General features: G+C 39.0%; 57 protein-coding genes and 13 pseudogenes (1 of these 70 running past the window's edge). 40 read left to right on the top strand and 30 right to left on the bottom strand.

Annotated features, from left to right (window positions below):
- Nucleotides 1-254, top strand: partial view of a ferritin gene (locus tag M44_RS03845; protein WP_010171050.1) — the 3' portion only. 253 nt of this gene lie to the left of the window's left edge; the window shows 254 of its 507 coding nt (coding positions 254-507); its start codon lies beyond the left edge, outside the window; its stop codon occupies nt 252-254.
- Between the two features lie 100 nt (nt 255-354).
- Here M44_RS03845 and M44_RS03840 read toward each other — a convergent pair whose 3' ends face one another.
- From M44_RS03840 to M44_RS20100, 3 genes are all read right to left on the bottom strand, one after another.
- Nucleotides 355-945 (bottom strand): DUF6944 family repetitive protein, encoded by a 591-nt coding sequence (locus M44_RS03840; RefSeq protein WP_010171048.1) that lies wholly within the window; start codon nt 943-945, stop codon nt 355-357.
- Between the two features lie 423 nt (nt 946-1,368).
- Complete coding sequence (pepT, locus tag M44_RS03835; protein ID WP_010171046.1) at nt 1,369-2,601, bottom strand: peptidase T; 1,233 nt, start codon at nt 2,599-2,601, stop codon at nt 1,369-1,371.
- Between the two features lie 430 nt (nt 2,602-3,031).
- On the bottom strand, nt 3,032-3,697 hold the full coding sequence (locus tag M44_RS20100) for a hypothetical protein (RefSeq protein ID WP_010171044.1): 666 nt from the start codon (nt 3,695-3,697) through the stop codon (nt 3,032-3,034).
- A 318-nt stretch (nt 3,698-4,015) separates the two neighbouring features.
- Between M44_RS20100 and M44_RS03825 the strand changes: the two genes are divergently transcribed.
- The 7 genes and pseudogenes from M44_RS03825 (at nt 4,016) to M44_RS27785 (ending at nt 11,131) form a co-directional block, all read left to right on the top strand.
- Nucleotides 4,016-4,732, top strand: coding sequence for a DUF6904 family protein (locus M44_RS03825; protein WP_010171042.1), 717 nt, complete (start codon nt 4,016-4,018; stop codon nt 4,730-4,732).
- Nucleotides 4,733-4,826: 94 nt separating this feature from the next.
- A pseudogene (gene hutP / locus M44_RS20095) lies at nt 4,827-5,253 on the top strand (hut operon transcriptional regulator HutP).
- A 101-nt stretch (nt 5,254-5,354) separates the two neighbouring features.
- Nucleotides 5,355-6,851, top strand: a complete 1,497-nt coding sequence (gene hutH / locus M44_RS03815) for a histidine ammonia-lyase (protein WP_010171038.1) — start codon at nt 5,355-5,357, stop codon at nt 6,849-6,851.
- A complete protein-coding gene (gene hutU / locus M44_RS03810; protein WP_010171036.1) occupies nt 6,844-8,493 on the top strand; it encodes a urocanate hydratase in 1,650 nt (549 codons plus the stop codon). The genes hutH and hutU overlap by 8 nt, the downstream gene beginning before the upstream one ends.
- Nucleotides 8,494-8,503: 10 nt before the next feature.
- Nucleotides 8,504-9,757: an imidazolonepropionase gene (gene hutI, locus M44_RS03805; protein WP_010171034.1), complete on the top strand. Its 1,254-nt coding sequence runs from the start codon at nt 8,504-8,506 to the stop codon at nt 9,755-9,757.
- A pseudogene (hutG, locus tag M44_RS20090) lies at nt 9,750-10,690 on the top strand (formimidoylglutamase). The gene hutI and the pseudogene hutG overlap by 8 nt, the downstream one beginning before the upstream one ends.
- A 216-nt stretch (nt 10,691-10,906) precedes the next feature.
- Nucleotides 10,907-11,131, top strand: a complete 225-nt coding sequence (locus tag M44_RS27785) for a hypothetical protein (RefSeq protein WP_155814897.1) — start codon at nt 10,907-10,909, stop codon at nt 11,129-11,131.
- On the opposite strand, the gene M44_RS03795 is transcribed toward M44_RS27785, so the two are convergent.
- The 13 genes and pseudogenes from M44_RS03795 to M44_RS03740 all read right to left on the bottom strand — a co-directional run bounded on the left by M44_RS03795 (nt 11,126) and on the right by M44_RS03740 (nt 18,237).
- A complete protein-coding gene (locus M44_RS03795) occupies nt 11,126-11,314 on the bottom strand; it encodes a hypothetical protein (RefSeq protein WP_010171028.1) in 189 nt (62 codons plus the stop codon). The genes M44_RS27785 and M44_RS03795 overlap by 6 nt on opposite strands.
- Nucleotides 11,315-11,393: 79 nt before the next feature.
- Nucleotides 11,394-12,848 (bottom strand): RQC domain-containing protein, encoded by a 1,455-nt coding sequence (locus M44_RS20085; protein ID WP_010171026.1) that lies wholly within the window; start codon nt 12,846-12,848, stop codon nt 11,394-11,396.
- Nucleotides 12,805-13,527: a RecQ family ATP-dependent DNA helicase gene (locus M44_RS29260; RefSeq protein WP_010171024.1), complete on the bottom strand. Its 723-nt coding sequence runs from the start codon at nt 13,525-13,527 to the stop codon at nt 12,805-12,807. Before M44_RS29260 ends, M44_RS20085 begins: the two co-directional genes overlap by 44 nt.
- 41 nt (nt 13,528-13,568) lie before the next feature.
- Nucleotides 13,569-13,733 carry an ATP-binding protein gene (locus tag M44_RS25860; RefSeq protein WP_237705201.1) on the bottom strand — a complete coding sequence of 55 codons (165 nt, stop codon included), beginning with the start codon at nt 13,731-13,733 and terminating at the stop codon, nt 13,569-13,571.
- Nucleotides 13,734-13,771: 38 nt separating this feature from the next.
- On the bottom strand, nt 13,772-14,056 hold the full coding sequence (locus M44_RS03780; protein ID WP_010171021.1) for a hypothetical protein: 285 nt from the start codon (nt 14,054-14,056) through the stop codon (nt 13,772-13,774).
- Between the two features lie 3 nt (nt 14,057-14,059).
- Entirely contained in the window at nt 14,060-14,329 is a 270-nt protein-coding gene (locus M44_RS27295; protein WP_010171018.1) for a PAS domain-containing protein, read from the bottom strand.
- Between the two features lie 70 nt (nt 14,330-14,399).
- Complete coding sequence (locus M44_RS03770) at nt 14,400-14,690, bottom strand: hypothetical protein (RefSeq protein WP_010171017.1); 291 nt, start codon at nt 14,688-14,690, stop codon at nt 14,400-14,402.
- Between the two features lie 78 nt (nt 14,691-14,768).
- Nucleotides 14,769-14,966, bottom strand: a complete 198-nt coding sequence (locus tag M44_RS03765) for a hypothetical protein (protein ID WP_010171015.1) — start codon at nt 14,964-14,966, stop codon at nt 14,769-14,771.
- Nucleotides 14,967-15,059: 93 nt separating this feature from the next.
- Nucleotides 15,060-15,602 (bottom strand): annotated as a pseudogene (locus M44_RS29765) (methyl-accepting chemotaxis protein); the annotation flags it as partial.
- A gap of 472 nt (nt 15,603-16,074) precedes the next feature.
- The gene (locus tag M44_RS03755; RefSeq protein ID WP_010171011.1) at nt 16,075-16,722 is read right to left on the bottom strand and encodes a cache domain-containing protein; all 648 of its coding nucleotides are present in this window, start codon (nt 16,720-16,722) and stop codon (nt 16,075-16,077) included.
- Between the two features lie 169 nt (nt 16,723-16,891).
- The gene (locus tag M44_RS25850) at nt 16,892-17,065 is read right to left on the bottom strand and encodes a YfhD family protein (RefSeq protein WP_010171009.1); all 174 of its coding nucleotides are present in this window, start codon (nt 17,063-17,065) and stop codon (nt 16,892-16,894) included.
- Between the two features lie 85 nt (nt 17,066-17,150).
- Nucleotides 17,151-17,279 (bottom strand): YfhE family protein, encoded by a 129-nt coding sequence (locus M44_RS25845; RefSeq protein ID WP_010171007.1) that lies wholly within the window; start codon nt 17,277-17,279, stop codon nt 17,151-17,153.
- A gap of 61 nt (nt 17,280-17,340) precedes the next feature.
- Nucleotides 17,341-18,237, bottom strand: coding sequence for a TIGR01777 family oxidoreductase (locus M44_RS03740; protein WP_010171005.1), 897 nt, complete (start codon nt 18,235-18,237; stop codon nt 17,341-17,343).
- 169 nt (nt 18,238-18,406) lie between these two features.
- Between M44_RS03740 and M44_RS27780 the strand changes: the two genes are divergently transcribed.
- The 3 genes from M44_RS27780 to M44_RS27770 are packed head-to-tail and all read left to right on the top strand — an operon-like array spanning nt 18,407 to nt 19,216.
- Nucleotides 18,407-18,850: a RecX family transcriptional regulator gene (locus tag M44_RS27780; RefSeq protein WP_010171003.1), complete on the top strand. Its 444-nt coding sequence runs from the start codon at nt 18,407-18,409 to the stop codon at nt 18,848-18,850.
- A complete protein-coding gene (locus tag M44_RS27775; RefSeq protein WP_010171001.1) occupies nt 18,847-19,113 on the top strand; it encodes a regulatory protein RecX in 267 nt (88 codons plus the stop codon). Before M44_RS27780 ends, M44_RS27775 begins: the two co-directional genes overlap by 4 nt.
- Nucleotides 19,025-19,216, top strand: a complete 192-nt coding sequence (locus M44_RS27770) for a RecX family transcriptional regulator (protein ID WP_237705200.1) — start codon at nt 19,025-19,027, stop codon at nt 19,214-19,216. The genes M44_RS27775 and M44_RS27770 overlap by 89 nt, the downstream gene beginning before the upstream one ends.
- Here the strand turns inward: M44_RS27770 and M44_RS03730 are convergent.
- Nucleotides 19,206-19,871: an SDR family NAD(P)-dependent oxidoreductase gene (locus tag M44_RS03730; protein ID WP_010170999.1), complete on the bottom strand. Its 666-nt coding sequence runs from the start codon at nt 19,869-19,871 to the stop codon at nt 19,206-19,208. The genes M44_RS27770 and M44_RS03730 overlap by 11 nt on opposite strands.
- 71 nt (nt 19,872-19,942) lie before the next feature.
- On the opposite strand from M44_RS03730, the gene M44_RS03725 reads away from it, so the two are divergent.
- The gene (locus M44_RS03725) at nt 19,943-20,269 is read left to right on the top strand and encodes a YfhH family protein (protein ID WP_010170998.1); all 327 of its coding nucleotides are present in this window, start codon (nt 19,943-19,945) and stop codon (nt 20,267-20,269) included.
- Nucleotides 20,270-20,318: 49 nt separating this feature from the next.
- On the opposite strand, the gene M44_RS25835 is transcribed toward M44_RS03725, so the two are convergent.
- Together M44_RS25835 and M44_RS03720 are read right to left on the bottom strand one after the other, a co-directional pair.
- Nucleotides 20,319-20,468: a YpzG family protein gene (locus M44_RS25835; RefSeq protein ID WP_010170996.1), complete on the bottom strand. Its 150-nt coding sequence runs from the start codon at nt 20,466-20,468 to the stop codon at nt 20,319-20,321.
- Nucleotides 20,469-20,491: 23 nt separating this feature from the next.
- Nucleotides 20,492-20,662: a small, acid-soluble spore protein K gene (locus tag M44_RS03720; protein ID WP_010170994.1), complete on the bottom strand. Its 171-nt coding sequence runs from the start codon at nt 20,660-20,662 to the stop codon at nt 20,492-20,494.
- Nucleotides 20,663-20,791: 129 nt separating this feature from the next.
- Between M44_RS03720 and M44_RS03715 the strand changes: the two genes are divergently transcribed.
- Entirely contained in the window at nt 20,792-21,061 is a 270-nt protein-coding gene (locus tag M44_RS03715) for a YfhJ family protein (protein ID WP_010170992.1), read from the top strand.
- 662 nt (nt 21,062-21,723) lie between these two features.
- On the opposite strand, the pseudogene M44_RS20075 reads toward M44_RS03715, so the two are convergent.
- Nucleotides 21,724-22,717 (bottom strand): annotated as a pseudogene (locus tag M44_RS20075) (metal-dependent hydrolase).
- 179 nt (nt 22,718-22,896) lie between these two features.
- On the opposite strand from M44_RS20075, the gene mutY reads away from it, so the two are divergent.
- Entirely contained in the window at nt 22,897-23,997 is a 1,101-nt protein-coding gene (mutY, locus tag M44_RS03705; protein WP_010170990.1) for an A/G-specific adenine glycosylase, read from the top strand.
- A gap of 32 nt (nt 23,998-24,029) precedes the next feature.
- Here mutY and M44_RS03700 read toward each other — a convergent pair whose 3' ends face one another.
- A complete protein-coding gene (locus M44_RS03700; RefSeq protein ID WP_010170988.1) occupies nt 24,030-24,254 on the bottom strand; it encodes a hypothetical protein in 225 nt (74 codons plus the stop codon).
- Between the two features lie 78 nt (nt 24,255-24,332).
- On the opposite strand from M44_RS03700, the gene fabL reads away from it, so the two are divergent.
- From fabL to M44_RS03665, 5 genes are all read left to right on the top strand, one after another.
- A complete protein-coding gene (gene fabL, locus M44_RS03695; protein WP_010170986.1) occupies nt 24,333-25,079 on the top strand; it encodes an enoyl-[acyl-carrier-protein] reductase FabL in 747 nt (248 codons plus the stop codon).
- An 80-nt stretch (nt 25,080-25,159) separates the two neighbouring features.
- Complete coding sequence (locus M44_RS03690; protein WP_010170984.1) at nt 25,160-25,366, top strand: gamma-type small acid-soluble spore protein; 207 nt, start codon at nt 25,160-25,162, stop codon at nt 25,364-25,366.
- A 169-nt stretch (nt 25,367-25,535) separates the two neighbouring features.
- Complete coding sequence (locus M44_RS03685; RefSeq protein WP_010170982.1) at nt 25,536-25,799, top strand: YgaB family protein; 264 nt, start codon at nt 25,536-25,538, stop codon at nt 25,797-25,799.
- 98 nt (nt 25,800-25,897) lie between these two features.
- A complete protein-coding gene (gene ntdP / locus M44_RS03680; protein WP_010170980.1) occupies nt 25,898-26,428 on the top strand; it encodes a nucleoside tri-diphosphate phosphatase in 531 nt (176 codons plus the stop codon).
- A gap of 523 nt (nt 26,429-26,951) precedes the next feature.
- Nucleotides 26,952-28,700, top strand: coding sequence for an ABC transporter ATP-binding protein (locus M44_RS03665; protein ID WP_010170974.1), 1,749 nt, complete (start codon nt 26,952-26,954; stop codon nt 28,698-28,700).
- Nucleotides 28,701-28,734: 34 nt separating this feature from the next.
- Here the strand turns inward: M44_RS03665 and M44_RS20070 are convergent, their stop codons facing one another.
- Complete coding sequence (locus M44_RS20070; RefSeq protein WP_010170972.1) at nt 28,735-29,964, bottom strand: metal ABC transporter solute-binding protein, Zn/Mn family; 1,230 nt, start codon at nt 29,962-29,964, stop codon at nt 28,735-28,737.
- 168 nt (nt 29,965-30,132) lie between these two features.
- On the opposite strand from M44_RS20070, the gene M44_RS03655 reads away from it, so the two are divergent.
- Together M44_RS03655 and M44_RS03650 are read left to right on the top strand one after the other, a co-directional pair.
- The gene (locus M44_RS03655) at nt 30,133-31,107 is read left to right on the top strand and encodes a permease (protein ID WP_010170971.1); all 975 of its coding nucleotides are present in this window, start codon (nt 30,133-30,135) and stop codon (nt 31,105-31,107) included.
- 11 nt (nt 31,108-31,118) lie between these two features.
- Nucleotides 31,119-32,039 carry a TIGR03943 family putative permease subunit gene (locus M44_RS03650; protein ID WP_010170969.1) on the top strand — a complete coding sequence of 307 codons (921 nt, stop codon included), beginning with the start codon at nt 31,119-31,121 and terminating at the stop codon, nt 32,037-32,039.
- A gap of 208 nt (nt 32,040-32,247) precedes the next feature.
- Here the strand turns inward: M44_RS03650 and M44_RS03645 are convergent, their stop codons facing one another.
- The 4 genes from M44_RS03645 to M44_RS03635 form a co-directional block, all read right to left on the bottom strand.
- Nucleotides 32,248-32,868: a hypothetical protein gene (locus tag M44_RS03645; RefSeq protein ID WP_010170967.1), complete on the bottom strand. Its 621-nt coding sequence runs from the start codon at nt 32,866-32,868 to the stop codon at nt 32,248-32,250.
- Nucleotides 32,869-33,348, bottom strand: a complete 480-nt coding sequence (locus tag M44_RS27765; RefSeq protein ID WP_010170965.1) for an ATP-binding cassette domain-containing protein — start codon at nt 33,346-33,348, stop codon at nt 32,869-32,871.
- A 107-nt stretch (nt 33,349-33,455) separates the two neighbouring features.
- Nucleotides 33,456-33,737: an ATP-binding cassette domain-containing protein gene (locus tag M44_RS27760; protein ID WP_010170963.1), complete on the bottom strand. Its 282-nt coding sequence runs from the start codon at nt 33,735-33,737 to the stop codon at nt 33,456-33,458.
- A gap of 21 nt (nt 33,738-33,758) precedes the next feature.
- The gene (locus tag M44_RS03635) at nt 33,759-34,121 is read right to left on the bottom strand and encodes a GntR family transcriptional regulator (RefSeq protein WP_010170961.1); all 363 of its coding nucleotides are present in this window, start codon (nt 34,119-34,121) and stop codon (nt 33,759-33,761) included.
- Between the two features lie 291 nt (nt 34,122-34,412).
- Between M44_RS03635 and M44_RS20060 the strand changes: the two are divergent.
- The 10 genes and pseudogenes from M44_RS20060 (at nt 34,413) to nikC (ending at nt 43,002) form a co-directional block, all read left to right on the top strand.
- Nucleotides 34,413-34,934: pseudogene (locus M44_RS20060) on the top strand (sigma-70 family RNA polymerase sigma factor).
- 33 nt (nt 34,935-34,967) lie between these two features.
- Nucleotides 34,968-35,348, top strand: a complete 381-nt coding sequence (locus M44_RS20055) for a helix-turn-helix transcriptional regulator (RefSeq protein ID WP_010170959.1) — start codon at nt 34,968-34,970, stop codon at nt 35,346-35,348.
- Between the two features lie 85 nt (nt 35,349-35,433).
- A pseudogene (locus M44_RS29760) lies at nt 35,434-35,532 on the top strand (permease prefix domain 1-containing protein); the annotation flags it as partial.
- Nucleotides 35,512-36,636: an FtsW/RodA/SpoVE family cell cycle protein gene (locus M44_RS03615; protein ID WP_010170957.1), complete on the top strand. Its 1,125-nt coding sequence runs from the start codon at nt 35,512-35,514 to the stop codon at nt 36,634-36,636. The pseudogene M44_RS29760 and the gene M44_RS03615, both read left to right, overlap by 21 nt.
- Entirely contained in the window at nt 36,633-37,127 is a 495-nt protein-coding gene (locus M44_RS03610) for a GNAT family N-acetyltransferase (RefSeq protein WP_010170955.1), read from the top strand. Before M44_RS03615 ends, M44_RS03610 begins: the two co-directional genes overlap by 4 nt.
- 310 nt (nt 37,128-37,437) lie before the next feature.
- Nucleotides 37,438-38,436 carry an ABC transporter ATP-binding protein gene (locus tag M44_RS03605; protein WP_010170951.1) on the top strand — a complete coding sequence of 333 codons (999 nt, stop codon included), beginning with the start codon at nt 37,438-37,440 and terminating at the stop codon, nt 38,434-38,436.
- Nucleotides 38,429-39,404 (top strand): annotated as a pseudogene (locus M44_RS20050) (ABC transporter ATP-binding protein). Before M44_RS03605 ends, M44_RS20050 begins: the two are co-directional and overlap by 8 nt.
- A gap of 35 nt (nt 39,405-39,439) precedes the next feature.
- A complete protein-coding gene (locus M44_RS03595; protein WP_010170947.1) occupies nt 39,440-41,023 on the top strand; it encodes an ABC transporter substrate-binding protein in 1,584 nt (527 codons plus the stop codon).
- A 63-nt stretch (nt 41,024-41,086) separates the two neighbouring features.
- Complete coding sequence (locus tag M44_RS03590; RefSeq protein ID WP_010170945.1) at nt 41,087-42,091, top strand: ABC transporter permease; 1,005 nt, start codon at nt 41,087-41,089, stop codon at nt 42,089-42,091.
- Between the two features lie 12 nt (nt 42,092-42,103).
- Nucleotides 42,104-43,002 (top strand): annotated as a pseudogene (gene nikC, locus M44_RS20045) (nickel transporter permease).
- 28 nt (nt 43,003-43,030) lie between these two features.
- Here the strand turns inward: nikC and M44_RS20040 are convergent.
- Nucleotides 43,031-44,122: an aromatic acid exporter family protein gene (locus tag M44_RS20040; protein WP_010170940.1), complete on the bottom strand. Its 1,092-nt coding sequence runs from the start codon at nt 44,120-44,122 to the stop codon at nt 43,031-43,033.
- Between the two features lie 204 nt (nt 44,123-44,326).
- On the opposite strand from M44_RS20040, the gene M44_RS26755 reads away from it, so the two are divergent.
- Nucleotides 44,327-44,503 (top strand): hypothetical protein, encoded by a 177-nt coding sequence (locus M44_RS26755; protein WP_010170938.1) that lies wholly within the window; start codon nt 44,327-44,329, stop codon nt 44,501-44,503.
- 52 nt (nt 44,504-44,555) lie between these two features.
- Here the strand turns inward: M44_RS26755 and M44_RS20035 are convergent.
- Nucleotides 44,556-49,026 (bottom strand): annotated as a pseudogene (locus M44_RS20035) (glutamate synthase-related protein).
- A gap of 252 nt (nt 49,027-49,278) precedes the next feature.
- Entirely contained in the window at nt 49,279-50,571 is a 1,293-nt protein-coding gene (locus tag M44_RS03565; RefSeq protein WP_010170936.1) for a glutamate-1-semialdehyde 2,1-aminomutase, read from the bottom strand.
- 162 nt (nt 50,572-50,733) lie between these two features.
- On the opposite strand from M44_RS03565, the gene M44_RS03560 reads away from it, so the two are divergent.
- From M44_RS03560 to perR, 7 genes and pseudogenes are all read left to right on the top strand, one after another.
- A complete protein-coding gene (locus M44_RS03560; protein ID WP_010170935.1) occupies nt 50,734-51,747 on the top strand; it encodes an ABC transporter ATP-binding protein in 1,014 nt (337 codons plus the stop codon).
- Nucleotides 51,740-52,532: pseudogene (locus M44_RS20030) on the top strand (ABC transporter permease). Before M44_RS03560 ends, M44_RS20030 begins: the two are co-directional and overlap by 8 nt.
- A 3-nt stretch (nt 52,533-52,535) precedes the next feature.
- Nucleotides 52,536-53,322, top strand: a pseudogene (locus M44_RS20025) (ABC transporter permease).
- A gap of 171 nt (nt 53,323-53,493) precedes the next feature.
- The gene (locus tag M44_RS03545) at nt 53,494-53,904 is read left to right on the top strand and encodes a potassium channel family protein (protein WP_010170933.1); all 411 of its coding nucleotides are present in this window, start codon (nt 53,494-53,496) and stop codon (nt 53,902-53,904) included.
- Nucleotides 53,905-53,959: 55 nt separating this feature from the next.
- Nucleotides 53,960-54,430 (top strand): thioredoxin-dependent thiol peroxidase, encoded by a 471-nt coding sequence (gene bcp / locus M44_RS03540; protein ID WP_010170929.1) that lies wholly within the window; start codon nt 53,960-53,962, stop codon nt 54,428-54,430.
- A gap of 159 nt (nt 54,431-54,589) precedes the next feature.
- Nucleotides 54,590-55,537 carry a D-2-hydroxyacid dehydrogenase gene (locus tag M44_RS03535; protein WP_010170927.1) on the top strand — a complete coding sequence of 316 codons (948 nt, stop codon included), beginning with the start codon at nt 54,590-54,592 and terminating at the stop codon, nt 55,535-55,537.
- A 142-nt stretch (nt 55,538-55,679) separates the two neighbouring features.
- Entirely contained in the window at nt 55,680-56,114 is a 435-nt protein-coding gene (gene perR / locus M44_RS03530; RefSeq protein WP_010170925.1) for a peroxide-responsive transcriptional repressor PerR, read from the top strand.
- 18 nt (nt 56,115-56,132) lie between these two features.
- Here the strand turns inward: perR and M44_RS20020 are convergent.
- Nucleotides 56,133-56,484: pseudogene (locus tag M44_RS20020) on the bottom strand (YgzB family protein).
- 145 nt (nt 56,485-56,629) lie between these two features.
- Between M44_RS20020 and M44_RS20015 the strand changes: the two are divergent.
- Nucleotides 56,630-57,492, top strand: a pseudogene (locus tag M44_RS20015) (nucleotidyltransferase-like protein).
- Nucleotides 57,493-57,671 lie beyond the last annotated feature (179 nt).

Here is a 57,671-nt window from a genome sequence, read left to right as displayed (position 1 = left end):
ATGCGTTTGAAACGGGACTTCAACATGAAAAAGAAGTGACGCGCAGAATCTATCGTTTAGCGGATATGGCCTTAGATGCTCGTGAGCATGCCACCATGACCTTCCTTAAATGGTTCATTGAAGAGCAAGTAGAAGAAGAGGCGCTGTTTGATAACTTAATTCAAAAGCTTAAACGTATCGATCAAGATAGCAATGCGTTCTTTATGCTTGAGAATGAGCTAGGTCAAAGAACGTTTACTCCAGAATCAGAATAAGGATTGATTCAATACCCATCAAAAGTTTAATTTTTTGATGGGTATTTTTTATTTGAATACGCTTCATTAAAGGTTAGAGGTGCCGGCCGAATACCTTGTTCTACCTCAAAGTTTTTGTCAGACCTAGTGCTGCGATAGTTGCTCCAGCAGTTTCTACATAACTACCAAATGCAACCAATTGATCACCTAGTTCCACTTGATCATTTAGTATATAAATTTCTCCTACAGCTTCTAATAAGGCTCCTATAGATAGAAATGTATTTCCTCCGATGAGTAATGGTGTATAAGGTGTTTCTTCTTCTAATGTATACGCAACTGCTTCTGATGCTGCCCCGAAGGATTGGATAATGTCCCCTAAAATATCAAGACGCAACCCTTCTTCCATACCTTGGATCAATTGATTGGCTGCGACTACATTGGTGATGTTTCCGGCAGCTTGTAGCCATGTACCAAAAATCCCTACTGTTTTGCCTTCACTTGGTTGAAGAATCATTTCTCTGGCTACTGCTTGAAGCGAATTACCAGTGGCTTCAATTCCGTTACCTAATGCCACCAGAGTGAGACCCTTTTTATCGGACTCTTCATCATCCCCTTTTACGATAATGGTTTCCCCAATGGCAGCCACAGTTGTTCCAGCAGACTGAATCCATGCTCCAAAAATATCTAACAGCTGCCCTCCTATCTTGTCCATTTTAGTAGCCCCTTTCCAATTATGTAGAGGTTGTAGTTACTCTGCAGTATCAGTGTATGCATTTGCTGCAAAATAGGGTGGAATCAATAGTGGAAAAAGTAAATTGGGTAGTTATAAGTGTTTTCACTCATATGCCACTTATAGTATATAGCTTTGTTAAATAACAGGTTTGTAAAATGGCTGGAGAAATTGTTCTGACTTAAAGATGAGAGCAAAGGTGAAAAAATGTGATTGACGAATACGTGTGCTGCAGATTGGGTTGCGAGAGAATGAAAAGTCGTGGGCGTTGTTGACGTGCGATTTTAGGAGAGATACCTAAAAAGAAAAAGAGTCGTACATCGTCCACATACTCACCCTACTTAAACTAGATGGAGCTTCACAAAAAACCGAATGAAAGCAATACTCTCATTCGGTTTCAGTCATTTAATTTTTTTTGTCAAACAATCGAGCGATCTCAATAATAACTTCTGTAGCTTTTATCATGTTATTCACGGAAGCATACTCAAATTTACCATGATAATTTTCTCCACCGGTGAAGATATTGGGGGTAGGTAATCCCATATAGGATAGCTGAGACCCATCGGTACCTCCCCGAATCGGTTTAATAACAGGCTCTACGCCTACATTCTTCATTGCGTCTGATGCGATATCAACGATCTCGCGAACAGGTAGGATTTTTTCACCCATATTGTAATATTGATCGTAAAGCTCTAGTTCAAGAGTTTCTTCACCGTACTTTGACTTTAATTCATCAATCACTTGTTTAAGGAATGTCTTTCGTTCTTCGAATGCTTCCTTGTCAAAATCACGGACCAAATAAGTTAAGACGGATTTTTCCACGTCTCCTTCAAAGGAGTTTAAATGGAAAAAGCCTTCGTATCCTTCTGTGTACTCAGGTGCTTCTTTAGCTGGTAGCTTTGCTTGGAGCTCCATGGCAATCTTCATGGAGTTCACCATTTTATTTTTTGCAGAGCCAGGGTGAACGTTTGTGCCTTTTACAATAACTTTTGCAGCTGCTGCATTAAAGCTTTCGTATTGAAGCTCTCCAAGGGGTCCTCCGTCTACGGTATACGCATATGTTGCACCAAATGCAGCTACATCGAATTTATGTGGGCCACGGCCAATTTCTTCATCCGGTGTGAACGCAACTCGGATGGTACCATGAGGAACTTCAGGATGTTGTATGAGGTAACTCATCGCCGTCATAATTTCTGAAATACCTGCTTTGTTATCGGCTCCGAGTAATGTGGTTCCATCTGTTGTAATTAACGAATGGCCCTTATACTGAGTCAGTTCAGGAAAATCTTTAGGAGATAGGACGACATGTAAGGATTCATTTAATACAATATCCTCTCCGTCGTACTCTTCAATTAGCTGAGGCTTAACATTTTTTCCTGTGAAGTCAGTTGCGGTATCCACATGGGCAAGAAATCCGATGACAGGAACATCCTCTTCTATGTTGCTTGAAAGGGTAGCCATCACATATCCGTTTTCGTCTATCGTTACATCGCTCATTCCGATTTCCTTTAATTCATCTACGAGCATTTTGGCAAGTTCAAGCTGTCCTTCCGTCGAAGGGCACGTACTGTTATCCAAATTTGATTGAGTGTCTACTTTAACATACCGTACGAGACGATCTATTAGCTCTTGTTTCATCTTTATCTCTCCTATTTTTATTGATTTATCAATAGTTTATCAGTGTCTAAAGCTAGTGTCGAAATTTAGCTTAAAGTCATACCATAGGTGCCGGCGCTTGGGACTTCTATGATGTGAGTGATAGTTCCAATTTTCAATTAATAGATTCGGTTAGCTATATAATGTCTGGGCCTTATAGTTAATTGTTTATGTATTTCACTGTGTATATTGGAATAAAAGGGTGGAAAAATCTTTTGTACGTGTTGGTTTGGAGTACGTTTGGATTGGCACTGAATGGATTTCTTATTTTTTACATGTGTTTCATTATGAAAAAAGGCTATGAATTTCATTGATCCTTCCCAATTTATTATATCGTTCAAACATTACAGGATTTGTTTTACCCTTCCGTATAAAAAGAAGGCATCTCAATTATAGATGCCTTCTCACATGTTTATTCTTCTGTATTATCTTTTGCTTTTTTGATTAACTCTTTTATTTGTTCGCGAGCTTCTTCTGTCGTTAATTCTCCAATATCCACTTGAGATTTAATATCCTCGATAGTTTGTCTTGTTTCCTCATCTAGGTTTTTAATAAGGTGTTTTCTTGGAAACTCAATACCTAGTTCTTCTATTTTTGCTTTCGCTTCTTCTTCTGTTAAAACACCAGCTTCCACTTGCTCTTTAATTTCTTCTAACTGCTGTTTAGTTTCTTCGTCTAATTTTTTGTGTTTGCGATGAAACTCAATACCTAGTTCTTCTATTTTTGCTTTGGCTTCTTCTTCTGTCAATTCACCAGCTTCCACTTGCTCTTTAATTTCTTCTAACTGTTGTTTCGTCTCTTCATCGAATCTTTCTCCGCCACGGTGTTTACCCGGGAATTTAATTCCTAACTCTTCTAGTTGTTCTCGAGCTTCTTCTTTTGTCAGCTCACCAGAATCCACTTGGTTTTTTAAGCTCTCTAATTGTGTTTTGGTTTCTTCATCTAATGAAGCTCTAGAATTTGTATCAGTAGCCTCTGACGTATCTAGGGAATTTGCTAATACAGCTGCAGGTGATAACACAGCAAAAGCAAATATTCCAGCAGCTACTTTACGTTTCCATGTACTTTGGTTTGACATTGTTATTCACTCCTTTTTAGTTGGAAAGGATGTCCTTTCCTTGCCTATATCATCTCCAATAAATATGACAAATTCATGAAGGTTCCAAGGCAATACTCGAAAGTTTCGAGTATATTTTTATGAAATTATTATTCTCCCTAAAAATGAAACCTATTCCCTAAGAGGTTACATACTTCTTTAGCATACAATCTTGATATCACAACATATAGTAAGGTATATGGGTCTGTACGAAATGAAAAGGAAAGATGGGCTGAATGTTAGTAGGAAGCTACTGTCATTTCATGTGTTAACCTACTAGTCAAAAGAAAGGTGTATGATATGATTCAAATTCAAAACACTTCACACTTTGCTGGAATCCGAATCATAGGAGATGTTCACTCCTTTCGTACCTTAGAAGAGGCCATTCATAAAATAGTTGGAGAGGAAGGGGAATATCCAATTTATGAGTCGGCGAGACTAAGAGCATTAGATTTTACAAAAGAATTCCAAAGTTCATGTACGGGAGATAGAGAAATCGTGTGTATTCATCATGGATTAGCGAGTGAGGTTGTCAGGTCTAATCAAATCGCGCAGCAGGAAAATGTATATATTGGATTCCAATCCCTTTGGCCGGAAGCCCTATTTTTTACCATGGTGATGAATGATTTTATAAAACTATATGAAAAAAAAGTCAAGCATCCGGCTATAGATATAGTGGTTTCAACCATAAGGCAATTTCAATCAGGGGTTTATTTATGCATGGAGGAGATGTTGTCAAAGCAAACCTACATGAGAATCATCAATATGATTCACAGAAATAATGCGCGGTTCAATCAATACATTACTCAATATGTAGATTACTTAAACACTCTATACGTAGAGCTTGATAAGGAAAAAAGGAAGCTTAATATGATCTTGTTGGTCAAGCGTCTTTCAGTAAAAGGGAGAGATTATCAGGAATACAAGTTTAAGATTATGGAAGAGGCAAGGGAACAAAATTGCTCTCATGATGAAATCGAGGTTGGAAAACAAACCTTAAGTAAAATTATTTGGTAAAGGAATTTGTCGCTAAGTTACTGTTGACCTTTTTCTATGCTTCTGTGTACACTAAGATTAGTTGATAGAAAATTTAGAAAATACAGGTGCCGTTATGACGTTACAATTATCACATCGAATTGGCAGAATGGCTAGTTTATTAGCACTTGGAGAACAAATTGAATTACCTGCTGAATGTGTGAGTTGTGTGGGGAAAGTAGGGACGATGGACCTTCAAAAAGTTGTAGCTTCGATTGAAACAGCTGCTAAAAAAAGAAGGAATCATTCACCCTTCCTTATATCGCGAGACCCACGCTCTCTACCATGCAACAATGGAAGCGTTAGAAGGTGTAACAAGAGGAAGTGTTCAGCTAGGAAGTGTTTTAAGAACGGTTGGTTTACGATTTTCCGTAGTGAAAGGCAAACCGTACAATGAAGGTGCTGAAGGCGATTGGATTGCGGTTGCTCTATACGGAACGATCGGTGCACCCGTTAAAGGGGCAGAGCATGAAGCGTTTGGATTAGGAATCAATCATATATAAGAGCCCAGAGCGAAGTAGATAACTAGGGGGCTATAGTACATATCACATGTACTATAGCCTCTTTTTGTTTTATTAAAATAATGTTCAGTGAGGTGTTCGTCTTGATTACATTAGATGGATCTTCTTTAACACTAGAAGGTTTGAAGAAAATCGTATACGAAGGGTATCAAGTGGAAGCAGATGAAGAGGGTATGCTGAGGGTGGAAGAAAGTAGACGATGGGTGGTAGAGCTTGTCAGTAAAAAGAAAACGACATACGGAATTAACACAGGCTTCGGAAAACTCAGTGATGTGAGAATTGATCCAGAGTATACGGCAGATCTTCAATATCATTTAATCGTATCCCATGCCTGTGGTGTTGGAGACCCTTTTTCAGAAAAAGTTTCACGAGCTATGCTGGTACTTCGAGTAAATACACTTCTTAAGGGAATTTCAGGCGTTAGACCCATTTTAATTGATTTGTTAATCGATTGTATTAACAACGGAATTCATCCAGTTATTCCTAGTCAAGGCTCACTCGGAGCGAGCGGTGATCTTGCGCCACTCTCTCATTTAGCCCTAGTATTGCTTGGGAAAGGAGAAGTCTTTTATAAGGGAAAGAGATGTGTCACGTTAACTGCATTTGAAGAGTGTGGAATGACCCCTCTTGAGCTGCAAGCAAAAGAAGGACTTGCGCTCATTAACGGGACAGGTGCGATGACAGCTGTTGGAGCTATTACATGGATTGAAAGTGAAGAGCTTTTTTCACAAGCAGACCGAATAGCATCTACCACTTTAGAAGCATTAGAGGGAATCATTGATGCATTCGACCACCGTATCCATGAGGCCCGCGGCTATAAGGAGCAAAGTATGGTTGCAGAGCGTGTAAGAGATTATCTAAAGGATAGTAGGCTAATGACAAGGCAAGGGGGAAAGAGAGTTCAAGACGCCTATAGCTTAAGGTGCATTCCCCAAGTTCACGGAGCGAGCTGGCAAATCTTATCGTATGTAAAAGAAAAGCTAGAAATTGAAATGAATGCAGCTACAGATAATCCTCTTTTATTTTCGCAGGATCATATATTTTCAGGGGGAAACTTTCACGGTCAACCTATCGCGGTTGCCATGGACTTTTTAAAGATTGGGTTATGTGAAATGGCGAATATTTCTGAGAGACGTACGGAGCGATTAGTCAATCCTCAGCTGAACGATTTACCGCCATTTCTTAGTCCAGAGCCAGGTCTTCAGTCTGGTGCGATGATTCTCCAGTATGTGGCAGCTTCACTTGTTTCAGAGAATAAAACACTGGCGCATCCTGCTAGTGTGGATAGCATTCCTTCCTCAGGTAACCAAGAAGACCATGTGTCTATGGGGACAACAGCCGCACGTCATGCCTATATGATTCTACAAAATGTTAGACGTGTGCTTGCTATTGAGAGTTTATGTAATTTACAAGCTATTGAATATAGAGGAATAGAAAAAGCGAGTACTTCGACAAAAAGGTGGCATCGACTTGTAAGAAAAGAGATTTCATCTATAACAAAAGATCGAGAATTCGCACCTGATATTGAAAAAATGAACACGATTTTACAAAAAGGTAGAGGAGGAGAAGAGAATGAGTAAGTTTATTAAAGCAAATCATGGTTCAACACTTGTGACAAAAGGGTGGGTGCAGGAGGCAGCGTACCGTATGCTACAAAATAACCTAGACCCAGCGGTAGCAGAAAATCCGAATGACTTAGTCGTATACGGGGGGATTGGGCGAGCTGCAAGGGACTGGAGAAGCTATGAACGAATTTTGAAGAGTTTACGAGAATTAGAAAATAATGAAACATTATTAATTCAATCTGGAAAACCTGTAGCTGTATTTCCTTCTCATGAAGATGCCCCGCGTGTCCTCCTCGCGAACTCAAATCTAGTACCCAAATGGGCAACGTGGGATCACTTCCATGAATTAGACCAAAAGGGATTGATGATGTATGGACAAATGACGGCAGGAAGCTGGATTTATATAGGTACTCAAGGGATTCTTCAAGGTACGTATGAAACTTTTTCTGAAGCGGCTAGGCAACATTTTGGTGGTAGTTTGAAAGGAACATTAACCCTTACGGCAGGCCTAGGGGGCATGGGAGGAGCTCAGCCGCTTGCCGTAACCATGAATGATGGAGTCGTTATTGCGATTGAAGTAGATGAAAAGAAAATTCAAAGACGTATCGACTCTCGTTACTGTGATAAGATGGCCTATTCAATAGATGAGGCGATGAAATTAGCAGAGGATGCCATGAAAGAGGAGAGACCTCTATCCATTGGATTAGTAGGAAATGCAGCGGAAGTTCTTCCTAAGATGCTTGAAATGGGAATGAAAGCTGATCTTGTGACAGATCAAACAAGTGCGCATGACCCCTTAAATGGCTATATTCCAGCAGGCTTGTCCATACAAGAAGCTGAATTAATCAGACAACAACATCCTAATTATTACACAGAACTATCCAAAAAGAGTATGGCAGAGCATGTGAAGGCCATGCTAGGGTTTCAAGCCAATGGAAGCATTGTGTTTGATTATGGAAACAATATTCGCCAAGTTGCCCTTGACGAGGGAATACAGAATGCTTTTGACTTCCCGGGATTTGTACCAGCGTTTATTCGACCACAGTTTTGTGAAGGAAAAGGTCCTTTTCGTTGGGTAGCATTATCTGGTGATCCAGAAGATATTTATAAAACGGATAGAGTGATTTTAAAAGAGTTTGCACATAATGAACACCTTTGTAAGTGGATTCGAATGGCAAGGGAGAAAGTTCAGTTCCAAGGACTACCGGCACGTATTTGTTGGCTAGGGTACGGAGAACGCGCTAAGTTTGGAGAGATTATTAATGAAATGGTGGCAAGAGGAGAGTTAAAAGCACCCATCGTGATTGGGCGAGATCATTTGGATTGTGGTTCAGTTGCTTCTCCAAACCGAGAAACAGAAAGTATGAAGGATGGAAGCGATGCGGTTGCTGATTGGCCGATTTTAAACGCGTTAATTAACGGAGTGAACGGAGCGAGCTGGGTAAGTGTTCATCATGGTGGAGGAGTAGGAATGGGGTATTCCTTACATGCTGGAATGGTGATTGTGGCGGATGGTACACCTGAAGCAGGGAAAAGGCTACAGCGTGTATTAACATCAGACCCTGGTATGGGTGTAGTGCGACATGCAGATGCAGGTTATGGGAAAGCTTTAGAGACCGCAAAAAATCACAATATGAATCTACCATTCTTACAATAGGAGGCTCATGATGAAAGCAGATATTTTACTCTATAACATAGATCAGTTACTAACGATGGATCAAGGAAAGAAAGTTCTTCGTGGGGGAGAAATGGGCGTTTTACCCCTAATTGAGGACGGAGCAGTTGCTTGGAAGGATGGGGCAATCGTTGCGATAGGACATTCTTCAGAGGTGAATTTTGAAGCTACGCTTAAGATAGATTGCAGGGGTAAAATCGTTTCCCCTGGCTTAATAGACCCTCATACACATTTAGTGTTTGGGGGATCAAGAGAGCATGAAGTGGCAGAAAAGCTAGCGGGTACCCCTTACTTAGAGATTTTAGCTAAGGGAGGAGGAATTCTTGATACCGTTCGAAAGACAAGAGAAACGGATAGCGAGTCTCTTTACGAAAAAGCGCGTGTCCACCTAAATCGAATGCTATCCTTTGGTGTCACAACACTAGAAGCCAAGAGTGGGTATGGACTGAATGAAGAAACAGAGATAAAGCAACTGGAGGTTGCGAAAAAGTTACACCAAGAACACCAGATAGACATTGTCTCGACTTTCCTTGGGGCCCACGCTGTCCCCAAAAGCTACAAAGGGAAGGAAGAGCTGTTTTTACAAGAGATGCTAAAGCTCCTTCCTCGGATTAAAAAAGAAGAATTAGCCGAGTTTGTGGATATATTTTGTGAAACGGGAGTTTTCTCTGTTGAACAATCAAAAGAGTTTTTAATTCGTGCGAAAGAACTTGGATTCGCTGTCAAAATTCATGCGGATGAAATTGATCCATTAGGTGGAACAGAGATGGCTGTTGAAGTCGGAGCGGCTTCTTGTGACCATTTAGTAGGGGCTTCAGATAAAGGCAAAGAGATGGTAGGTCAAAGTGACACGGTCGCCGTGCTCTTGCCAGGAACTACTTTTTATCTAAATAAAGAGAAGTATGCAGATGCTCGGTCCATGATTGAACATGGTGCCGCCGTGGCGCTCGCAACAGATTTTAATCCAGGTAGCTCTCCTACGGAAAATCTGCAATTCATTATGAATCTAGCACTTTTAAAGTTGAAAATGACACCCGAAGAGATTTGGAATAGTGTCACAGTGAATGCTGCTTACAGCATTCATCGTAGTGATGTGGGTCGATTATCCCTTGGAAGTCCAGCGGATGTAGTCATCTGGAATGCCCCTAATTATATGTACATCCCTTATCACTACGGAGTGAATCATGCACACACGGTCTTTAAACATGGTGAAAAAGTATGGGAAGAAGGAGTTCGATATGAGTAAGAGCTTTCTACGAAAAGCAGGGAAAGCGGTATTTATTGACCGAGATATGGTGAAAGCACATGAGCTCCTATCGGATGGAGAAGGGGTGGTAGGGTTAATGGGACTTCCATTGTCGAAAACCTCCATTAGTCATTCAGGAGCTCATTTATCTCCGACAACCATTCGAGGAATGCTTGCTAGCTACTCAACGTATGCGGTTTCAACCGACCACGATCTAAAAGATGAAAGGATATTGGACGTAGGCGATGTATGGATGCATCCAACAGATCTAAACGAATCAAGAAATCGAATTCGGCGAAGTGTAGAGGAGACAATCGAGCGATTTCCTGATAGGCCAATGATTTATCTTGGAGGAGATCACGGGATAAGTTATCCTATCATAAGTGGCTGGAAAAACTCAAAAGGCAGGATAGGTGTGATTCAGTTTGACGCCCATCATGATTTGCGTAATGTAGAAGATGGAGGCAGAACAAATGGAACACCATTTAGAAGCTTACTAGAAGATGGAATCATGGAAGGGAAGCATCTGATTCAAATTGGGATAAGGGATTACTCTAATAGTCGAGCTAACACAGAGTATGGTAGGTCACAGGGGGTAACCATCTATACGATGGACGATGTTTTGATACAGGGCATAACGTCCATTATGAAAAAAGTTTAGACTACTTGCAGAAAGCTGTGGATGTCATTTATGTAAGTGTAGACGTAGATGTATTGGATCAAGCATATGCTCCTGGCTGTCCAGCCATTGGTCCAGGAGGAATGACTAGTAGAGAGTTAATACTCGGAGTAAAAGAAGCGGCTTCTTATGAAAAAGTAAGGGCAATGGATATAGTAGAAATTGATCCTACGGTTGATTTCAGAGATATGACGAGTAGAATTGGAGCACATCTTGTTCTGAGATTCTTGGAAGGCAAAGCTAAGAGACACTAAAATAGGAAAAAAAGATAGAATGATGCTTTTTAAGCGCAACATCCTATTCATTCTAGAGATCTTTTCTATTCGTTATCGTCTTTACTCGTCTGCTCTTGCTCCAATCTAATAAAAGGTATAGGAGGGCAGCGACGATTAATAGTCCATTTATTATACTAAATTCGTAACCGTAATATTGTGGTTCCCAATAAGAAACGATGCCAGGAATCACTGTATGTGATAAAGGATAAAAAAATAGGAATGGCATCTGAGACGTGGGTTAAAAAGTCGGTTACAACATGTCCAAGCCAGCCGTATACAAAAGCCATCCAAGGAGTTAATCGTAAACGAGTAACTAGTAGAGTGAAGAGAAATACGGTTAACCAGACGACAAGGGAATGTCCTCCTTGTCGTAGCACAAGGACAACGGGATGGTTAAACATCATCATGGTCAGTTCATAAAAAAGGAAATGGACCAGAGAGAGCATTTCCATCAAAAAGGAGTCCAGTCGTAAGTCCTAAATAAATAAACATCACATAATACACAACGTCTGGTAAAAGGCTACCAAGCACAAAAAACTTTACGAGTCCTTTACGCTTCCTGAATAGAAAATACGTCCAAAATCCGTGGTCTGGTGTATTCATTAAGATCCAATCCTCCTTTTTACCTTAGTTTAGTATAAAGAGAGACTCCCTACAAAGCTGTAAGGAGTCTTACGTTTCATTAAAGTTTGCCGTTCGCTACTAAAATCGCCTTAATGGCAGTGTATCCAATTTCTTCGCTCACTTTTTCTTTAATAGGCTTAAGTTTTTTTTCTTCTACTTGATCATAGGCCGTGAGAACCTCTTGTTCCATCTGGGCTGAATAAAATGAGGATAAATCAAGTGGTTCCCCTTCTGAATAGGCTTTGAACAAATGATTTTCAATCGTAACGGCAGATAACCCGCGTGCTTTCGCTATCTCTTTAATTGTTTGACCCGATTGGAAGGCATCAAAGCTTTGGAGATGACTTTTCCGCTCATTCTTGCGAGCCTCTTTATCAGACAAAGGTAAAGAAGCAGTAGCCTTACTTGGTTCGTGAGGATGCTCTTTAGTAAAATCTAGTAAGATGTCGAGAAAAACCTCGCCAAATTGATCAAGTTTTCTTTCTCCCACCCCTTTAATGTGAAGCATCTTATCCCGGCTTGTTGGGATGTACCTCGCTAATTCTTTTAACGTTGCATCAGAGAAGACAACATAAGGAGGAACTCCTTTTTCGTCCGCAAGTTTTTTCCTAGCTCCTCTTAACCGTTCAAAAAGCTCTTGATTATAGGATTCATCTAGCGTTTTTTGCACCTTTATGATTTTCATAAAAACAGAGCGTTCACCTTTTAGTACTGGTACAGCTTCTGGTGAGAGGCGAAGTGTCGGAAACTTTCCATCCTCTGTTAAAAGAATTCCTTCGGCTACCAGGAAGTTAATCATCGATGCAATGTCTTTTTCGGTGAAGTGGGAAAGCAGTCCAAACGTTGTGAGGTGATGGAACTTTAATTCATATACCTTCTGTGATTTTGAGCCTTTTAACACTTTGGCTGTAATGGAAGAACCAAATCGTTCACCCATTCTTTTTACCGTAGAAAGAATCATTTGGGCTTCTCTTGTGATTTCTTCTTTCACACTCTCATCTAAACAATTACTGCAGCGACCACAATCTTCTCTAGCGCCTTCATCGTTAAAATAATCTAAAATATATTGCTGCAAACAAGTTTGTATATAACAATATTGAATCATTTGTTGAAGCTTCGTGTATTCCATCTTTTTTCGATACGGATCTTCAATGCTTTGTTCAACTAAAAATTTCTGAAGCTGAAAGTCTTGTCCAGAAGCGAGGAGATAACAATCAGACGGCTCGCCATCACGTCCCGCGCGTCCTGCTTCTTGATAATACGCTTCTAGGTTCATTGGAATTCCATAATGAATAACAAATCGAACATTTGACTTATCAATGCCCATACCAAATGCATTGGTAGCAACCATCACTTGCACTTCATCATTGACATACTGAGATTGTGATTGTTCTCGTTCCCATTCCTGTAGCCCACCGTGATACATAGAAGAAGTGTATCCATTCTTTTGAAGCCAGTGATGAACTTGCTCAGTTGTTTTTTTTGTTAGGGCAATAAATAATTCCAGATTCATGTTGGTGTTTAACTAATAATTGTTTCAGAAAGTCCTTACGATCTACTCCTTTAATGAGGTGGAAGGATAAATTAGTACGCTTAAATCCTGTATGCACCGTACTTTCAGATTGAATATCTAAAAGGACTTGGATATCTTCGACTACTTCTCTAGTAGCTGTTGCTGTTAACGCCAATAATACCGGAAGAGTATGTAGTTGTTTAAGGTTGTGCATGATGGAACGATAGCTTGGTCTAAAGTCATGCCCCCACTGAGAAATACAGTGAGCCTCGTCAAAGGCAATTAAGTTCAGGGTTAGACGGTTTATGGTTTGAATAAACTCAAAGCTTTGAAATCTCTCTGGAGCTACATACACAAACTTATATAAGCCTTGTTCCATTTCTTGTAAAACGTGTTGTTGTTCAGCTGGGGATAATGAGCTATTAATGTAACAAGAGGAGATTCCGTTAGCCTTCAGAGCGTCCACTTGGTCTTTCATAAGTGAGATAAGGGGAGAGATAATAAGTGCAGTTCCTTCCTTCATCAATCCAGGTATTTGATAACAAATCGATTTCCCCCCACCAGTAGGCATAACGGCTAAGGAATTGTGTCCTTTAAGTACGCTTGTAATAAATTCCTTCTGACCTGGACGGAAAGTAGGGTAGCCAAAATAGGTTTGTAACAGTTGTTCAGGTGTCATGTCTTTTCCTTTCTGTGTATTTATAATGGATGTGTTTCGGTCTACTTGATCATCGGCAGCTTGACGGTGAAAGTAGTTCCTTTATTCTCATAACTTTCTACCTTAATTTGTCCACCTATATCTTGAATGATCATATACGATACCATAAGACCAAGACCAGTTCCATCTTCCTTTGTTGTGAAAAACGGTCCACCAAGCTTGTGAATAACGCTTGATGAAATGCCTGGACCGTTGTCTGATATCTTTATGGTAATGTCGTAGTATATTGCTCTAAGTTGAAGCGGTCGAACATATGCTTTCCAATTAGCGTATTGACATCATCTACTTCAAATAGATGACGTCCAGCATCGTTTATGTAAACCAAACAATCATCCATGACAAGTCCAATGGTGTCGATTGAATTTTCTAACAGTGTTTTGTACCTTCTATTACTTTGTATTAATGATGAAATATCTCTAGAGCTAGCAATGATCTCTTTAAGAGTACCATCTTCATGAAGGACAGAAAAGAGGTGAGACTCTATCCACAAATATTATCCATCTTTATTTTGTACTCTGAATTGGAGACTGATCTGTTTTTCCCCGAGAAGAATTCGTTCTGTCCCTTCTTTGGTGATAGTTTTTAAGTCATCTGGGTGAACAACGTATGAGAATCCATGCTGTAATAGATCGTATGAATCATAACCTAGTAAATCTTTAATGGAAGGCGAGATATAATTGACATCTCCGTTTGGTCCACTTCTTGTAATAATGTCGGTTATGTATTCAATAGGAATCCAGTCTGTCGTATTTCCCTTAACCACTTCTTGAAGAACTAAAATATCGTATTGATCGAGAATTCTAAGAGGATAGTAGCATAACTCTAAGGTTTTTTCATGATATTGAGCATAGGAGACGTAGGAATTTAGAAAGGATGGAGTGGTTGGTGTGAGGTGAAGAGGAAGAGTGATGTAAAATCTTGGATAGAGTCACGCCAATTAATTTTTCTTTTTCATTACAGTCGAGAAGTTGACGTGCTGCTTTATTTGGAAAGTAGATTCGATCAGTATCCATTAATTGAATGGCGTCAGGAAGGTAATCCACTATCTCAAAAACTTGGTCATGTTCAATATGTTGAAATAAGGTAAAAATAGCAACTTTCCTATCTGCTAAGTGAGAAGACAATTAATATCACTTCAATAATATGGTTTAATGACATTATATAATACTTTCTTTCAAGTAATAATGCATTAAAGGAAAATTTTAACAAAAATAAAACGAACTAGAAGGATGATCACTCTCCAAGTTCGTTCGTCTTCTGCTATATACTACATCTTTTTTCGTTTTCGTCTTTTTCGTGCATAGGTTTAATTGACTGAAGGGACTTCGATTATCAACAGGATCTTGTCTGCCTTCTCGTATTAACTTTTCACGCTGTTTTCTTGCTTTTGATTTTGCCATGTAAGATCACTCCTTTTCCAATTAGTAACAGTATACTATAGATTATTCTGCTGTGTAAAAAACTCCCCTGAAAATACAGGAGAGTTGTACTGTTTAGATTGTAAATCGCTTAATTTTTTCTTCTAATAAGGCAGCCTGTTCTGCTAATACACTCATCTGATGATTCATTTCCAGAACACTTGCAGATTGTTCTTCAGCAGACGCAGAAACTTCTTCAGCAGACGCTGCAGTTTGTTCTGTTACAGAACTGATGTTTCCTAATGAAGATATCACACCATTTTTAGAAGTTTCCACATCAATAATATAGCTTGTTACATTATGAATGCGAGTGATGGTATCTTGAATCGAACCTTCTAGCTCTTTAAAGATTGAAATCGTTCCTTCCACGGCTACTTTTTGATTATCCATAACATGGGATGCGTGTTCAGAAACTTCTATAGATTGGTTGGCAACCTTTGTAATGTCACTAACTAACGTTTGAATGTTGCGAACGGCTTCTTGAGATTGTTCAGCTAATTTTCGTACTTCTTCTGCTACAACAGCAAATCCCTTCCCGTGTTCGCCAGCACGAGCAGCTTCTATGCTAGCATTTAAGGCAAGTAAATTTGTTTGCTCTGCAATCGTAGTAATAATGGACGTAAAGGAAGATATTTCGTCGATTCGTTTCGTTAACATTTGTACAGACTCGCTAATTCCCTTGAAAGAAACCTCTGTTAGCTCTTGATTATTAGATAGCTGTTCAATCTTCGTCATACCCGTTTCATTATTGTTTTTCATCGCCGTTGTAGATTGATTCATCAACTCGGACTCTTCTTTCATTTGTTGGGCACTATACTCTAATACTTCTGCTCGTTTAACCCCTTCAGTCGCTTCTTCTGACTGATTCGTTGCCCCAGAAGCAATTTCTTGTATGGCGCTTGAAATTTGATCAATAGACTGAGTTGTTTGGTTCATCATATTCTGAAGGTAATTTGTTGTATTTTTCACTTCATTTGACACGTCTTGAGATTCTTTCACTAATCCACGGAAATTTTGAATCATTTCGTTAAAAGAAGATGCTAGCATTCCAATTTCATCGTCTCGTTTAATATCAATTGCTACTCTTAAGTCACCATTTTTCTATTTTTTCACTTGCTTTTTGAAGTTGTACAATTGGTTTTGTAAAACGATTCGAAATAAAATAAGTGACGACAACTGTCACAATAATAGCAGCCACAATAAAAATCACTAACATATTTGTCAGTTGTTTAATTTCAGCAAAAATGATATTTTCATCCACATTCATTCCAACATACGAATCAGAAGTAGGTTCATAAGCTACATAGGCAATTCGTTCAACAAGCTTCTTTGTAGTAGGGTCTTCAATAAAATAGGATGTAAAGTCATTTTGAGTGGAGGAGAGCATAGCGATGACATCTTCTCCCGTTCGTTTATCCGCTACATCAATTCTTTTTCCAATAAATTCTGGATTCGAATAGTATTGAAATGTTCCATCACTTTTCAATACAAAAACCGTACGGTCTATACTTAAATGTTCAACATACGCTTGGAAAGCTGCTACATCTTCTTTGGCAGCATCCTCCTGTATATACAACTCCTTTAACATCTCAACTTGACTTGTTAAGTAGTCCTTAGCTCCTTTTTCCATACTGCTTCGTGCTAGTGATAACGTAGTAAAGCTAATAATGGAAAGAAGGATTGCGAAAACTAGCGATAGTGTTAAGATCATTTTCAACTTGATGCTCTTCATCTTCATGGTGTTTCCTCCTAATAATTGTTATACATGTATTATTTCGAATGAATTGTGAAAAAGTTAACAGGTAAAAAGTACTATTATAGTAATAAAGTAATGAAGGTGGAAAAATTTATTAATAAGTACCATAAAAAGCATGGACTCCAATACTTGTATCCATGCTTAACAGATTCTATTTATTTCTTACTTTTTTCATTGCTGTGGCGCGCTGGTTTGCTGCATTGGCACGTGCCTGAGCTTCTAAATCTTCTTGGTCAGCTAGCTCTCTCGAATACTCTTCATCAATGCCATCTGACTTTAATTGCTTCGGTGTTTGAGGAAGATTGTTTTTATTTTTTTTGCCCATATGATTGAACCTCCTAAAAATAAAAGTCGAAACCATTTGGTCTCGACTTTTATTTTTTCTTACAGATAGAAGAAATATGTACGCATTATAAGTTGTTTTGTTTTGTATATCCTCCGGCTCTATCAGCCATTTTAAATTCTCTGGAATACGTTACTTCTTGGGAGCTAGAAAGTGTGGACTTTGTTCGTTCACGCTTCTTTTTCTTATCAGCCATATGAATCATCCTTTCATGTAAGGTACACTAGCATCTTGTCCTTCCATGAAAGGATTTATACCTAATAGATGTCTTCTAACGCTTCTTCTAATGTGGAATGTGAGAATGTATATCCTGTATGAAGCAGTACGTCAGGCAATACTTTTTGGCCATCAAGCATTAGGGTGCTCATCTCTCCTAGGGCTAGCTTTAATGCAAATCCAGGAACGGGCATCCAGTGAGGTCGATGAAGAACCTTCCCAATCGTTTTTCCAAACGTCTTCATTTGAAGGGGAGATGGAGCGACCACATTCACAGGACCTTTTACCTGATGTCGTGAAATAAATTCAATCGCTCGGGCTACGTCTTCTATGTGGACCCAACTCATCCACTGTCTCCCGGATCCAACTGTCCCGCCACCAAACAGCTTATACGGTAACGTCATTTTAGGAAGAGCTCCTTCGTCTTTGTCTAATATAATCCCAAACCTTGTGAATGCTACATCAACGCCGAATTCTTCTACGTTAGACGCTTCATCTTCCCAACGTTTGACCGTTATTCCAAGAAAGTCATCGCTAGTTGCCCGTGAAGTTTCGGTGTGGGTGATCGTTTCGCTTGCTTTATAAATTCCGATAGCACTCGCATTAATAAGTTTTGCTGGTTTTTTTTCTAAAGCTCCAATGATTCGTACTATTTCTTTTGTTGCAGAAATTCTGCTATTTAAAATCCGTTCTTTCCGCTCATCCGTCCATCGCCCACTATTAATACTTTCTCCAGCCAAATTCACGAATATATCAATGTCTTTTAGGTACTTCTCTGGTTCACTACCTTCACGTAACCATTCTACAAAAGAAATTCTCGAATCTTGATGCTTTTCAGGGCTTCTCGTTAAAATGGTCACATCATGCCCGTTTTCCAATAATAGTTCTGTTAGATGTTTACCAACTAAACCTGTTCCCCCAGTAATGGCGTAGCGCATGGTATCACTCCTTTCGAATAGGCTGTTATTAGGTTTATTTGAGAAGGATCTTAAAAAATAAACCATAGAAAATGTAACAGCCTTCGCTTCCGCTTCTTACTACTATATTACCTTGTTGAATAAGATAAAACTCTCTCTGATGTGTTAAAGTAATATGGAGGTGTTCAGTATGGGGATGATTTCTAAAATAACGACACAAAAGCGCAATACCGAGCGCTATAATTTATTTATAAATGGAAAATATGCTTTTAGTGTAGACGAATCTGTACTCACACGGTTTCAATTACGAAAGGGTCTAGAAATTGACGAAGAAGACATTCATAAGATTCAACAGCAGGATGATATCAGAAAAGCCATCAATGCGGCTGTTCACTATTTAAGTTTTCGTATGAGATCCTTTAAAGAAATCCACGATCATTTAAAAGAGAAGGAATATGAGGAAGTCGTCATAGCAAGTGCCATGGAAAAAATCCAAGAGTTAGGATACGTAAATGACCTGGAATTTGCCATTGCCTATTCCAACACACAGCGTGCAACAACGGATAAGGGACCGATAAGAATCAAACAGGAATTGCGGGAAAGGGGGTCCGCGACTCCTTTATCCAACAAGTGATAGAGGAATACCTTCTTGATGAACAAGTAGAAAAGGCCATTGGGATAGCCAGTAAAATTGTAAAAAAAGAGAAGAAGGCTTCTAGCTTACAGCGAAAACAAAAGGTAGAGCAATCTTTAACAAGGAAAGGTTATCCGTTTTCAGTGATTAGCATCGTTCATGAAGAGGTTTCCTATGAAGGTGAAGAGAATGAAGCGTGGGAAGCTCTTGTCCATCAAGGTCAAAAGCTACCAGCGCTATTCCACCAAGTACACAGGCTATGAATATGAGCAACGAATGAAACAAGCACTATACCGAAAAGGTTTCTCCATCCAAGAAATTGAGCGTCTGTTAACTCAATTAAAGGAGAACGAGTCTACTTTTTAGATTCTAAAATGATGGTATCTTCCGTTTCATGGTGAGCAGCAATCCAATCTGCCACCTCTTTAGGCGTTCGAAATCTTGATGGGTCTGCCACATGGGAAGAATTCTCCCAGAATGGCGTATTCATTCCACCCATATAGGCGTTAACAACGCGGGCAGAGCCTTCATATTCCTTCTGAAGGCTTTCTCCAAACCCTCTTAATGCAAATTTACTAGCCGCATACACCGACTCATTCACTTTTCCTCGAAGACCGGCAGTAGATATGATATTGATAATCTGGGGTGTAAAAGATTTTCCAACGCAATAATCTAGATAATGTTTGGCTAAAAGAATAGGAGCCAACGTATTCACTTGGAAGGTACGCTCTAAAGCTTCCCTAGTGACTTCTTTAAGTGGGCCAAAGCATCCAATCCCAGCATTATTAATGAATATCTCAACAGGATGTTCAAGAGACAGGTGGGTAAAAAGGCTTTCTACATTTTCTTGCAGAGAGAGATCGCAAAGGATGCTATCACTATTTGGCAATTGTTGTTTTACTTCTTCTAATGCCTGTTTATTTCGGCCAACCAGATGAATGAAATAGCCTTTACTGTGAAACGCTTCACTTAAAGCTTTTCCTAAACCAGAATTGGCACCAGTAATACAAACAGATTTCATACACACGTCCCCCTTTTTTGGTAAAATAATTTTATCATACAAAGAGCATTAGACAAACGGGAGGAACTTTCATGTCGAACGAAATAGAAAAACGATATAGTGAGATGACAGAGCATGAGCTACGCCAAGAAATTGCTGGGCTAAAAGAAAAGGCACGAAAAGCAGAACAGCTTGGTATCGTTAACGAGTTTGCCGTACTCGAGCGCAAAGCGATCATGGCCCAAGCGTATTTAATGGACCCAAACAACATACAACCAAAAGAAATATACGAACTCGAAAGCAGCCCTGGAGAATATTTTAAAGTAGAGTATTTAAATGGGGTATTTGCATGGGGATATCGTCTATCTGGTGGCGGCGCAGAGGAAGGGATTCCTATTTCGATGCTGAAGGTAAAATAAGAAAAAAGAACCGAGTGAGTCTACTCGGTTCTTTTTCGTCCATGGGGTGTTAGGATCTTTTACGAGTCTGATTCTCTAAAATAATTAAATCTTGAGTTTGTTGGGTCTGTCCATTAGCTTGGGAGTGAGCGTGCTTCGGATTATAGAAAGCCTTATTGAAAGGACTACTATATTTGCTTCGGTTGTAGCTATGCTTCATGTATGCCATATAGAATCACCCTTTTACAGTTCTAGTGAATCATTCTTACGGTTACCGGATGCATGCATGCGTTCCTGAGGATGCGTGTTAATCGTCCCGTTCGCACGTTTTGACGCATATTCAGCCTTAGCGCGAGGTTCACCTTCAAACTTATTGTTGTTCTGGTTTGGAAACCCGGTTGCTTTATTTCTCACAACATTCCCTCCCAAGATTGTTATCAACCGTGTCGGAGCAATTGCTCGAACACGTACTACTAGTATGGGTTATAATAGGGCTTATCATCACAAATTAAATGATGAAGTAGATGGAAGGAGTGGAAGAAAATGATGGATCGATACGAACAGCTCGCTGGCCTCCTTCGTGCTGCGAATCCACAAATTAGTGAAGCGAAAGCACGAACATGGGTAGAACTCCTTTGGGAAGACTTCGAGTCCACATATGCCAAAGCAGGCTACGACTACCAAGGAGTAGACATGGCAGAACGCTTTGTTAAAAATATCATTTCTATGTACGGCGGAAAATTACATGATTTTGCAGCGATGAATCCAAGATATGCTCACCTATTGGAGAGTAAAGACGGAAAGATTCATTGAAGTTGCTTGAATATATACTGCGCATCCTTTAGGGTGCGTTTTTTTTGTTTTAGTTTTTGGAGAGGAGGAGTGATGGTAAGGAGTTGTGTTGTTAGCAAGAGAAATGTGAAAGTGAATTTATGAGTAGAACGCAGGAGATGTGGAAACGCGCGCAAAGAATACGAAAAGAGGCGCGAGTTTAACTCGATTGGGCGCAGGAAGCACAAGTGAAAAGGCAAGAAATATTGGATTAGTCGCATGATTCGTTGGAAAACGTGCAAGCACAGTGGAAAAAAGCGCAACATCAACAGGAACCGGCGCCATTCTATTACTTAGGGATTCATTTTTCGAGTACTAAACAAAATATCCTACAAACATATATCATAAAAGCTTGTAACCGGCCATTACCGTAAAAGTTGTGCCCAATTCTGCCCATTTTGAATGGATTTAAGCCCATCTTAAGCCCTGATGTGGGCAAAATACCCTTGCCTTCTACATTTTGCCCACCATTTAATTAAAACCGCCCGTATCATTCACCCTCCCACCCAGTTAAACAATAGCACCGCCCACCCAAGCGAATTTAACCTACATTATAAACCGTACATCAGCATTACTACACCAAAAGTCTCTACAATCAAAAGACCCTTCGCGCAGCGCAAAGGGTCATACTTAACCAAACCGTCTCATCTATGCTCTTTTCTACCGATTAACATCTTATTTTGAAGCTTTCTCTCACTAAAAATCCAACCAGTATATGAATTTAGATGCTTTAATTCATCCTTTGTTAAATGCACAATCGCCACAAATGGATAGTGACCTTCACTACGGTAGCGTAAGTCGATAAAACGCACCTCATATTGGCCCTCTTGCTCTTCGATCTCCCAGCGATAAACAGGGGAGAATGATAAGAAGGCAGATACATTCTTGTCTTTCTGAACTTTATCCATGATAGGCGAATTGGGTAAGGGTACCTTCTCAAATTCATCTAGGATGGTAACGGACCGTCTGTATGCTCGGCCTACATAAAATTTATCTTCAGTTTCAACTGCCACACGCCATTGAAAAAATCGAAGAGTAGGGGCGATGATAATATTTTTAGCGGTTGGAATTCTTTTACGAACCACCTTACGAACAGCAGCTTGTAACATAAACCTAGCCCCGTAATACCCAATTAACACAAGATAAATGACAATAAAAAGTAATGCCTGGTTCGTATCCAAATGCCCATAGGACTAAACCAACAACATGCGCCAAAAAGATATAGGGATCAAATGTATTAATAATTCCAAGAGCTACCCATTGATGTGAAAACGGACGAAGAGCCTGGGTTCCATACGAATTAAAGATGTCTACAAACACATGGAGAAATACTGCTAAAAATGTCCATAGCCATAAATGAAGCAAATTGGCTTCTGGGAAAAAAGGATACACGACCGCAATAATAGCTAGTGGCCATAATAGTACGGCGGGTATGCTATGGGTAATCCCACGATGATGGCGTATGTAAACGGCGTTATTTCGTAATTTTAAAACAGTGTCGATGTCCGGTGCCTGTGAGCCAACGACTGTACCAATTAACACACTGGTTGCTGTTGCTGTGCTTGTTGCCACTACGGGGTCCAGTGTGGCAAGTCCTCCGAGTGCAAATCCCATGACCACATGTGTGCCAGTATCCAACCGAACTCCTCCTTTTGGAAATCTTTTATATGGTAGTATGACTTGTTTTGTTTTGATAATTTGATATGGTAAAGATATCTTTATTTAATGATGACAAAACGGGAAAAGGATTGCAAAGATTAATATCCCTGTACCTTATCTATTCCCATTTTAAACGGATTGTAACATGGAGGAATACTGTGAAAAAATTTGATTTACCACAACTAGAGGATTTCCCAATTGAGTCCTTTCAACAAGATCTAATAGGCTGGTTTACAGAGGAAATGCGAGATCTACCATGGCGAAAAGATCAAGATCCCTATAAAGTATGGGTATCTGAAATTATGCTTCAACAAACAAGAGTAGATACGGTCATTCCGTATTTTAATCGATTTATTGAACAATTTCCTACCATTGAAGCGTTAGCGACAGCTGATGAGGAGAAGGTATTGAAGGCATGGGAGGGACTAGGTTATTACTCCCGTGTTCGAAACTTACAAGCGGCCGTGCAAGAAGTTCATGAAACTTATGGGGGAGTCGTTCCGAATACTCCTGAAGAAATTTCGAAGCTTAAAGGAGTGGGTCCCTACACGACTGGAGCCGTATTAAGTATTGCGTACGGTGTTCCAGAGCCCGCGGTTGACGGCAATGTGATGCGTGTCATTTCAAGGGTTTTATCCATTTGGGATGATATCGCGAAGCCCTCCTCTCGTAAAATATTTGAACAGGCTATTCGTGAATTGATTTCCCATAAAAATCCGTCCTATTTTAATCAAGCTTTGATGGAACTAGGAGCGCTTGTGTGTACTCCAACCTCACCGTCTTGTTTACTTTGTCCTGTTCGTGAACATTGTCATGCCTTTCATGAAGGAGTAACGAGTGAGCTTCCTGTTAAAACAAAGAAAAAATCGACAAAAAGAGTACGATTAGCCTCGGCAATTTTAGTAGACAGCAGCGGCAAAATCGTTCTGCATAAACGTCCAAGTTCAGGATTACTCGCTAATTTATGGGAGTTTCCAATGGCAGAAGTCAATGCATTCTCGACCCCTAGAGAAGACTTAGTGAGATTTATTCAGGAACACTACAGCGAACAGGTGGAACTTGAGAAGGTTCAGTTAGATAAAATTGAACACATCTTCTCTCATTTAGTCTGGGAGGTTGATGTGTTTGTTGGAACGATCTCTGGCTCGATAAAAGAATCTGGTGCACGATTTGTGACGGCAGATGAATTAGAAGGAGACTATGCATTACCGGTTTCTCATCAGAAAATGTGGAAATCCTTTAAAGCTGAAAGAAAATAAAGAATGTGCTGGCTACCCACCAGCACATTTTTTTAGTCATACGAGACTCGTGTTCCGTGTCGCCAATCGGCTTCGTTTCGTTTTAAACCGCCTCGGTCTTCAATTTCTTCAACGATTTCTCGATGAATTGTTTGGCCTTCACTATTTAAATAAGGTACTATTTGTTGAAAGGCGTGGTGAAAAAAGGCAAGTTCTTCTTTCTTCCATTCATCCTTTGGTAGCATAGATAGCTCTGTCATATCGCGTCCAACATACATAGGAGAACCTCCTTTATTAAGATCAATTATATTTTTAACCTATTAAAAATTTATGCAAGGAAGAGGAGATGTTAAAAGATGTCAAAGGTCGCCCTTGTAACTGGTAGTAGTAGAGGTATAGGGAAAGCAACAGCCATTGCTCTTGCAAAAGAAGGATATGATATTGCCATTAACTATGCTAGAAGTAAGTCTGCCGCTCTCGAAACAGCAGAAGAAATTGAAAAGTTAGGGCGTAAAGCCATTGTATTACGAGCGAACGTTGGCGATACAGAAAAAATCACTCGTATGTTTGAGGAGTTTGATGAGCACTTTGATCGTTTAGACGTATTTGTGAACAATGCAGCATCTGGTGTACTACGACCAATAATGGAGCTCGAACCAAGTCATTGGGACTGGACGATGAATATTAATAGTAAAGCCTTGTTGTTTTGTGGTCAGGAAGCAGCGAAACGAATGGAGAAAAATGGTGGTGGAAAAATCGTCAGCATTTCGTCATTAGGATCCATTCGCTATCTAGAGAATTACACAACAGTGGGCGTCTCAAAAGCAGCCCTAGAGGCATTAACACGATATTTAGCAGTAGAACTAGCCCCAAAAGGAATCGCCGTGAACGCGGTGTCCGGAGGTGCATTAGACACAGATGCATTAAAGCATTTCCCTAACAGAGAAGAGCTTTTAGAGGATGCAAAGAGAGTAACACCAGCGGGAAGAATGGTAGAAATTGATGATATGGTTCAAACCGTTTTATTCCTTGTTTCAGAAGAATCTTCTATGATTCGAGGGCAAACCATCATCGTAGACGGAGGACGCTCGTTGCTCATGTAAAAGTAATAAAAAAATTAAATTTTTTTTTGGTATATCTCTCCACAGATGGGGCAAATTATTTTTTGTGGAGGTGATAACAAATGGCAAATAACAAAAATCAACAACAAACAGCGTCTGGTACAAATATCCAACATGTGAAACAACAAAACGCTCAAGCTGGTCAAGCTCAAGGTCAATACGGCACTGAGTATGCATCAGAAACTGACGTACAACACGTAAAACAACAAAACCAACAAGCAGAAGCTAACAAAGCGAAAGCTTCTGGAAACTACGGTCAACAACAATAATGATCGCGATTAAGAGCTAGCTTCCAGCTAGCTCTTAATTTGTTTTATAGCAGATTAGATTATAATCTGGGGCGAAACTAGTGGCACTTCGACAAAAGCAGTCAAAGGGAATCCGACCACACCATCGAATTTGTATACATAGGTTAAGATGCTCTAAGGAGGAAAAGGGATGGAACGGTTTACGTTTCTTGTAGGCGAGCAGTTAAAGACAATGGACCAATTATTATTTCTTCAAAGTGAGATCGAGAGATGCCAAGACATCCAACGTGAATTGGAAGAAATGGAACAGGAAGCGGAGTTAGAAAGCCTTTTAAATGAAATTAAACGTAAAAAAGAAGAGCTTCGCCAAATCCAGCAACAATTCGAATATCAAACGGAAGCGGTCATTGAATCCTATCAAAATGACAAAGAATTAAAGATGAGTCACCAATAATGGTGGCTCTTTTGTTTTTAAATTTTTTGAAATCACGGTATAATAGTAGGAAACATATAATTTGCATCGAATAAGTAGCGAAAGTAGGGGAATTAATCATGGCTATTCCCAAAGAAGGAGAAGCTGTACAGATACAAAGTTATAAGCATGACGGAAAAATCCATCGAATATGGGAAGAAACCACCGTACTAAAAGCGACTGGAAATATGATTATCGGCGCCAATGATCGAACCATTGTTACAGAATCGGACGGAAGAACATGGGTAACACGAGAACCTGCCATCTGTTATTTTCACGGTGAGCACTGGTTTAATATTATTTGTATGATTCGTGAGGACGGCATCTACTATTACTGCAATTTAAGCTCACCTTTTGTCTATGACCATGAAGCAATTAAATACATAGATTACGACTTAGATGTAAAAGTGTACCCAGACGGCACCTATACTCTCTTAGATGAAGATGAGTATTTAGCACATAGTCAACAAATGGGATACCCAGAAGTCATTGACCATATTCTAAAACGCAATGTAGACAAGCTTGTACGTTGGATCCGACAAGGCAAAGGACCTTTTGCCCCGGACTTCATTGATGTTTGGTACGAACGGTATTTATCTAACCGACGATAGGATTTTAGTAAGTAGAATTGAATTGTGCGAAATGCCTGCTAAGAAAGCGGGTTTTTTGTTTTGGTGGATTTTTGGGGACGTGGTTGGCGGAGATGAAGAGAAAGTGCACGCAAAGGAGAGATAGCCGCACGCAAAAAAGAGAAGTGCACGCAAAGGAGTGAACCCCGCACGCAAGTGGATGAAAAGTGCACGCAAGAGGGGGAAAAGTGACGCAAGGAAAGATAGCCGCACGCAAAAAGAGAAGTGCACGCAAATGGTGGAACCCCGCACGCAAGAAGATGAAAAGTGCACGCAAGTGGGAAAAAGTGAACGCAAAGGAAGATAGCCGCACGCAAAAAAGTACACACAAAAGAGTGAATCCCCCACCCACCCACGCACCCCAAGTACTACTTCAAATCCTCCCTACACAAATACTCCACAACCATCTTGAACAAACTAACATCAAGCCAAGTTACTTGCTCCATTCTTCACCCTCATGAGATGATAGGCGAGAGTATCTTGGGCCGGAAAGGAAGACATCTATTTGGATATTATTAAACGTTACTTACAATTTGTTAAACCTTATACAAAGCAAATTATTATTACCCTAATGATAGGGATTGTGAAGTTTGCCATTCCTTTAGCCATCCCCTTTTTAACGGGGTATGTAATAGATGAAATCATTAATAACCAGGATCTTTCACAAAGTGAGCAAACGAACGAACTTTTGTGGATTATGGGGATTATGTTTTTTATCTTTGTGGTGGTACGACCGCCCGTTGAATATTTTAGACAATATTTTGCGCAGTGGACGGCGAGTAAGATTTTATATGATATTAGAGACCAGCTTTACATACACATTCAGAAGCTTAGTTTAAAATATTATGCCAATACTCGGGCTGGTGAGGTCATTTCACGAGTAATTAATGATGTAGAGCAGACGAAGAATTTTGTCATTACGGGGCTTATGAATCTTTGGCTTGATTTAGCAACGATATTGATTGCGATTGCTTTAATGTTGGTGCTTGATGTAGAGCTAACGTTAGTTTCATTAATTGTTTTCCCGCTCTACGCATTTTCAGTGAAATTTTTCTTTGGAAGATTGCGTTCGTTAACGCGTTCTCGTTCACAAGCTCTTGCAGAGGTTCAAAGTTATCTTCATGAGCGTGTGGCGGGAATGCCAGTGATTAAAAGCTTTGCACTGGAAGAGTATGAACAAGAAGAGTTCAGACGGTATAATGGTAATTTCTTAAACAGGGCGCTGGATCATACAAGCTGGAATGCGAAGGCATTTTCGGTGGTGAACACGATTACGGATATTGCGCCGCTTATCGTGATAGCGTATGCGGGGTATGGAGTGATTCAAGGGGATTTATCTGTTGGTACGATGGCAGCGTTTATCGGATATGTGGAGAGGTTGTATAGTCCGCTTAGAAGACTTGTGAACTCATCTACGACGTTAACCCAGGCTATTGCTTCAATGGACCGTGTGTTTGAGTTTATTGACGAGAAGTATGATGTAAAAGATGAGCCAGGAGCTAGACCTGCAAAAGATGTTAAAGGAGAAATTACCTTTAAAGAAGTCTCGTTTTCTTATGATATTGATGATGAGGCAGTATTGAACAATATTAACTTATCGGTTCGCGCTGGCGAATCTGTTGCATTTGTTGGGATGAGTGGTGGAGGAAAAAGTTCATTAATCAGTCTTATCCCGCGCTTTTACGATGTGACAGCAGGAGAAATTCTTTTAGACGGAGTGAATATAAAAGCATTAACAACGGAATCGCTGCGTAATAATATTGGAATGGTGCTTCAGGATAATATTTTATTTAGTGAAAGCATTCGGACGAATATCTTGTTTGGTCATCCTGATGCTACAGAGGAGGAAGTAGTCGCAGCAGCCAAAGCAGCTAATGCACATGAGTTTATTATGAGTCTTCCTGACGGATATGACACGATGGTTGGGGAAAGAGGAGTCAAGCTCTCTGGCGGACAAAAACAGCGGGTTGCGATTGCCAGAGTCTTCCTTAAAAACCCACCGATCCTAATTTTAGATGAAGCGACCTCCGCATTAGATTTAGAGAGTGAGCATTATATCCAGGAAGCCTTAAATGAGCTTGCACATGAGCGCACGACGTTAATAGTGGCCCATCGTTTGTCTACCATTACCCATGTGGACCGAATTATCCTATTAGAGCACGGAAAAATTGTAGAAGAAGGGTCTCACAGTGAGTTAATGAAAAAGCAAGGCAACTATTATAAGCTGTTCCAAGTGCAGCAGCTTGGAAATTAAAAAAGAGTGTCTCGATGGAGGCACTCTTTCCTTGTTACTGTAAAATATTTTCTAATACGTCTAGGTTTTTATCCATTATGGAGAAATAATCTTCATTTGATTCAATGTCTGATTCTGTTAAAACGGAGAGATTATGCAAATAAGCAGGTTCTGCTCCTATTTCTACTCGAATGGTTTCGGCAATTTTGCCAGATACGTTTTGTTCAAAGACAACATATTGTAGATTGTTTTCTTTTGCCGTATCAACTAAAGCAGTTAGTTGCTTTTGGGAAGGCTCTTCTGATGGGGATAGTCCAGAAATCGGTAGTTGCGACACTCCGTATCTTGACTCCCAATAGCCATATGCAGCATGAGATACAATCATGCTTGCTTGTTCTTTACTCGCTACTAAACTAGTAAATTCTTGATCTAATTCTGACAGTCTCGTTTTTAGGGCTTCATAATTCTCGGTTAATTCTTGTTCTTGATCCGGTAAAAGAATAATAAGTTCATCTAAAATGGTTCTTGCGATTTCCATAGAAAGAACAGGGTCTAACCATACATGTGGATCATAATCCCCATGATCATGATGGTGTTCTTCGGTATTTTCGGTAGGTTCTTCATCGTGCTTTTCCGAGTCATGGTGGTCTTCCTCACCATGTTCATCTGTTTCCTGGTGATCATTGTCCTCATGCTCTTCCGAATCGTGGTGATCAGTGTCACTATGTTTATCTGTTTCATGGTGGTCTTCCTCACCATGTTCATCTGTTTCCTCGTGTTCATTGTCCTCGTGCTCTTCCGAATCGTGGTGATCAGTGTCACTATGTTCATCTGTTTCATGGTGGTCTTCCTCAGCATGCTCATCGTGGTCAGCATGTTCACTATGTTCATCTTCAAGATGTAAGGTAAGATCAGCGGTGTCTAATTCAGCAGTAGCTTCAACCAGTACAACATTTTCTGATGATAGGGATTCAGCCATCTTTTCTGCATATGGCTCCATTCCGAGGCCATTAAACACGAACATATCTCCTTCAGCAATTTCAATCATTTGTTTTGAAGTGGGTTCAAACGTATGAGCGTCTGCGCCAAGGGGAATGATGCTCTCAACTTCAACAAATTCACCGCCAATTTGTTCTGTGAAAAATTGTAAAGGATAAAGAGTGGTATGGATAGAGAGGGGCTCAGTTTCGGTTTGTACGTTTTCAACTTCATTGTTGGTTGTAGGAACTTGCTGGCATCCAGCTAGAACTCCTACTAATAGAAGTAGAGTAAGAAATTTTTTCATAAAGTCTCTCGTCATTCCTTTCGTAGAGTTATATAATCAATGTATGTGATTATATCGTAATCATTACGATTTGTAAATCGGAATCTTTTCGATAAATTTATCATAATCTATTTTCAAGACAGCATTTTTTGAGTATGATAGGTTTGTCATTTAAAAAAGGAGATATTTATGAAGGTTAATAAAGTATGGAATACTGTAGGGATTATCCTGTTTGTTTTCATTTTAGCATTATTTTTAACTGGTGACCGATGGAACCTAGAGGCAGCAGCAGCGTTCAAAAATGTGAACACGATCTTTGTGAGTATCATATTAGAGGCACTTCCGTTTATATTAATTGGAGTATTGGCATCGGCTCTCATTCAGACGTTTGTATCAGAGGATCAATTGAAAAAGTGGATTCCTAAAAATCCATTTCTTGCGATATTGCCTGCTGCATTCATTGGGGCGTTGCTTCCAATCTGTGAGTGTGCAATCGTGCCTGTAGCAAGAAGGCTAATGAAAAAAGGGATGCCGGTACATGTGGCCATTGTGATTATGGTAACGGCTCCTATATTAAATCCTGTTGTATTTGCTTCGACCTATTATGCATTTCAAACAGAGCCCATTATTTACTGGGGACGTTTTGTTCTGGCATTTATCTTCGCACTTGTCATAGGGTTACTTATTTATTTTACATGGAAAAATGCAAATCCTTTAAAAGGACAAGCATCACACCAACACCATCATCACCACGGTCCAAGAAATAAATGGATTGAAACCATTCAACATGCGAGTGATGAGTTTTTTGATATGGGGAAATTTTTAATTCTAGGTGCATTGGTTGCAGCAATTGTTCAAACCTTCTTAGACCGAGCGATTCTAGTTGAAGTAGGCGCAAATACGATCCTAGGACCACTAAGCATGATGGGACTTGCGTATGTTCTCTCTCTTTGCTCAGAAGCCGATGCGTTTGTCGCATCTTCGTTTGGCTCCCAGTTTAGTGTTGCATCTATTCTAGCGTTTTTAGTCTATGGACCTATGATTGATTTGAAAAATACCATTTTGATGTTAGCTTATTTTAATTGGCGATTTGTGCTAAGATACATTGCCATTGTCACGGGTGTTGTATTTGTAGGGATTCTACTATTCCAAGGAATTTTATAGGAGGGAATCTAATGGAAACTAAGTTAAAACAGCATACGTTTCTAAGGTCTATTCTGCTAATAGGTTACGCATTATTAGTGCTAAAGTTGTTTTTGACAGGAGACTTAAATAATTTTGTTGCACCTAAAATGCATGGATTTCTGCATTTTGCTCTTTGGGCATTCTTACTGATCGGGATAATTCAATTGATCCGAAGTACTTCTGATCAAAAGATAGTCGATAGCTGTGATTGTGAAGCTCATGAGCTTCCTAGATCATGGATTGGTTCCCTTTGGGTATACGGATTATTTATACTTCCACTTGTAGGGGGCTTTCTGTTTCCAGATGTGTTATTAGATAGTGCTGTTGCGAAGAATAGAGGAGTGGTGATGGGTTCTGAGTTGAATGAGCCTTTGTCATCAAACCCTGGTGATAGTACTAGAGAAGCTCAAATCACCTCTTTTGAGGAAGCGGAAGCTCTATATTCAGAAGCCATTTTGAGTGAACCTGGTGCTATAGATAAAGAGATTGATATGGAGAAATTAAAAGAAATTTTAGTTTCTCAAGATAAGATCGTGATGGTTGAATCTATGTTCTCACCTATCATTGAAATTTTATTCTCCTATCAAGACGAATTTAACGGTAAAGAAGTTCAGCTTAGAGGATTTGTGTACCGTGAAAGTGAGTTTGAAGAAAATGAAGCAGTGGTAGCGAGGTTCGGTGTAACGTGTTGTACAGCCGATGCAACGGTCCTTGGACTTATGGCAGAGGATGAGCAAATGGCCACTATCAAGGATGATGAATGGGTAGTAGTCAGTGGTACGTTTACGCAAGGAGAAGTGAAGGGATATAGCATGATGGTATTACAGGGTATTGCAGTAGAGAAGATAGAGCCGATTCAGGAAGCCTATGTTGATAATGTGTACATGCCTGTGTATCCGACAATGGAATAGAAGTGAACAAAAACAGTCTCAGAAATTGAGACTGTTTTTTAATGAGGACGTATAGTATTTTTTGAGAGCAAAGAAAAGTCAAATAGAAAAAGAAAGTAGACTATATAGATGAGAGTCCATATATACCTTACTTACGATTGTACTGGTTTAAATGTAAGAGAAATATGTTTCATTATTGGATATGTTGCTACATGTAATAATACGCCTATTAATCCACAACCAATAAAAGTGAGCAAAGTATGTTCAAAAAGGAAAGGTACAATTTTTGAAAACAGATTTGTAGTGGTAAAAGGTAAGTTATCAAAATATTAATGGAAAAGAACAATACAAGGAATTTTCTTGTGCCAAGCTTACGCCAACATGCTGTAATAAAGGATGATAATCCAAGTAAAAGAAATCCTATCATCAAATCAATCAATAAATAATAAAAAACATGATAGTCAGGTGAAAAAAGATTAGCTGGATGAAAGAAGGAAAGAGAATGCAATCCTTGCTCTCTTAATAGATAAAAGGCAAAATAAATAATATTTAAGATTGAAATGATGCCGATAACCATAAGAGATGATATGGCATAGTAAGATTTCATATACTGTGTTAGCGTACTTCCAAGCCCTATAGCAATTGGAAAAATGGTGGTAAATCCAATTGCCCCTAAAACACAAACCCCACCGTAAATCGGACCAAACAAAGATGTGGTAAATCCAATGTTAAAAAGAGACCCTATAGTCAAATAAATCGCAGATATCAAAATCGTAATAGAGGAGAAAATGACTAAGATCCACCGCATTTCTTCATAGATTAATCGATACGTTCCCGTCACAGCATTCACTTATTCTACCTCCTTTTTATTTGTGATATTAATTAAATAGTCTTGTAAACTTGCGTTTTCAATGGAAAGCTGATGGGCAGAAGCAATATCTTTCCACTCTTTGGAGTGCTTTTCGTCGACCATTACCTTGGAGATAGAACCAATTTTTGACGATTCAATAATGTTCACATTTTCAGTGGCACTTTGTATTCCTTCCGTTGAACCCGTTAAAAGGATTCCTCTTTCTCTGACTTCTTCCATTGTTTGATGAATTCTTACTTTTCCGTCATGAATGACAATGAGAGATTCGCATATTGGTTGAATTTCTTCGATGTGGTGAGTAGATAATAAAATGAGGCGTGGATTATTTTCATAGCTAGTTATCAGTGCATCATAAAAATGTTTACGTTTCACAGCATCTAATCCATTAGTTGGTTCATCAAGAATTGTTACACTTGCATTACTCGCTAATCCTAGTATTATTTGAGCGGCAGTCTTCATTCCTTTTGAGAATTTTGTTATTTTCTTTTTAGTTGGTAACTCAAAAACTTCAACTAATTCGTCGGCTAATTCTTGATTTCAATTTTGATGAAAGTAATTTCCGAATTTTAATAGATCACGTACTGTCCAGTTTTTGCTGAACGGATGATTTTCTTGAATATAGCATAGATGTTTTTGAGCATGTAAATTGTTATAAGGTTCTTCTCCTTTAATAAAAATTGTTCCCTATCTGGTCGTTGATGCCCAGCGAGTAAACTCATGAGAGTCGTTTTCCCTGCTCCATTTCTTCCCCATAAGGCAGTTATAACTGGTTCACTTTCCTTCAATGACAGATTAGTTAAAACAGTAGAGTGGTTATATCCATAATGAACCTGTTGTACATCAATCATCTATTCAGCCTCCTCCATTTTTTAATTTGCTGATTTTATTAGCTTAATGACCATTTCTTCATCTATATTGATGCGGTGAGCTTCTTCAAGTAAAGGTTTTATATATTCATCATAAAAGTACTGCTGTCGTTCTTTTTGCAATTTTGCACGAGCCCCTTTCATTACAAACATTCCAACACCTCGTTGCTTGTAGATAATTTCTTTGTCTACAAGTGTTTGAAGTCCCTTTCTTGCTGTAGCCGGATTAATGGTATAAAAACGCGATAGCTCATTCGTTGATGGTACTTGTTCTTCTTCCTTCAATCGCCCATCTACAATATCATCCATAATCATTACAGCAATTTGTTGAAAAATAGGCAGTGACTCATCTAACACTGACTTCATTAGTGTCCCCCTTTCAAGGAAGAATTTTTTAGTTAACTAGTTAGTTACTTATGTAACTAACTATATAACATCTTCATCTGTTTGTAAAGTAGTAATTGGCCTAGATATATCTCTGAGGTGTAGTGAGTGGTAAGTTGTATGTTTCTTAAACATAAACTAGCCTGATTTTTTTTCTTTATATTTATAGCTGTCTATTAAAAATATTTACGAACGGTATCCAAAATAAAAACCTTTTCTACCGTATCATCGTCTATAGTTATGGGAGGGAATAATGTGGAGGATTGGATTCGTATGCAAGAGGATGTAGTAGGAGAAATGGTTATTTCAATAGATGACATTATAGACCAGTACGGGGAAGATGTGTGGAAGCTCGTGTTTTCATATGTTCAACAAGAAGCTGTCGCAGATGATTTAACTCAAGACATCTTTATAAAAGTGTACAAAAAGATGCACACGTATCAAGGTTCTTCGACTATCCGTACTTGAATTTGGAAAATTGCGATTAACCATTGTAATTATTATCTTAAAAGCTGGTACAAACGCAATGTACAGGTGCAAGAGGATTGGGTGTTTCAATCACTAAGATCAGAAGGCTCCATTGAACATCAAATTGTTCAGAATGATGAAGATCAAAAGTTAGAACAGGAAGTTTTGCTACTTCCTGTGAAATATCGTGAAGTCATCTATCTATTTTACTATGAAGAACAGTCTGTTAAAGACATCTCGCTGCTCCTTCAGCTGAAGGAAAATACGGTGAAAACAAGATTAAGAAGGGCGAAGCAATTATTAAAAGAAAGGCTGGTAGAAGAGTAATGGACGATCGTTTAAAAGGATTAAAAAAAGACAATGGATACCCACACGTTTCGTCATGTTCCTTTTACAGAAGAGAAAAAAGCAAGAATGAAAAGAGGAATGGAACGGGCAGAAGAGAATGATTTGTTCGTACAAGGGCATATTTTACAGTTGTTACTAGCGGAGAGAACAGGACATGAGTTAATCCAGTTATTAAGAGCTAGAGGGCTGAAGAGATTTCTGGAAGAGGAGGGATTTCTGTATGCCACATTGCATCAATATGAAAAAGACAGATGGATTGAATCAATTTGGCGTTATGGAGTGAAGTCCTACAGAATGACTTCAACTGGGCGAAAGCTTTTAGAGAAACAATTAAAGAAGAAGAAACGAGTATTTTCTTTAAAAGAGATTCTAGAGGGTGGATTCCATGAATGAAAGGAAGTTTGAGTATTTAGACCGAGTGACAAGTTATATAAAGTCAAAGGAAGCCAAACGATATGTAGAATAGGAGCTCCACTATCATCTTCAGCAGGAGATTGCTCGATTAACGTTAGATGGGTATTCACGAGAAGAAGCTGAGCAAAAAGCGATTGAACAAATGGGAAGTCCAGACAGACTTGGTGCTAAGCTGAACAAACTACACCGGCCAAGGTTTGATTGGGTGCTTGCGTTGATGGTCTTTGTGATATCGTTGATTGGGATATTGCCGTTATTGGAAATCAGGAGTGACTTCAACATCTTCGTTGTTTTTTTGCCCAACAAAATCGTATCTTTAGTCATTAGTTTAGTTATTATCTTACTATTCATGTGGTTTCCCTATCAAAAGCTTGTGAAATTTAAGTGGTTATTCTTTATATTGTCTATTGTTATGATGTGGTTAATTTTAGAATATGGGGTTATGATCAAAGGAGCACCATATTTTATTATTAAAGGTGGTGTCGTATTAAGCAGTTTTAGTGTGCTTACAATTCTTTTCATTGCTTGGCTTTCCTACTTAGGTGACAGTGAAGCTAATTTACTATGGGTTTTCATTCTATTCGTGGTTAGCGTCTATTTCTTTGTGATGGTTCCTGCTCTGTCTGCAACGTTAATGTATGTGACAATTGTTGGAATATTATTGTGGGTTCGGTTCCCAGAGAGAAGAAGAACGTTCGTTATGATGGTGGGCTCTTTTATTGTCGTGTTCAGTACATATGTATTTATTAATATAGATAATATTGAACGTTATCAGTTAGAACGGCTACTAGCTTTTATAAATCCTGAAAATTACAAAGATAATGCTGGATATAATTATCTCAATAACAAAGAACTTCTTTCAAAGTCAGGATGGTTTGGTCAAGAAGGTGGTCAAATTGACCTTGTTGAATTTCACACAGATTTCGCATTTGTGAATTTGACTTACCACTATGGTTGGTTGTTAGGAGGATTTACTATTTTACTTGGCATGCTAATTGCAGCTAGGATGTTGAGAAAGCTATCGAATATCCAAGATCCTTTTGGTAGATTAATTATACTAGGTGAAGTGTCTTTATATTCATTCCAGTTCCTATACAACATTATGTTGGTCCTCGGAGTGGTTCCATATATAGCCATTTCACTCCCCTTTATCAGCTACGGCCTGACATCAACCGTTCAATATTCTATGATCATCGGTTTATTTTTAAGTGTATTTAGAAGACAAAATTTAGTACGTATCACAGAAGATAGGGGAGCAAGCAAATGATTAAGCTGGTTCCATTTGAACTAGATCACGGGAAAAAATTAATAGAGTGGAGTCATTCAAAAGAATTTCTTATGCAGTGGGCAGGACCTGGATTTACTTATCCACTAACAATGGAGCAACTAGTAGAATACAACAAAGTCCCTTCAACTCATGCGTATAGTGTAGTGGTGGATAATAAGCAAGTTGGACATATCGCCTTAAGTAAAATCGATACCCAATCAAGAACGGCTAGAGTTGGAAAAGTGCTAGTAGGTGAGGCTGCTTTGAGAGGGAAAGGTATTGGGGAAACGATGATGAAACAAATAGTATCAATTGCTTTTAATGAATTGGGGTTGAATCAAGTTCGTTTAGGTGTCTTTGATTTTAATCATTCTGCGTTGGCGCTCTATAAGAAACTAGGTTTTGAACTAGTCACTGTTGTACAACATGCAAGGCAGGTTGGAGACGAAAAGTGGACCCTATATGAAATGCTTCTTACACGAGAGGCATAGAAGAGATGTAAAGAGAGCTAGGGTTGCTAGCTCTCTTTATTCATAATTAGCACTATCCTGAATGTATATCTCATAGACTTCATCTTTAATCCCCTAAATAATTTTCATTTCCCAAACTTTTTCTAGCATGTTCTAGAAACTCCTTAATATATTGTAAGGGTGAATCTACATCAGTATTTTCTAAGAAACTATGATTAAATTTCCTAAAATGTCTTGCTATTAGGATAATTATAGGTTAAATTAATAAATAATTTCAGAAAAGTTAACAAAAATCAAATAATAATACTTAGAAACAAAGGGAGGGAAAATGTTGAATCATCCATCACCCTTATTACGTGTACAATCTTTAAAGACAAGCTTTTTTACAGACCGCGGTGAAATTCCAGCGGTTGATGATATTACCTTTCATATACATGAGGGAGAAATCGTTGGAATTGTTGGAGAATCGGGCTGTGGGAAAAGTGTAACATCGTTATCTATTATGGGACTCATTCCGTCACCTCCGGGAAAAATCACTGGTGGGGAAATCTTTTACGGAGATGAAGATTTAACGAAAGCATCGGAAAAAAGAATGAGAGATTTAAGGGGAAATGAAATTGCGATGATTTTTCAAGAGCCCATGACCTCATTGAACCCCGTTTTTACAATAGGAAATCAAATGCTGGAAACGATTCGCTTACATAAAGGTTGGAACAAAAAGGATTCGTTGGAGCATGCCATTACTGTATTAAAGCTGGTTGGGTTACCACGAGCAGAAGAGCTAGTGAAAGAATATCCTCATCAATTATCTGGTGGGATGAGGCAGCGTGTAATGATTGCAATGGCGATGGCCTGTGAGCCGAAGCTCCTCATAGCAGATGAACCCACAACGGCTCTAGATGTAACCATCCAAGCCCAGATTCTAAAGCTAATGAAGGATTTAAATGAACGAACCAAAACGGCGATTATGCTTATCACTCATGATCTTGGGGTAGTAGCAGAAGTTTGTGATCGAGTCATCGTGATGTATTCAGGAAAAGTAGTAGAACAAGGTGCTGTAGAAGATATTTTTACAAATCCCTCGCATCCTTATACGAAGGGACTTTTACAATCGGTACCTGATATACGTCAACAACAAGAAAAGCTCTACTCTATTCCAGGGAATGTACCGAAGCCGGGAAGTATTAAAGAGGGCTGTCGTTTTGCTCCTCGTTGTTATGCGGCTTTTGATCGGTGTTCGGTTGAGCATCCCAATTTGTCGGAAGTACAAGGGGATCATCGTGCGCGCTGCTTCCTAGTAGAAGAAGAGAAGGAGGAAGCATATGGCTGAGCATCTATTAGAAGTTGAAAACCTCTCTAAACACTTTGCGGTTAAAGGAGGGTTGCTCAAACCCAAAGGGAGTATTAAAGCTGTTAATGGTGTTTCTTTTACACTGAAACGCGGAGAAACCCTAGGGATTGTTGGCGAGAGTGGGTGCGGAAAATCCACAACAGGTCGCTTGTTGATGAGATTATTGGAGCCTACAACAGGAACAATAAAATTTGAAGACAAAGATTTAACAACCTTATCTAAAAGTGAATTGCGTAAAACAAGAAGAGATATTCAAATGGTCTTTCAAGATCCATTTGCATCATTAAACCCAAGACACACCGTAGAGAAAATTTTAGAAGAACCACTTATCGTCCATGGAATTGGCGATCGTAAGGAACGAAAACGACAGGTCCAAGAGATGCTTGAAGTCGTTGGGTTAAGTTCCTATCACCTAAAGAGATATCCTCATCAGTTTAGTGGGGGTCAAAGGCAACGAATCGGGATTGCGCGAGCACTAATGACGAAGCCGAAGCTTATTATCGCCGATGAACCTGTATCAGCACTAGACGTTTCCATCCAATCACAGGTATTAAACCTCTTAGAAGATTTGCAAAAGGAATTTCAACTTACGTATATTTTTATCGCCCATGACCTAGGTGTCGTTCGTCATATTAGCGACAGAGTAGGTGTTATGTATTTAGGAAAGATGGTAGAGTTATCAACCAGCGATGAACTATACACCAACCCACTTCACCCATATACCAAAAGCTTAATTTCAAGTGTACCTATCCCAGATCCACTTCATAAAAGAAGAAAAAATCATCCTTCAAGGGGATATTCCGAGTCCTGCAAATCCACCGTCAGGATGTACATTTCACACACGTTGTCCTGTGGCAACCGATTTGTGTACTAGAATTCCACCAACGCTACAGCCCCAGGATAAAAACCATTTTGTTTCGTGCCATCTCTATTCAACAGGCACTTAACATAGAAGAGAGAAGATTACTTAGGAGGGGAAAGAATGAAAAAGAAAGGCATTGCTAGTATTTTTGCTTTCATCATGGTGCTATCAACTGTGTTGATTGGTTGTTCCTCTAGCTCATCTGGCGGAGGAGACCAGCTAATTTTTGGACGTGGAGGAGACGCAGTAGCATTAGACCCTGCAGCTGTTACAGACGGTGAATCGTTAATGGTAACAGAAAATATCTTTGAAACTCTTGTCAATTTTGGAGAACAGGATACTCAAATTGAGCCAAATCTTGCAAAAGAGTGGACAATTTCAGAAGATGGGTTAACGTATACGTTCACTCTAAATGAAGGAATCAAGTTCCAAGATGGAACAGATTTTAATGCAGATGCAGTTGTTGCAAACTTTGATCGTTGGATGAATGGTGGAGAGTCCTTCTATTACTACGGATCTATGTTTGGTGGGTATAAAGGAGACGAAGGACATGTTATTGAGAGCATTACCGCTGTAGATGAATTAACAGTCGAATTCGAATTAACTCGTCCACAAGCACCGTTCTTAAAGAATCTTGCGATGAGCCCATTTGGTATTGTATCTCCTAAAGCGATTGAAGAGCTAGGAGATAAGCTAGGAGAAACACCAACAGAGGCTGGAACTGGCCCATTTGTATTCGTTGAATGGGTAAAGAATGACAAAATTGTATTAAAGAAAAATGAAGATTACTGGAAAGAGGGCTTACCAAAGGTTGATGAAGTAGTCTATCGTACGATTCCAGAAAACTCTGCACGTCTAAATGCTTTAATTGCCGGGGAAATCGACATCGCCGATGGAATTAATCCAAGTGATGCCAGCCAAATTGAAGGGGAAGAAGACTTGGAACTAGTCAAACGTCCTTCTATGAATGTAGGGTACCTTGGATTAACAAATACAAGAGAGCCATTTGATGATCCAAAAGTACGTCAAGCTATGAACTATGCCATTAATAAGCAAGGTATTATTGATGCACTATATGAAGGGCAAGCGGAAGCTGCGAAAAATCCAATGCCTCCAAGTATTTCTGGCTACAATGAGAGCATTGAAGGATACGAGTATGATCCTGAAAAAGCAAAGGAATTGTTAAAGGAAGCTGGCTTAGAAGATGGATTTGAAATGGAACTTTGGGCAATGCCAGTGCCTCGTCCATATATGCCAGATGGTCAAAAGGCAGCAGAGTTAATTCAAGCAGATCTTGAAAAAGTCGGTATTACAGCTGAAATTGTATCATTTGAATGGGCAACTTATTTAGAGAAGGCTCGTAACGGGGAAGCAGATGCATTCTTGTTAGGATGGACTGGTGATAACGGAGACGCTGATAACTTCCTATATGTTCTATTAGACCAAGACAATATTGGAAGCAACAACTACTCTTACTATAGTAATGATGAATTACATGAGCTTTTAGTTGCAGCTCAATCTGAGTCTGACGAAAGTAAGCGTAATGATCTATATGCTGAAGCTCAAGAGATTATTTACCAGGATGCACCGTGGGTTCCATTAGTACATTCAACTCCACTTTTAGGTGTATCCAAAAATGTAAAAGGATATGTTCCACATCCGACTGGTTCTGAGCCAATGACATACGTTGAGCTCGCAAACTAAAGAAAGTGAGGGAGAGGGCTTAGGTACTCTCCCTTTCCTACATAGAAAGAAGAGGTGACAGTCTTGTTACAATACACCTTCCGACGTTTATTACAATTAATTCCTGTATTACTAGGTATGACCATAATTGTGTTTTTAATTATCCATGCCATCCCTGGTGATCCTGCTCAAGTTATACTTGGCCAACAAGCATCTAAAGAAGCGGTTTCTGCATTAAGAGGACAGCTCGGGTTAGACGATCCTCTCTATAAGCAGTACTTTAGTTATTTAGCAGGACTATTTCAAGGGGACTTAGGCGTTTCAATTAAAACGCGTGTCCCTGTTGCAGAAGAGATATGGCCGTATTTAGCTGCCACAATTGAACTCTCTGTTTTTGCTATGATCATTGCCGTCCTTATCGGAGTGAACGCCGGTATCATATCGGCTTGGTTTCAAAATTCATGGTTTGATTATACTGCAATGGTGCTTGCATTAATTGGTGTGTCCATGCCAATCTTTTGGTTAGGTTTAATGGAGCAATGGTTATTTGCGATTGAATTAGAGATGTTTCCAACCTCTGGTCGAGATAACGCAAGAAATTCCGTGGATGCAATAACAGGTCTATACGTGCTAGATACTATACTTCAAGGTCGTTTTGATCAATTAGGAGATGTGTTGCGTCATCTAGTTCTTCCTGGAGTCGCTCTTGCAACGATACCAATGGCCATTATTGCTCGTATGACTCGTTCAAGTATGCTTGAAGTGATGAATTCAGATTACATTCGAACAGCGCGAGCGAAAGGGTTAAAAATGTTCGTTGTGGTGTACAAGCACTCTTTAAAAAATGCGATTATTCCTGTATTAACAGTGATTGGTTTACAAACAGGATTACTGTTAGGTGGTGCCATTTTAACAGAGACCATATTTGGTTGGCCAGGTGTGGGCCGTTATATTGTAGATGCTATTTCTTCGCGTGACTATCCTGTAATTCAATCAGGTATTCTTGTGATTGCTACAATCTTTGTATTTATCAATTTACTTGTGGATTTACTCTATGCTGTAGTCGATCCTCGAATTAATTACAAATAAGGGGGAGAGAAGATGGCTGAATTACAACTGAAAAATCAATCAATGGAAGCACCAATTGTAGAAAATGAAGCTGAATCTCCTTGGCAGGAAGCATGGAGGACGTTTAAGAAAATAAGTTGGCGTTAACTGGATTTATCATTGTGGTAGGCTTTATTTTAGTTGCTTTATTCGCACCTATTATTGCCCCTGAATCGTATAATGATATTAAAGTAGACGACCGACTGCAGGCCCCTTCAAGTGAGCATTGGTTTGGAACGGATGACTTTGGACGAGATATTTTTTCTCGTGTTGTGTATGGTGCGCGAATCTCGTTATGGGTAGGATTCTTCTCTGTTGTTCTATCCGCTGTTGCAGGTAGCTTGCTAGGTATATTAGCAGGGTATTACGGCGGTTGGGTGGATACCATCATTTCGCGAATATTTGATATTATGCTTGCCTTTCCTAGTATTCTACTTGCCATTGCCATTGTGGCAGCTTTAGGACCATCATTACAAAATGCCTTAATCGCTATAGCTATTATTAATATTCCAAACTTTGGAAGGCTCATCCGATCTAAGGTACTGAGTGTGAAACAAGAGGAATATATTCTTTCTGCTAGAGCAATTGGCATGAAGGACCGACGCATATTATTTCGTCATATTCTACCTAATAGTATGACGCCTATCATTGTTCAAGGAACTTTAGCCATTGCAACAGCCATTATTGAAGCAGCTGCATTAGGATTTCTCGGATTAGGAGCACAGCCTCCTACTGCCGAGTGGGGCAAGATGTTATCTGACTCAAGGAAATTTTTAATTCAAGCACCGTGGACCATGATTTTTCCAGGGCTTGCGATTATGCTGACGGTTTTAGGATTTAACTTAATGGGGGACGGCGTGAGAGATGCTTTAGATCCACGAATGAAGAATTAAAAAAGGCTGCCAATATGGCAGCCTCTTCTTATGCGTCTTTAATATCAACTTCATTTTCATCTTGATGATAGCACTGGAAGCTGCTGATAAGAGTTTCAAGATGGGATACTTGTTCTTCATATTCTAAAACGGATGATAAAATGTGTAACAAGTGGTAGGTTTCAAACTGGTCATGTTCATCTACTAACTGCATTTCCTGTAAAAAGATTTTGGACAATTCTCTTCTTTCCACAGATAAACGATGGTCGTCACTGGCATCTGCATTCAGCTTTGATTTACCTACAAACTGAAGAATTAATTGTTCATGACGTATCATGAGGATATCTAATTGATCTTTTAAGAAAGAAAGAATCTCTTCAGGTAAATGAAGCAACTCATTTTCATAACGGTGAAATCGTTTTAAAGTTGTAAAGCTCTTTCTGTTCGTGTTAATCATCTGCCTGTAAACTACAAGCTTCCTTAGCTTTGCTGCTTCTTTTTGCTTCAAGTAATACCGTTCTTCTTTGAAATTAAGGTAGAGCTGTTCTGTTGCTACTAATTTTTCGTTCAGTTTCTCAATGTCCTTTTTTAATAGACTAAATTCAGAGGCTTGCCTTGAAGATAATCTTAGCCATTTAAAAATTTCTTCTGATACAGAGGAAATTTGGTTGTATAACTTCGTTTCATATTTTGGTGGAAGAAATATTAGATTTACTAGGAAAGAAGAAAATACCCCAACCATAATGGTTCCAAATCGAATAAAAGAAAAGAGGATAAAATCCTCAGATTCAATTTGCATAATCGCAATTAATGTAACTAAGGCAAGGCCAATGGTGTTTTCTATTTTAAATTTTAGAATTAATGCAATGGCAATAATGGCTGCTAATCCAATGACTACCGTGTGTTGACCAAATAGTAATACAAATAATACAGCAACCCCTGCACCAATTAAGTTGGCTTGGATTTGCTCCACAATGGATAAATACGAACGATAAATAGTGGGCTGCACCGCAAATACGGCAGCAATTCCCGCAAACACAGGTGACGGCAGCTGTAAGAATTCTGCTACATATAGTGCCAGTACAATCGCAACACCTGTTTTAAAATACGTGCACCTAATTTCATAAAAGAATCCTTTCATTATTCGCTAGTTCATCAGACTTTATACATAGTTTAGCCGAATAAAGTTGTTCTAAACAAAATGACTATACCTCTATCCTTGCGGGGACGCAAGAGAAAATTTGTGAAATTGTGCTACAACCTAAATTCAACTACATGGAAGAAGAATAGTACACCTATTCTTTTATTCTTAACCCCTAATAGATACAAAAGGAGGACTGACATCATGTCAGGACTGAATATAGGAGATATTATATTTCAGTTAGTTGCTTTAGGAGTTCCAGTAGGCTTCATAGTCATTTTCCTAAGGGTTATACGAATATCAAAACAGAAACAGGAGCAGTTATATCGTATAGAAGAACAATTAAACTCCTTACAAAAAAGCATTCAAGAAAAGAAATAATATAGATTTCTATCTAAAAAAGCAGAACGCCAAAACGTTCTGCTTTTTTCAATTATTCTGTCGAAATAGTTGGGTCCGCTTGTTCTTTAACAGGAACTACTTGTAAGAAATGTTTCTCAGGGTGCTGTAGTAAATTCTGAACATAAGCAGCATCTTCCTGGTGATCAGATGCCAGTAACGAGTGGTAAGTTGATAATAGTTCTGTTACATCAGCAATTCCTTGCTTATTTAAGTTTCCAAGAGTAACTTTTGCTCCCTTAGCAATTCGTCTTTCAAGTGCTTCTCTCGTTAATCCCATTTCTGGTTGTACACGGAGATAGATTACTCCACCGGTCATCCCTGCACAAATCCAAGGCCCAGGATCTCCTAATACAAGGCCTCTACCATTTGTCATATACTCAAATGCAAATCCTTTAATATTAGAGTACGTTCCGATATTTCCTGTTTCTTTTTCTGGAATTGGAGTTGTAACAAGTCCACCTATAATCATATCAGCACCGGATAAACGAATGCCTGCTCGAGAATCCGCATTTCCTTGAGCGACGAGTAAACCTTTCTGAGCCCCGTATCCAAAGCCTTTTCCAACAGATCCATTATAATAGTTACCGTTCGAGCCTTGCCCTTTAAGTACGGCAATAGAACCACCAAAGGATGTTTTCCCAATCCCGTCTTGACCCCCACCATGTACCAAAATGGAGATTCCGTCCGAATTGTAGGCGCCGAGACCGTTGCCTGGAACAGAACCTTCTCCGTACATTAAGTGAATAGATTTAGAGGTTGTTTCAGTTCCTCCTAGTCTACCTTTTACAAGACGACCAGAAACTCGGCTTCCAAGTACACGCTGTGTTGAGTTAATACGACTAAATGTACGTGAATGGAACAGCTCGTGTAGATGGCCATCTAAATATTCAGCTCCAGCTGCTGTTGCCGCGGTTGTCAGGGCGGCTTCATTTAATTCTTTGACGCTTTGGAACTGAGGTAAATCAAGGACTGCTAGAAGTTTTGTTAGATTGACTTGTTCTAACCCTTTTGTTTGAACGAGTAAATCTGATTTTCCTACGATATCCTGTAATCGTGTAACACCAAGCGAGCTTGTTAACTCTTTTAATTCTTCTCCAAAAGCGGTGAAGAGATTAACTAGCCCTTGAACGGCTAAATCAGATTGTCTTGGAACAAAGCGTCGTAATCCATGTTCTTTCGCTTGTGCCTCAGATTCAATTTGAGTGGCAATCCCAACGTGGCAAGTATCTAAGTGGCAGCCACGGCAAGTTGTACAGCCGATCGCAATCATAGAAAGGGTTCCGAATCCTATTCGATTTGCTCCAAGTAACATTACCTTGATGACATCGAGTGCACTTTTAATTCCGCCATCCGCCCAAAGCTCAACGGTGTCCCGTAAGCCTGCTTCAAGAAGTGCATTGTGAGCGGCCTTAACACCTACTTCAACAGGTAGGCCAACATGCTGAAGGGCATGAATTCTAGCAGCACCTGTTCCGCCATCAAATCCACTTAACGTAATGACGTCAGCACCTGCTTTGGCAATCCCAACAGCTATGGTACCAATATTAGGCACTACCGGTACCTTGACCGCTACTTTTGCTTCATCATTTGCTGTTTTCAACTCATGAATCATTTGCGCTAAGTCTTCAATGGAATAGATATCATGGTTATTTGAAGGGCTAATCAAATCTGACCCAATTGTTGCATTCCTTGCTTCAGCAATTTTGGCCGTTACTTTAGAACCGGGTAAGTGACCACCTTCACCAGGTTTTGCTCCTTGGCCAATCTTAATTTCTAAAAGGTTAGAAGAGTTTAAGAGTTCTGCGTTAACTCCAAATCGTCCGGATGCGACTTGTTGACCGCGGGTTTTCGGATATTGACCAATCATGTCTTTAATTTCTCCACCCTCACCGTTTAAGCTTACCATGTTGAGTCGTTCAGCTGCCTCAGCGTATGCACGGAAAGCAATTTCATTTTGAGACCCAAATGACATGCTCGCGATGATAAATGGAAGACTATGGTCACCAACGCTCAAATCAACGGAAGTAGCTTCTTTTTTGTCTGGAGATTCCTTGAGACTTGTAAGGTGCCGTAGTGCAGTAGGGTTCTTACTCTCCAGCTCTTCAATTTTTTCACGAAGGGGAGAATAATCACCACTTCTAGCAACATCTCCTATACTTTTCCATAGACGTGGAAATAGACTAAAGCTCTTACCTAGACGAACCTTTTCATCGTGATAATCTTTGCTTCTAGAAATAGCATCTTGCTTCATAGCGTCTAAATCGTACGCAAGATCCCTGTCACCGAAGAAATTCACTATGTTTAGTAATGAGGCAACCTCACTATGCAAGCCAATAGCAGAGAATAGACGGTCATAGCCACGGAGCTCATGAATACCTATAGTAGAAATAACTTTTTCAAGACCTTTATTTAATGCATGAAATAAATTTTTTGTCTTTTTCCGTTTCATTGTTTTCAATAACAGAGGAGAACATATAGTACGGACTTACAGCATCTGCACCTAATCCTAACGCTACAATCGTATCATGTAAATTTCGTAAAGAAGCAGAGCGTAAAACTAATGAGCAGGATCTTCTTAGTCCTGCAGCAGATAGCTCTTGATCTATAAAGCTTAAAGCTAAATGAGGGTCGAGCCATAACTGTCCTTCTCGATGAGAACGGCCGTCATCTAATACAATAATCGAATTTCCTTCTTCAACTAAACGAATGGCTTCAAGGGAAAGACGTTTCAGTGCATCTAATATGGATTCATCTTCTGTGAATGTTAACGACAATGTACAAAGTAGTGAATGCTTTTGAAAGTATGAAGCTACTTGATCAAAGCTTAGTTGTTCCAACGTCTCGGAGAGGCTATGACCAACTGTTCCTTCTATTAAAATAGGTGAAAATAATTCTACTAGTATAGTGCGTTTATGAGCGTGTTTATATGATGGACGCATACCGAGCACTGTTCTCGTAGAGAAGTGTTCACTTTCACGGTCACGGTCAATGGCAGGATTGGTCACAACGGCTACGCTTTCTTTTAAGAAGTCTGGAATGTTTTTTCTACTAGGGTTCATGGCAGCAAGTGGTGAGTCATGACCTAACGAACGAATAGGTTCTGCTCCTTTATCTGCCATTTGTTCAATTAACTGAACATGCTCACGTTCCCAGCCAAAAGCGGTGTAATGGTGATTTTCTATAGTTTGGTCTTCATAAATTTTCACTGAATCAAACTCGGGGAGAGAAAGGTGCTCATGATAATGTTCAACGTTTATGATTGCAGAAAAACGTGTATAATTCTCTTCTTGAAAGTCACGAGATGTGTAGACTTGAATGGTATCACCTTGCCATTTTAAGCCCACTTTTTCACCTGGTGAAAGTGGACGAGGTTCTGCGACATTATCAACTAGCGGAATTACACCTGGTTCTGAGGAGAAGACATAGCTGGTTTCCGTCTCTACCATCCATAATGGACGTAAGCCAAGAGAATCCACACTATACACAGCCTCATCACGGAATCTTGAGATAATTCCTGCAGGACCTTGAGCGAAATGCCCCCAAGTCTCGCGTAAATAGGTGTAATAGTCTTGTAGATGAGTAGGATATTTCTTTATTTCATTAATAATCGGAGGGAAAATCATATCCACTGCTTGAAATAAAGAAAGTCCATCGCGAGCGATTAACGTTTCAATTGTTCGATTCATATCCTGCGAGTCACTGCCGTTTTGAACAAGTGGCACATCAATCATTTTTGCTTCTTCTCGAAGTTTTGAAATGGTGTTAATTTCACCGTTATGGCCAAGAATACTAAAGGGTTGAACTCTAGAGAAGTTTGATAAGGTATTTGTTGAATAACGATTATGTCCAAGAGTCATAGTAGACGCCATTAAAGGATTGATCAAGTCTTGGTAATAGTGAAGGAGAGTTTCTCCGGACCCCATAGCTTTATAGACTACATAGTCTGGGCTTAACGATGCTACATGAATTCCCTCATTTCGTTCAAGCTCAACCGTTAAATCAAATATTTGTTGATCTATTTGTCTTAGCGATAATTCTGTTGGGAATAAAAAGGCAATTTGATAAAACGTTGGATCCTCTTGAAGAGCAATTGGGCCTAGAGCAGATGAGTTTGTCACTTTCGTATTGGCATACAAAAGCTCAATTCCTTTTTGTTTAAAATACTCTTCTATCTGAAAAGAAGAGGAAGGTGTAGGTTGATGAAAAATATGTCCTACAATGAATGAATGAGTGTCAACTAATTTTGCGTCCATTCCAGCTTCCGTTAATTTTTCCTTCCACAGGTCACGAGGAATATCTGTATGTACTCCTGCTCCGTCACCTTCACCATTAATAAAGCCTGCTCGATGATCCATTGTAATGAGAGCATCTATACATCTTCTAACATTTTCATACGTTGGGGTTTTTTTCTTTTCAATAGATGACACAATTCCACATGCATCGTGGGAACTTTTGTGGAAGTCTCTAAATTCACTAATGTGTTGATGTTGGTTTCCATTCATAAAAGAAACACCTCCGAAAGATTTGATTGTAAGTTTGGAAGGAGATGAGGAAGGGACTTTCAAAATTATAAATTTTCAGAACATTAACTCAATCATACCACGACTTGTATATTAATTCAAATTTTTATTCATTTAGTAGAGGGGGAGAAAAGCATCTTAGAGAAGATTTCTCTTTGTAAACGCTTACATATTAACGGTATACTAAATAAAACCCCAATGAATAATCGTTGGGGTTTTTGAATAAAAATTCATTTATTTTGCTAATTCACTGAATGCGTAGTCAACGGCCTTGAGGGTCTTTGCTATGTCTTCTTCAGTATGAGCGATTGTTAAGAACCACGCTTCGTATTTAGATGGAGCTAAATTGATTCCTTGGTTTAACATTATTTTAAAGAAACGAGCAAACATTTCACCGTCAGTATTTTCTGCTTGTTCATAATTTACCACTTTTTCTTTTGTAAAATAGACTGTTAAAGCGCCTTTTAATCGATTGATGGTAATAGGAGTATGGTGTTTCTCTGCTGCTTTTAAAATTCCTTCTTCTAAAACTGCACCCAATTGGTCTAGTTTTTCGTAGATACCCTTTTCTTTTAATACTTCTAGGCACGCGATTCCAGATTGAATCGAGGCCGGATTCCCTGCCATCGTGCCTGCTTGATAAGCAGGACCAAGTGGGGCGACACTTTCCATGATTTCACGCTTACCACCATAAGCACCTATTGGAAGTCCACCGCCAATAATTTTTCCAAGAGCAGTTAAGTCTGGTTGAACGCCTAACATATCTTGAGCACCACCGTACATAAAGCGAAAAGCCGTGATTACTTCATCGTAAATAACAAGAGATTGATGCTTATGAGAGATCTCATTGACACTTTCTAAAAAACCTTCTTTTGGCTCAACGATTCCAAAGTTACCGACGATTGGTTCGACGAGTACCGCTGCAATTTGGTCGCCCCATTTTTCCATTGCTTGTTGGAACGGTTCAATTTCATTAAATGGAACGGTAATGACTTCTTGTGCTATGCTCTTCGGAACACCTGCAGAATCAGGAGTTCCTAACGTAGCTGGGCCAGAGCCTGCTGCAACTAATACTAAGTCAGAATGACCGTGGTAGCAGCCTGCGAATTTAATGATTTTATCTTTCCCTGTATAGGCTCTTGCGACGCGAATCGTCGTCATTACAGCTTCCGTACCAGAGTTCACAAATCGAACCTTTTCAAGATTCGGCATTGCCTCTTGAAGCATATTGGCAAATTTCACCTCGTGACGAGTGGGTGTTCCGTAAAGAACACCTGTCTCTGCAGCTCGTGTAATGGCCTCTGTAATATGAGGGTGAGCATGGCCTGTGATGATTGGACCATAGGCTGCTAAATAATCGATATATTTATTGCCATCAACGTCCCAAAAATAAGCTCCTTTTGCTCGCTCCATTGCAATAGGAGAACCTCCTCCAACTGCCTTATAGGATCTTGATGGACTATTCACCCCTCCAACAATAACGTCTAGGGCTTCCTTATGTAAACGTTCAGATTCTGTGAAATTCATTGTTTTCCTCCTAGTCTCGTAACATCGTATTCATTTTAGTACGGGAAGAAGAGTTTAGCAAATAAGTAGAAGGATGTTTCTTCTACATGCATTATTTACACAGAAATCAAACACATGTGGTAAACTTGTAACGTTATTTTGGAATGGAAGGAGACATATTCCTTGGAAAATGCAATCGTAGTGAAAGGCTTAAAAAAGGAATTTAAATCATACTCAAGTCGCTCTGGTTTAAAGGGGGCGTTTCGTGACTTATTTACACGAAATTATAAAATCATTTCTGCTGTGGATGATATAAGCTTTACCGTTCGTAAAGGGGAGATGGTAGGGTACATAGGGGAGAACGGAGCAGGTAAATCCACTACCATTAAGATGCTTACGGGCATTCTTACTCCGACTGAAGGAAACATTGTGGTAAATGGAATGAATCCTCACAAAGAACGAGAAAAGTTTGTCCAAACAATTGGGGTTGTATTCGGGCAACGTTCACAGCTTTGGTGGGATATCGCTGTTCAAGAATCTTTCCAATTATTAAAGAAGGTGTACAATGTTCCAGATGACGTATATGAAGAACATATGAACCTCGTTATTGAAACCCTGGATATTAAACCTCTTTTAGATAAACCGGTGAGGAAATTGTCGTTAGGTCAACGGATGCGATGTGAACTCGCGGCAGCTCTTGTGCACAACCCACCGTTATTATTTCTAGATGAACCAACCATTGGATTGGATGTACTTGTAAAATTAAAGATTCGTCAATTTTTAAAAGAAATTAACGAAAAGTTTAACACAACAATCCTACTCACAACTCATGATTTATCTGATATTGAGGCATTATGTGAACGAGTCGTGATGCTAGATGAAGGAAAAATCATTTATGACGGTGCTTTACAAGACCTTAAGAAAAATTGGGGAGATTTTAAAGAACTCGAATTCCAATTTATTGAAACACCAGAGGTCTCTGCATTAGAGGAGTTAACACGGGATCTTAAAGTCGATTGGACTTTAGACGGAGTGGCGGGTTCTTACTGTGCATTAATTGAGTCTCGTGATGATTTAGTATCAGAGCTTATTGGCAGAATTGTCACAGCCTATAAAGTAAAAGATATGAAGGTGAACGAAACCAATACAGAAGAAATTATTCGTAATATCTATGAGAAAGGGATGTCTCATGGCTAAATATATTGAAATGATACGCATTCGCTTTCTGATGATGCTTGCGTATCGTACGAATTATTATACGGGGATTCTTATTTATGCAATTAACATAGGAGCTTATTATTTCCTATGGAAAGCTATCTACGGTGGACAAGGAAATATAGAAGGATTAACGGTCACCCAAATGACGACTTACGTCGCAATAGGCTGGATGGCAAGAGCCTTCTACTTTAATAATCTTGACCGAGAAATGGCTACGGAAATTAAAGAAGGGAAAGTGGCGGTGGAATTAATTCGACCCTATAGCTATCTGGGCATGAAAACCATGCAAGGACTCGGTGAAGGGATTTTTAGATTGTTTTTCTTTTCGGTGCCTGGAATGATTTTGGTTTCGCTTGTCTTTCCTATTATGTTGTCTGAAGACCCCACCATTTGGTTCTTTTTTGCCATATCCTTATTCTTAAGTTTTTTGTCTTTTTACACAAATCAACTTATTAACAGGAATGACCACTTTTTTCCTATTTAATAATGATGGCTTAATTCGAGCTAAGAGAGTGGTAATTGATTTATTTTCTGGTCTATTATTACCACTACACCTATTCCCATTGTGGGCACAATCGGTGATGAATTATTTGCCATTTAAGGGAATCAGCTATATTCCTAGCATGATTTTCACAGAAGGATTTTCTTTAACGGAAATAATGGAGGGTCTTCTGTTGCAATCGCTTTGGGTGGTTATATTATTTGTACCTATTGTGATCACATGGTCAGTTGCCAAACGAAAACTGGTTATACAAGGAGGGTGAGGTATGCGAGGAGTTCATATCTTTTTTGATTATGTCTCTCAATATATGAAAACACGGTTGCAATACCGTACAGACTTAATTGTAGAGTTTTTATCAGATTTACTTTTTCAAGCGGTCAACCTAATCTTTATTTTAGTAGTATTCGGCCACACGACCTCACTTAGTGGTTGGAGTAGAGAAGAAATCATCTTTATATACGGATTTTTCTTTAGTTCCTTTTGCTGTTTTTACCTCCTTCTTTAATATTTGGGATTTTAATGAACGGTATATTGTCAAAGGGGAGATGGACCGAATCTTAACTCGACCTATTCATAGTCTTCTTCAGATTGTATTAGAGAGGATGGAATTGGAGTCATTGTTTGGCGCGATCACAGGAATTATCATCATGATCTATGCAGGAAGTGAGCTAGAAATTAGCTTCTCTTGGTACGACCCATTTATTTTTCTATTATTTGTGATTGGCGGGTCATTTGTCTACGCTGGGTTATTTGTTTCGATTGCTAGTATTAGCTTTTGGTCAGATGCGAGGACAACCATTATGCCAATGATGTATAACATTGGTAACTATGGACGTTATCCTGTAGACATTTACAATGGAATCATTCGTTTTGTATTAACATGGATTCTTCCTTTTGCGTTTGTTGGAGTGTACCCTTCAGCTTATTTCTTAGGGAAAAGTGAGTGGTATGTGTATTCGTTCCTTACTCCAATTATCGGGATCGTGTTCTTTTGTTTTTCTATAATCCTTTGGAATGAAGGGGTAAAGAGGTACCGTGGTGCCGGGAATTAACTACCTATGGAATAGATGCATTCCCATCTATTTCTTTTTTTTGTCAGAAAAGTTGCCTTCTTTGTTTTGTAATCCTTGATTAACTTTTCATAGAAGTTTTTCCAATGTGGACATGTTCCAATCCTTGCTTTCATAAAATGAGAATAATAATGGGTAAGGATGCGATATTGTATGTACTTATTGATTGGTACGCTAGTAATCTTTATTTTATGGAAAAGTTTAAAGGAACTCTTTCGGCCGAGGGATAAGCATTCCCATCATATCTCTCTTTCTCATCTTTGGTATATTGGAACAATATACATTAATTTCATGCTAGGCTTTTGCTTGCTGTACCTACTGTTCGAAATCAGAGGAGAGCATATATTAATAGAAAATAATGAAATAATGAACGGGTCGTTTCCTCATCTTTTTTTCACCTGCCTGTACTTTAGCGGAGTAACAATATTTTCCCTAGGATACGGAGATATTACTCCAGTAGGGATTGGAAGAGGAATTGCTTTAATGGAATCTTTTTTAGGGTATGTCATCCCTGCCGCCTTTGTTGTTCGATCTTTTTTAATAAGTGAAACTCCTAATAGTTGAAATCAGTGTCTTCATTCGATACTCTATCCATATAGATTAAAGGAGGATGATTGGTATGACAGTTGAGGTAGGAAATAAAGCTCCTGATTTTACAGCTTTAGCGAGTAATGGAGAAAAGGTAAGTTTATCTGATTACAAAGGAAAGAATGTTGTTCTTTACTTTTACCCAAAAGATATGACACCTGGATGTACTACAGAAGCGTGTGATTTCAGAGATCAACACACAAGCTTCGAGGATTTAGATGCTGTAATACTTGGAGTTAGCCCAGACCCACTTGCTTCACATGAGAAATTTATTAACAAGCATGATCTTCCATTTTTATTAGTAGCAGATGAAGACCATTCTGTTTCTGAAGCATATGGAGTTTGGCAATTGAAGAAGAATTTTGGTAAAGAATATATGGGCGTTGTTCGTTCTACCTTCATCATTGATAAAGAAGGAAACCTTGCAAAAGAGTGGAGAAAGGTGAAAGTAGACAACCACGTGACAGAAGCTCTTACATTTATTAAAGAAAATCTTTCGTAACCTAGCCCATTTTTTATGGAACAGGCGATTGTCCAAGCAAGAAAGAGACGAGTACATACAGTATAGTAGGGCATACCTCCTCATAAGTATAGTCTCGGAAACTTTAAAGACCAGTGTAGACTGGTCTTCTTTTTTGAATTAAGGAGGAGAGAGCAAGATATGAGAATTGTTGTGACATTCTTACCTTCAGAGAAACTGCAAAAGGAGCTACAGGAAGAATTTAAAAACTGTGAATTTACTTTCGTGAAGAATATCGAAAATGGTCATGAATCCATCTTAAAAGAGGCGGAAGTTATTGTCACATATGGAGAAGATATAACAGATGAAATGGTAGAAAATATGCCTAGTGTTAAATGGTTTATGGTGGCATCTGCAGGGTTGGAAAAAATGCCGTTAAAATGGATAGAAGAAAAAAACATCTTGTTAACAAACGCAAAGGGCATCCATAAGAAACCAATGGCAGAGTTTGCAATAGGAACCATTCTGCGTCATGCGAAGAGATTCCAAGAGCTCGACAGACAGCAGCAAGCCCAAACTTGGAATAGAAGGTTACCATTTAAAGAACTTACAGATGACACGTTATTAATTGTAGGTACTGGAGCCATCGGACAGGAGATTGCCAAATTTGCCAAAGCGTTTGACATCCAAACAGTCGGTATTAATACGTCGGGAAAACGGGTTCCTTACTTCGATGAAACATTTTCTATGGGCATGCTTGGTGAAATACTCTCAAAAGCAGATTATGTGATTAACCTTCTTCCTAGTACTCCATCAACTCGATATGTTTATGATCTTGAGCATTTCGACAAGATGAAATCTTCTGCTGTCTTTATTAATCTTGGGCGTGGTGATGCAGTTAGCCAAGATGTTCTAGTAGAGGGGGCGAGGAAAATAGCCCATTTATACTTAGATGTATTTGAAATCGAACCTTTGCCAAAGGAGAGCCCTCTTTGGACATCACCAAACGTAACCATTACACCTCATATTTCAAGTATTTCCTCTTATTATCAAATTAGAGCAATGGAAATATTTAAAGAGAACTTACATGCATATCTTAATGGAAAAGAACACTTTTTGAATCAAGTTCCCCCAAGCAGAGGATATTAAAGTATGAAAAAAGACTGTAGGCTATAGTAAAAAATATGCAGGATATTGTAATCACATTGACAAAAGTTCCGTATTATTAGTACACTAATTATAAATATTATAATGTAATAATCATAATCTAATTAGAAAGAGGTGCATGGCGATGTCTGATCAGATTAAAGAGGCTATTGAAACCTTGAAACAAACTGGTGTAAGGATTACTCCTCAACGTCATGCGATCCTTGAGTACTTAGTAGAATCCATGGCTCATCCAACAGCTGATGATATTTATAAATCACTGGAAGGAAAGTTTCCGAATATGAGCGTGGCTACCGTATATAATAACCTACGTGTATTCAAGGAAGTAGGCTTAGTGAAAGAATTAACGTACGGGGACGCTTCTAGTCGTTTCGATTTTGTTACGACAGATCATTATCATGCTATTTGTGAAGATTGCGGTAAGATCGTTGATTTTCATTATCCTGGTCTTAATGAAGTGGAGCATTTAGCTTCCCACGTGACAAACTTTCAGGTTAGTCATCATCGCATGGAAATCTATGGTCAATGCCCAGATTGCCAAAAACAGAAACAACATTAAAAAAGCTAACCGAGGAGGTTAGCTTTTTTTCTTACTATTATATTTTTCGTCAAACTCTTTCCCTTCTAAAGTAGGGTCAAGTGTCATTGGTTCATTACAATACATACACATATCTACTCTTCCTAGCATTTTTGTCACTTTACCACAGCTAGGACATTGAACCTGAACCGCTTTTGTTGAAAGCATTCCTATCCAAAAATACACGACAGTACTTGCGATAATTGCTAAGAAACCTATAATAATAAACAGTGCCATAACAATTGGGTTTTCTCTGAAGAAGATACCTACATACATGATAATAATCCCAATAAAAAATTAAGCTAAGGGCAAAGGTTCGAATTTTATTGATTTTATTTGAATACTTGGCCATCTTGATTCTACCTCCTAATCCTTACAATACTATACCATATTGAAAGACCGAGAGGATACGTTTAACTTCAAAATGTAAGTTTGAGAAGGACTTTGGAGAATCTTGTAGAAGATAGTACAAACCCATATTATTGGAGGAATAAATAATGGAACATATCCTAAGACCCATATATCAAGAACGAGCAAGCGACTTAAATACACAAGGTGTCCTTCTTATAGAAAAACTTGAAAAGTCATTCCATATAACTGACACATTCGATGCTGTACTACTAATGATAGTAAAGGAATCAAATCAACCAATCTTTATTAAACACTATCAGTATAAAGATAAAAAAGCAGCGTTACATATTGTGACTGAGTCCCAATTAAGAGAATGGCTTTTGCTTGGTTCAAATCGAAAAATAGTAGATTGGCTTTTTAACGGTAAAATATTATTTGATCGCAATGAGTATGTAGAGAAACTCAAAATGGAATTACGTGATTTTCCTTTCTATGGAAGGAAGATTAAAATGGGAATGGAATTTTCTAAATTAATCCGACGTTATACAGATGGAAAAGCATTCTATGAAAAAAAACAATATTTAGATGCTTATAACCATATCATTCATTCCTTGCATCATCTAGCTAGACTAGCAGTCATTGAACAAGGTTTTCAACCAGAAATCACTGTATGGTCTCAAGTAAAACAAATAGATCCTGAAATCTATAAACTTTATGAAGAGTTAGTGAAAGTGAAGAGGCTCTAGATAAGCGAATTGAACTATTGTTCATAGCGAGTGAGTTCCTAATAAATTCAAGAGCGAAAACTTGCTCAGAACATATAGTAGATATAATGAAAGAAAAAGAGGAATGGACTTTCCAAGAATTACAGGAGCATGAGTTATTAAATCATTATGGAGTAGATTTAGGGGTGTTGTTAGAGTATTTAATAGAAAGAGGAATAATCAATACAATTCTTGCTGAAACAAAGGGCCCAAGCTTATTCCATAGGTATTATACAATTTCTTAAAAAAACTTTAATAAAAGTATTGACCAATCGAAATTATATTGGTATATTATTAAACGTCGCTGCTGAACAACACACTTTGTTGCTCAGCGGTGATGAAAAAAATAGAAAATAACTGTTGACTCAATGAGTTAAATGAGTTATTATAACGAAGTCGCTGTTTTTTAATGAAAACGAAGAGG

Origin of the sequence: Bacillus coahuilensis m4-4, assembly GCF_000171615.1 — a bacterium.
GTDB classification, from domain to species: Bacteria; Bacillota; Bacilli; order Bacillales; family Bacillaceae_K; genus Bacillus_T; species Bacillus_T coahuilensis.
Note: the sequence above shows the minus strand (reverse complement) of the source record. Positions and strands in the feature narration are given on the sequence as shown.

Coding starts and splice junctions, on each gene's coding strand:
- M44_RS03655 (WP_010170971.1), top strand. CDS start 30,133: ATGAAGGTTAATAAAGTATGGAATACTGTAGGGATTATCCTGTTTGTT.
- M44_RS03700 (WP_010170988.1), bottom strand. CDS start 24,254: ATGTATGTTGGACGCGATATGACAGAGCTATCTATGCTACCAAAGGAT.
- bcp (WP_010170929.1), top strand. CDS start 53,960: ATGACAGTTGAGGTAGGAAATAAAGCTCCTGATTTTACAGCTTTAGCG.
- M44_RS03650 (WP_010170969.1), top strand. CDS start 31,119: ATGGAAACTAAGTTAAAACAGCATACGTTTCTAAGGTCTATTCTGCTA.
- M44_RS29260 (WP_010171024.1), bottom strand. CDS start 13,527: ATGACACCTGAACAACTGTTACAAACCTATTTTGGCTACCCTACTTTC.
- M44_RS03795 (WP_010171028.1), bottom strand. CDS start 11,314: ATGAATACACCAGACCACGGATTTTGGACGTATTTTCTATTCAGGAAG.
- pepT (WP_010171046.1), bottom strand. CDS start 2,601: ATGAAACAAGAGCTAATAGATCGTCTCGTACGGTATGTTAAAGTAGAC.
- M44_RS25845 (WP_010171007.1), bottom strand. CDS start 17,279: ATGGCTGATAAGAAAAAGAAGCGTGAACGAACAAAGTCCACACTTTCT.
- M44_RS03685 (WP_010170982.1), top strand. CDS start 25,536: ATGGAACGGTTTACGTTTCTTGTAGGCGAGCAGTTAAAGACAATGGAC.
- M44_RS03635 (WP_010170961.1), bottom strand. CDS start 34,121: ATGAAGTCAGTGTTAGATGAGTCACTGCCTATTTTTCAACAAATTGCT.
- M44_RS20070 (WP_010170972.1), bottom strand. CDS start 29,964: ATGAAAAAATTTCTTACTCTACTTCTATTAGTAGGAGTTCTAGCTGGA.
- M44_RS03535 (WP_010170927.1), top strand. CDS start 54,590: ATGAGAATTGTTGTGACATTCTTACCTTCAGAGAAACTGCAAAAGGAG.
- fabL (WP_010170986.1), top strand. CDS start 24,333: ATGTCAAAGGTCGCCCTTGTAACTGGTAGTAGTAGAGGTATAGGGAAA.
- M44_RS27765 (WP_010170965.1), bottom strand. CDS start 33,348: ATGAAGACTGCCGCTCAAATAATACTAGGATTAGCGAGTAATGCAAGT.
- M44_RS03840 (WP_010171048.1), bottom strand. CDS start 945: ATGGACAAGATAGGAGGGCAGCTGTTAGATATTTTTGGAGCATGGATT.
- M44_RS20055 (WP_010170959.1), top strand. CDS start 34,968: ATGGATACCCACACGTTTCGTCATGTTCCTTTTACAGAAGAGAAAAAA.
- M44_RS27770 (WP_237705200.1), top strand. CDS start 19,025: ATGAAGGTGAAGAGAATGAAGCGTGGGAAGCTCTTGTCCATCAAGGTC.
- M44_RS20040 (WP_010170940.1), bottom strand. CDS start 44,122: ATGAAAGGATTCTTTTATGAAATTAGGTGCACGTATTTTAAAACAGGT.
- M44_RS25850 (WP_010171009.1), bottom strand. CDS start 17,065: ATGGGCAAAAAAAATAAAAACAATCTTCCTCAAACACCGAAGCAATTA.
- M44_RS03725 (WP_010170998.1), top strand. CDS start 19,943: ATGTCGAACGAAATAGAAAAACGATATAGTGAGATGACAGAGCATGAG.
- M44_RS03765 (WP_010171015.1), bottom strand. CDS start 14,966: ATGGCAAAATCAAAAGCAAGAAAACAGCGTGAAAAGTTAATACGAGAA.
- hutU (WP_010171036.1), top strand. CDS start 6,844: ATGAGTAAGTTTATTAAAGCAAATCATGGTTCAACACTTGTGACAAAA.
- M44_RS03825 (WP_010171042.1), top strand. CDS start 4,016: ATGATTCAAATTCAAAACACTTCACACTTTGCTGGAATCCGAATCATA.
- M44_RS26755 (WP_010170938.1), top strand. CDS start 44,327: ATGTCAGGACTGAATATAGGAGATATTATATTTCAGTTAGTTGCTTTA.
- M44_RS03595 (WP_010170947.1), top strand. CDS start 39,440: ATGAAAAAGAAAGGCATTGCTAGTATTTTTGCTTTCATCATGGTGCTA.
- M44_RS03615 (WP_010170957.1), top strand. CDS start 35,512: ATGGGAAGTCCAGACAGACTTGGTGCTAAGCTGAACAAACTACACCGG.
- M44_RS20100 (WP_010171044.1), bottom strand. CDS start 3,697: ATGTCAAACCAAAGTACATGGAAACGTAAAGTAGCTGCTGGAATATTT.
- ntdP (WP_010170980.1), top strand. CDS start 25,898: ATGGCTATTCCCAAAGAAGGAGAAGCTGTACAGATACAAAGTTATAAG.
- M44_RS20085 (WP_010171026.1), bottom strand. CDS start 12,848: ATGAATCTGGAATTATTTATTGCCCTAACAAAAAAAACAACTGAGCAA.
- M44_RS03730 (WP_010170999.1), bottom strand. CDS start 19,871: ATGAAATCTGTTTGTATTACTGGTGCCAATTCTGGTTTAGGAAAAGCT.
- M44_RS27760 (WP_010170963.1), bottom strand. CDS start 33,737: ATGATTGATGTACAACAGGTTCATTATGGATATAACCACTCTACTGTT.
- M44_RS03610 (WP_010170955.1), top strand. CDS start 36,633: ATGATTAAGCTGGTTCCATTTGAACTAGATCACGGGAAAAAATTAATA.
- M44_RS03690 (WP_010170984.1), top strand. CDS start 25,160: ATGGCAAATAACAAAAATCAACAACAAACAGCGTCTGGTACAAATATC.
- M44_RS03545 (WP_010170933.1), top strand. CDS start 53,494: ATGTACTTATTGATTGGTACGCTAGTAATCTTTATTTTATGGAAAAGT.
- hutI (WP_010171034.1), top strand. CDS start 8,504: ATGAAAGCAGATATTTTACTCTATAACATAGATCAGTTACTAACGATG.
- M44_RS03755 (WP_010171011.1), bottom strand. CDS start 16,722: ATGAAGATGAAGAGCATCAAGTTGAAAATGATCTTAACACTATCGCTA.
- M44_RS27780 (WP_010171003.1), top strand. CDS start 18,407: ATGGGGATGATTTCTAAAATAACGACACAAAAGCGCAATACCGAGCGC.
- M44_RS03565 (WP_010170936.1), bottom strand. CDS start 50,571: ATGAATTTCACAGAATCTGAACGTTTACATAAGGAAGCCCTAGACGTT.
- perR (WP_010170925.1), top strand. CDS start 55,680: ATGTCTGATCAGATTAAAGAGGCTATTGAAACCTTGAAACAAACTGGT.
- M44_RS25835 (WP_010170996.1), bottom strand. CDS start 20,468: ATGAAGCATAGCTACAACCGAAGCAAATATAGTAGTCCTTTCAATAAG.
- M44_RS03715 (WP_010170992.1), top strand. CDS start 20,792: ATGATGGATCGATACGAACAGCTCGCTGGCCTCCTTCGTGCTGCGAAT.
- M44_RS03740 (WP_010171005.1), bottom strand. CDS start 18,237: ATGCGCTACGCCATTACTGGGGGAACAGGTTTAGTTGGTAAACATCTA.